Origin of the sequence: Canicola haemoglobinophilus (assembly GCF_002015075.1) — a bacterium.
Lineage (GTDB): Bacteria > Pseudomonadota > Gammaproteobacteria > Enterobacterales > Pasteurellaceae > Canicola > Canicola haemoglobinophilus.
In genome coordinates this window covers 1-57,671 of record NZ_MUXZ01000027.1, presented here as the reverse complement: position 1 = coordinate 57,671, position 57,671 = coordinate 1, and the positions used below count along the sequence as shown (strand labels likewise).

48 protein-coding genes (1 of these 48 running past the window's edge) are annotated in these 57,671 nt (G+C 37.0%); 26 read left to right on the top strand and 22 right to left on the bottom strand.

All coding sequences use genetic code 11. The annotated features are described in order from the left end of the window. On the top strand, window positions 1–228 hold the 3' portion of the coding sequence (gene trhP, locus B0186_RS08520; protein WP_078218935.1) for a prephenate-dependent tRNA uridine(34) hydroxylase TrhP. Its footprint begins 1,146 nt before the window's first position; only the last 228 of its 1,374 coding nucleotides appear in the window; its start codon lies off the left edge, out of view; the stop codon is at window positions 226–228. Window positions 229–400: 172 nt separating this feature from the next. Here the strand turns inward: trhP and B0186_RS08515 are convergent, their stop codons facing one another. From B0186_RS08515 to B0186_RS08490, 6 genes are all read right to left on the bottom strand, one after another. Then, on the bottom strand, window positions 401–1,588 hold the full coding sequence (locus B0186_RS08515; protein WP_235817211.1) for a TRAP transporter large permease: 1,188 nt from the start codon (window positions 1,586–1,588) through the stop codon (window positions 401–403). Between the two features lies 1 nt (window position 1,589). Continuing rightward, window positions 1,590–2,129, bottom strand: coding sequence for a TRAP transporter small permease subunit (locus B0186_RS08510; RefSeq protein WP_078218934.1), 540 nt, complete (start codon window positions 2,127–2,129; stop codon window positions 1,590–1,592). 105 nt (window positions 2,130–2,234) lie between these two features. Next, a complete protein-coding gene (locus tag B0186_RS08505; protein ID WP_078218933.1) occupies window positions 2,235–3,242 on the bottom strand; it encodes a TRAP transporter substrate-binding protein in 1,008 nt (335 codons plus the stop codon). Window positions 3,243–3,267: 25 nt separating this feature from the next. Beyond that, the gene (gene dgoD / locus B0186_RS08500) at window positions 3,268–4,416 is read right to left on the bottom strand and encodes a galactonate dehydratase (protein WP_078218932.1); all 1,149 of its coding nucleotides are present in this window, start codon (window positions 4,414–4,416) and stop codon (window positions 3,268–3,270) included. 10 nt (window positions 4,417–4,426) lie between these two features. Next, window positions 4,427–5,062, bottom strand: a complete 636-nt coding sequence (locus tag B0186_RS08495) for a 2-dehydro-3-deoxy-6-phosphogalactonate aldolase (protein WP_211272437.1) — start codon at window positions 5,060–5,062, stop codon at window positions 4,427–4,429. A 5-nt stretch (window positions 5,063–5,067) separates the two neighbouring features. After that, window positions 5,068–5,958: a 2-dehydro-3-deoxygalactonokinase gene (locus B0186_RS08490; protein WP_078218930.1), complete on the bottom strand. Its 891-nt coding sequence runs from the start codon at window positions 5,956–5,958 to the stop codon at window positions 5,068–5,070. A gap of 175 nt (window positions 5,959–6,133) precedes the next feature. Here B0186_RS08490 and B0186_RS08485 point away from each other — a divergent pair, with 175 nt between their 5' ends. The 12 genes from B0186_RS08485 (at window position 6,134) to B0186_RS08430 (ending at window position 18,205) form a co-directional block, all read left to right on the top strand. After that, window positions 6,134–6,856 (top strand): FadR/GntR family transcriptional regulator, encoded by a 723-nt coding sequence (locus B0186_RS08485; protein WP_078218929.1) that lies wholly within the window; start codon window positions 6,134–6,136, stop codon window positions 6,854–6,856. A 208-nt stretch (window positions 6,857–7,064) separates the two neighbouring features. Continuing rightward, the gene (gene queA / locus B0186_RS08480) at window positions 7,065–8,135 is read left to right on the top strand and encodes a tRNA preQ1(34) S-adenosylmethionine ribosyltransferase-isomerase QueA (RefSeq protein ID WP_078218928.1); all 1,071 of its coding nucleotides are present in this window, start codon (window positions 7,065–7,067) and stop codon (window positions 8,133–8,135) included. A gap of 47 nt (window positions 8,136–8,182) precedes the next feature. Further along, complete coding sequence (gene tgt, locus B0186_RS08475; protein WP_078218927.1) at window positions 8,183–9,313, top strand: tRNA guanosine(34) transglycosylase Tgt; 1,131 nt, start codon at window positions 8,183–8,185, stop codon at window positions 9,311–9,313. Between the two features lie 154 nt (window positions 9,314–9,467). Further along, entirely contained in the window at window positions 9,468–9,767 is a 300-nt protein-coding gene (yajC, locus tag B0186_RS08470) for a preprotein translocase subunit YajC (protein ID WP_078218926.1), read from the top strand. Window positions 9,768–9,798: 31 nt separating this feature from the next. Further along, window positions 9,799–11,649: a protein translocase subunit SecD gene (secD, locus tag B0186_RS08465; RefSeq protein WP_078218925.1), complete on the top strand. Its 1,851-nt coding sequence runs from the start codon at window positions 9,799–9,801 to the stop codon at window positions 11,647–11,649. A gap of 12 nt (window positions 11,650–11,661) precedes the next feature. Continuing rightward, window positions 11,662–12,630 carry a protein translocase subunit SecF gene (gene secF / locus B0186_RS08460; protein ID WP_078218924.1) on the top strand — a complete coding sequence of 323 codons (969 nt, stop codon included), beginning with the start codon at window positions 11,662–11,664 and terminating at the stop codon, window positions 12,628–12,630. 235 nt (window positions 12,631–12,865) lie between these two features. Continuing rightward, window positions 12,866–13,657, top strand: coding sequence for a PDDEXK-like family protein (locus tag B0186_RS08455; RefSeq protein ID WP_078218923.1), 792 nt, complete (start codon window positions 12,866–12,868; stop codon window positions 13,655–13,657). A 17-nt stretch (window positions 13,658–13,674) separates the two neighbouring features. Further along, window positions 13,675–14,319, top strand: coding sequence for a hypothetical protein (locus tag B0186_RS08450; protein WP_078218922.1), 645 nt, complete (start codon window positions 13,675–13,677; stop codon window positions 14,317–14,319). A 102-nt stretch (window positions 14,320–14,421) separates the two neighbouring features. After that, window positions 14,422–16,515, top strand: coding sequence for a transglycosylase SLT domain-containing protein (locus tag B0186_RS08445; protein WP_078218921.1), 2,094 nt, complete (start codon window positions 14,422–14,424; stop codon window positions 16,513–16,515). A gap of 21 nt (window positions 16,516–16,536) precedes the next feature. Continuing rightward, the gene (trpR, locus tag B0186_RS08440) at window positions 16,537–16,845 is read left to right on the top strand and encodes a trp operon repressor (protein WP_078218920.1); all 309 of its coding nucleotides are present in this window, start codon (window positions 16,537–16,539) and stop codon (window positions 16,843–16,845) included. Next, a complete protein-coding gene (gene mtgA, locus B0186_RS08435) occupies window positions 16,826–17,542 on the top strand; it encodes a monofunctional biosynthetic peptidoglycan transglycosylase (RefSeq protein WP_078218919.1) in 717 nt (238 codons plus the stop codon). Before trpR ends, mtgA begins: the two co-directional genes overlap by 20 nt. Window positions 17,543–17,662: 120 nt before the next feature. After that, window positions 17,663–18,205 carry a carboxymuconolactone decarboxylase family protein gene (locus tag B0186_RS08430; RefSeq protein ID WP_078218918.1) on the top strand — a complete coding sequence of 181 codons (543 nt, stop codon included), beginning with the start codon at window positions 17,663–17,665 and terminating at the stop codon, window positions 18,203–18,205. 79 nt (window positions 18,206–18,284) lie between these two features. Here the strand turns inward: B0186_RS08430 and deoC are convergent, their stop codons facing one another. Next, window positions 18,285–18,962 carry a deoxyribose-phosphate aldolase gene (gene deoC, locus B0186_RS08425; RefSeq protein ID WP_078218952.1) on the bottom strand — a complete coding sequence of 226 codons (678 nt, stop codon included), beginning with the start codon at window positions 18,960–18,962 and terminating at the stop codon, window positions 18,285–18,287. Between the two features lie 172 nt (window positions 18,963–19,134). On the opposite strand from deoC, the gene uhpC reads away from it, so the two are divergent. Continuing rightward, a complete protein-coding gene (uhpC, locus tag B0186_RS08420; protein WP_078218917.1) occupies window positions 19,135–20,460 on the top strand; it encodes an MFS transporter family glucose-6-phosphate receptor UhpC in 1,326 nt (441 codons plus the stop codon). 86 nt (window positions 20,461–20,546) lie between these two features. On the opposite strand, the gene B0186_RS08415 is transcribed toward uhpC, so the two are convergent. The 4 genes from B0186_RS08415 to B0186_RS08400 form a co-directional block, all read right to left on the bottom strand. Beyond that, a complete protein-coding gene (locus tag B0186_RS08415) occupies window positions 20,547–23,288 on the bottom strand; it encodes a DNA translocase FtsK (RefSeq protein WP_078218916.1) in 2,742 nt (913 codons plus the stop codon). A 1-nt stretch (window position 23,289) separates the two neighbouring features. Then, on the bottom strand, window positions 23,290–23,766 hold the full coding sequence (gene lrp / locus B0186_RS08410; RefSeq protein WP_078218915.1) for a leucine-responsive transcriptional regulator Lrp: 477 nt from the start codon (window positions 23,764–23,766) through the stop codon (window positions 23,290–23,292). A 105-nt stretch (window positions 23,767–23,871) separates the two neighbouring features. After that, complete coding sequence (radA, locus tag B0186_RS08405; protein WP_078218914.1) at window positions 23,872–25,248, bottom strand: DNA repair protein RadA; 1,377 nt, start codon at window positions 25,246–25,248, stop codon at window positions 23,872–23,874. Between the two features lie 9 nt (window positions 25,249–25,257). Then, on the bottom strand, window positions 25,258–26,301 hold the full coding sequence (locus B0186_RS08400) for a CYTH domain-containing protein (RefSeq protein WP_078218913.1): 1,044 nt from the start codon (window positions 26,299–26,301) through the stop codon (window positions 25,258–25,260). A gap of 137 nt (window positions 26,302–26,438) precedes the next feature. On the opposite strand from B0186_RS08400, the gene B0186_RS08395 reads away from it, so the two are divergent. The 7 genes from B0186_RS08395 to nrdA all read left to right on the top strand — a co-directional run bounded on the left by B0186_RS08395 (window position 26,439) and on the right by nrdA (window position 36,281). Then, a complete protein-coding gene (locus B0186_RS08395; RefSeq protein ID WP_078218912.1) occupies window positions 26,439–27,119 on the top strand; it encodes a TIGR00153 family protein in 681 nt (226 codons plus the stop codon). 32 nt (window positions 27,120–27,151) lie between these two features. After that, window positions 27,152–28,414, top strand: coding sequence for an inorganic phosphate transporter (locus B0186_RS08390; RefSeq protein ID WP_078218911.1), 1,263 nt, complete (start codon window positions 27,152–27,154; stop codon window positions 28,412–28,414). Between the two features lie 108 nt (window positions 28,415–28,522). Further along, entirely contained in the window at window positions 28,523–29,134 is a 612-nt protein-coding gene (locus B0186_RS08385; RefSeq protein ID WP_078218910.1) for a TIGR04211 family SH3 domain-containing protein, read from the top strand. Window positions 29,135–29,141: 7 nt separating this feature from the next. After that, the gene (locus B0186_RS08380) at window positions 29,142–30,392 is read left to right on the top strand and encodes a multifunctional CCA addition/repair protein (protein ID WP_078218951.1); all 1,251 of its coding nucleotides are present in this window, start codon (window positions 29,142–29,144) and stop codon (window positions 30,390–30,392) included. 179 nt (window positions 30,393–30,571) lie between these two features. After that, a complete protein-coding gene (gene dnaK / locus B0186_RS08375) occupies window positions 30,572–32,479 on the top strand; it encodes a molecular chaperone DnaK (protein ID WP_078218909.1) in 1,908 nt (635 codons plus the stop codon). 129 nt (window positions 32,480–32,608) lie between these two features. Next, a complete protein-coding gene (gene dnaJ / locus B0186_RS08370) occupies window positions 32,609–33,730 on the top strand; it encodes a molecular chaperone DnaJ (protein ID WP_078218908.1) in 1,122 nt (373 codons plus the stop codon). Between the two features lie 283 nt (window positions 33,731–34,013). Further along, window positions 34,014–36,281, top strand: coding sequence for a class 1a ribonucleoside-diphosphate reductase subunit alpha (nrdA, locus tag B0186_RS08365; protein ID WP_078218907.1), 2,268 nt, complete (start codon window positions 34,014–34,016; stop codon window positions 36,279–36,281). Window positions 36,282–36,360: 79 nt separating this feature from the next. On the opposite strand, the gene pilW is transcribed toward nrdA, so the two are convergent. The 11 genes from pilW to seqA all read right to left on the bottom strand — a co-directional run bounded on the left by pilW (window position 36,361) and on the right by seqA (window position 49,953). Continuing rightward, window positions 36,361–36,900, bottom strand: coding sequence for a type IV pilus biogenesis/stability protein PilW (gene pilW / locus B0186_RS08360; protein WP_078218906.1), 540 nt, complete (start codon window positions 36,898–36,900; stop codon window positions 36,361–36,363). Window positions 36,901–36,930: 30 nt separating this feature from the next. Beyond that, the gene (gene rlmN / locus B0186_RS08355; RefSeq protein WP_078218905.1) at window positions 36,931–38,049 is read right to left on the bottom strand and encodes a dual-specificity RNA methyltransferase RlmN; all 1,119 of its coding nucleotides are present in this window, start codon (window positions 38,047–38,049) and stop codon (window positions 36,931–36,933) included. Between the two features lie 202 nt (window positions 38,050–38,251). After that, window positions 38,252–40,258, bottom strand: a complete 2,007-nt coding sequence (gene dnaX, locus B0186_RS08350) for a DNA polymerase III subunit gamma/tau (protein ID WP_078218904.1) — start codon at window positions 40,256–40,258, stop codon at window positions 38,252–38,254. Window positions 40,259–40,288: 30 nt separating this feature from the next. After that, window positions 40,289–40,828 (bottom strand): adenine phosphoribosyltransferase, encoded by a 540-nt coding sequence (apt, locus tag B0186_RS08345; protein WP_078218903.1) that lies wholly within the window; start codon window positions 40,826–40,828, stop codon window positions 40,289–40,291. Between the two features lie 71 nt (window positions 40,829–40,899). Next, the gene (lpxM, locus tag B0186_RS08340) at window positions 40,900–41,853 is read right to left on the bottom strand and encodes a lauroyl-Kdo(2)-lipid IV(A) myristoyltransferase (protein ID WP_078218902.1); all 954 of its coding nucleotides are present in this window, start codon (window positions 41,851–41,853) and stop codon (window positions 40,900–40,902) included. A gap of 20 nt (window positions 41,854–41,873) precedes the next feature. Continuing rightward, complete coding sequence (locus B0186_RS08335; protein ID WP_078218901.1) at window positions 41,874–42,644, bottom strand: TSUP family transporter; 771 nt, start codon at window positions 42,642–42,644, stop codon at window positions 41,874–41,876. A 9-nt stretch (window positions 42,645–42,653) separates the two neighbouring features. After that, window positions 42,654–43,517, bottom strand: coding sequence for a penicillin-insensitive murein endopeptidase (mepA, locus tag B0186_RS08330; RefSeq protein WP_172459657.1), 864 nt, complete (start codon window positions 43,515–43,517; stop codon window positions 42,654–42,656). Window positions 43,518–43,527: 10 nt separating this feature from the next. Next, entirely contained in the window at window positions 43,528–44,610 is a 1,083-nt protein-coding gene (gene aroC / locus B0186_RS08325; protein WP_078218900.1) for a chorismate synthase, read from the bottom strand. Between the two features lie 12 nt (window positions 44,611–44,622). Next, on the bottom strand, window positions 44,623–47,913 hold the full coding sequence (gene mscK / locus B0186_RS08320) for a mechanosensitive channel MscK (RefSeq protein WP_078218899.1): 3,291 nt from the start codon (window positions 47,911–47,913) through the stop codon (window positions 44,623–44,625). 1 nt (window position 47,914) lies between these two features. Next, complete coding sequence (gene menE / locus B0186_RS08315) at window positions 47,915–49,324, bottom strand: o-succinylbenzoate--CoA ligase (RefSeq protein WP_078218898.1); 1,410 nt, start codon at window positions 49,322–49,324, stop codon at window positions 47,915–47,917. Between the two features lie 2 nt (window positions 49,325–49,326). After that, the gene (gene seqA, locus B0186_RS08310) at window positions 49,327–49,953 is read right to left on the bottom strand and encodes a replication initiation negative regulator SeqA (protein ID WP_078218897.1); all 627 of its coding nucleotides are present in this window, start codon (window positions 49,951–49,953) and stop codon (window positions 49,327–49,329) included. A gap of 106 nt (window positions 49,954–50,059) precedes the next feature. Between seqA and B0186_RS08305 the strand changes: the two genes are divergently transcribed. The 5 genes from B0186_RS08305 (at window position 50,060) to B0186_RS08285 (ending at window position 57,605) form a co-directional block, all read left to right on the top strand. Then, window positions 50,060–50,836 (top strand): alpha/beta fold hydrolase, encoded by a 777-nt coding sequence (locus tag B0186_RS08305; protein ID WP_078218896.1) that lies wholly within the window; start codon window positions 50,060–50,062, stop codon window positions 50,834–50,836. A gap of 159 nt (window positions 50,837–50,995) precedes the next feature. After that, window positions 50,996–51,280 carry a LexA regulated protein gene (gene ybfE / locus B0186_RS08300; RefSeq protein ID WP_078218895.1) on the top strand — a complete coding sequence of 95 codons (285 nt, stop codon included), beginning with the start codon at window positions 50,996–50,998 and terminating at the stop codon, window positions 51,278–51,280. A gap of 2 nt (window positions 51,281–51,282) precedes the next feature. Continuing rightward, window positions 51,283–51,807 (top strand): flavodoxin FldA, encoded by a 525-nt coding sequence (gene fldA / locus B0186_RS08295; RefSeq protein WP_078218894.1) that lies wholly within the window; start codon window positions 51,283–51,285, stop codon window positions 51,805–51,807. A gap of 16 nt (window positions 51,808–51,823) precedes the next feature. Next, entirely contained in the window at window positions 51,824–52,270 is a 447-nt protein-coding gene (gene fur, locus B0186_RS08290) for a ferric iron uptake transcriptional regulator (RefSeq protein WP_078218893.1), read from the top strand. Between the two features lie 292 nt (window positions 52,271–52,562). Continuing rightward, window positions 52,563–57,605, top strand: a complete 5,043-nt coding sequence (locus B0186_RS08285) for a YadA-like family protein (protein WP_078218892.1) — start codon at window positions 52,563–52,565, stop codon at window positions 57,603–57,605. The last annotated feature ends 66 nt before the right edge of the window (window positions 57,606–57,671 follow it).

Sequence of the window (57,671 nt, the reverse complement as noted above, 5' to 3'; positions counted from 1 at the left end):
GTTAAAAATAAATTCTTGCTTGGCGATGAAGTGGAATTAATGACACCAAAAGGCAATGTGATTTTTAAAATTGAACGCATGATCAATCGTAAAAATGAGCCAGTTGATGCCGCACTTGGCGATGGACACTTTGTCTTTTTAGATGTGCCACAAGATATTCAACTTGATTATGCCTTGCTAATGCGCAATTTAGTTGATGCTGATACAAGAAATCCTCATGGAAAATAGTAAAAAGCAGATCACTACGATCTGCTTTTTTAATTTTGAATGTTGCTATTTTACTAGAAATAAGGCTATCTCAGGGAACATAATGAGCATAGCCAACAATAGAGCTTGAATACAAATAAAAGGTAATACAGATTTAAAAATATCCACCAATTCTACGCCTTTTGGTGCAACACTATGCTGGTCCAAATGGTGGGGATAGGAAGGACATTTGCATATTTACACAAAATAAAACACCAAACCAAATAGGATCAAACCCTAAGTTTTGTACAATAGGAACAAAGATTGGCATGGTCAACATTGCAATACCAACCCAATCTAAGAATAATCCCAATACAAACAAAATAACCATCATAACTAAAATGATTCCTATTGGTGATAACCCAGAACTAATCAATAATGATTCAACAAATCGATTTCCACCAACTAAATTATAAATACCGACCAAAATATATGCACCAATACCTATCCACATGATCATGCCACAAGTTTGCATCGTTGTATAAGAAGCATCTTTTAGTACATTAATAGTTAACTCTTTACGATAAATTGAAACACCTAATACTGCAATAACCCCAACTGCAGCAGCTTCCGTTACTGAAGCAATCCCACCATAAATACTTCCTAGAACCAATAAAGCGATCATAGAAGGTAATGCAATGTTAATCTGCGCTTTACGTCTTTCTTCTTTAGAAATTTGTGCATAACGTTCTTCATCAGGAATTGCAGGTAAGAGTGCAGGATTGAGTTTTCCCCGAATAACAATATATAAAATGTACATACCTGCTAACATAAAAGCAGGAATAAAGCTAGCTGTGAATAAATCACCAATAGATACTGAAGCAACTAAACCATAAATAATTAATACTATACTTGGTGGAACCATAGTACCTAAAGCGCCTGATGAAACTACCACGCCAATCGCTAATTTCTTGTCGTACCCTAAACGCAACATTTGTGGTAATGCCAATAAACCTAATAAAACCGTTTCTCCACCTATAATACCGGACATGGTAGCGAGAAATACCCCAATAATAACGGTTTGTAATGCAACACCGGTTTTAAATTTTCTAGTAGTAAGCCACATTGCATTGTATAAATCTTTAGCAATACCTGTTTTATCCAACAATGATGCCATTAAGACAAACATGGGAACAGCAAGTAATGAATAGCTGGTCATAAAACCATAAACACGATTGACAACAATAGGTAAGATATCAGGACTAAACCAACCTACAGCCAATATAGTGGCAATTAAGCCCGTTAGAAATGCTAACGGAATACCCAGTACGAGCAATAAACACATGACCAAAAATAATATTGTCGTAACGCTTTCTATCCCTAATTCACTAAAACCGAACATACTATTTATCCTTACAGTTTCCTACAAAACCGGATATTAGTTTACAAGTAATCTGCATAATAAAAATTATCGAAAAAATAAAGACTGCTGCTTTTAATAATCCTGGAATAGGCGGATTCCAAGCTGAGCCAGAACGCTCCAATAATATTTCACCGGAAGGTGAAAATACAGCCGTTTCAGCTACTAGATAAGCGGAATAAGCAAGTAAAATAAAAAAAACTAATGTTAATAGCTTACTTAGAAGCTCTAGTTTATTCTTTCCACTCTCAGATAATTTATTCAATAAAATAGGAACTCGAATATGCTTATCTCGACCATACGCAAACAAACCAGCATAAACCATTAAAAAACCAGCAAGAGCAATACTTGTTTCGTGAACCCACTCAGTTGGACTATTAAATATGTAACGTGCGATAATTTCATAAAAGGAAATCAAAACAATAAATAGATATCCCCAAGATAAATAGTGCCCCGTATACTCAATAATCTTATCAATAAAGGTCATGTGAGTTGTATCTAACTTTTCATTCTCGTTTTCCATCTCATTATCCTTATTAGCAAAAAGTATTGTGGCAAATGGCTAGAACAAGTAACAATAAAATGGTGAATACGCTCAAATCCCTTTGAATGCACCCACCAATATACCTTATTGAACCATTCCTTTATCTTTAAGATATTTCATGACTATGTCATAGAATTTTTGTGACATTGGTGATTTAGCAGCCCATTCCGGCCACATTTCAGTTGCAGTTTCTCTAACTTTTTTAATTTCAGATTCATCCCAACTCACAATAGTAATATCTGGTTTTTTATTTTTCACCGCTTCTTCATCTAATTTTTGGTGCATCGCTAAGAAACCGACTGAATACTGTTTGCTTGCTTCTGCCAACACATCTTTCATATCTTGCGGTAATGAATCATAGATTTTTTTATTCAAGGTAACTTGATTAACTGGCATAGAGTGCCAACCAGGGTGAATTGGATATTTTGCAATATCATTCATACCACTTTGTTGGTTACGAGCAAAAATAGAATAATCAGATGCATCAATAACACCTTTTTCTAAAGAGGTATAAACTTCTGAACCAGGTAAATTAACTGGTGAAGCATCTAATTTTTTAAATAATGCTTGCACTAAACCTTCCGGAGCTCGTACTTTTACACCTTTCAAATCTTGAATGTTACGAATTGGCTTTTTAGATACTAATGACTCTCCACCTACTGTACTGACTGCAAGAAGTTGAACACCATATTTATTCAATAATTCGTTAGCAACCTCAAATCCACCACCGTTATACATAAAATCAACTAAATCTTTAGGATTACTCCATGCACCGATTAAGTTGCCATATAATGCAAATGCTGGATCTTTACCAGAAAAATAAGATGGATCAGTAAAATCCCCTTGAATAATATTCATATTAATTGAATCTAAAGTCTGGTTATGCTCTACCACTGAACCGGCACCCAATACATTAATATGAATTTTACCGTTACTTAATTTTTCAACATCTTGCGCCCATTTTTGCTGATATTGGAAAGCATCATCACCCGGCTGATCCGATGACTGAAAATTCCAATTATATTGAGCAGCTAACACACTTGTAGAAAATGCAACTAAAGAACAAGTTAAAAGTTTTTTGAATAGTTTCATATAGTTATTTCCTCTAAAATAAAGTTTACCATTCAGCAAAAGATCCATCTTTATTGCGCCAAATTGGATTACGCCATTTTGGATCTTTTAATCGTTGGTTTTGTAAAAATTCTTCGTTGACTTGAATACCTAATCCGGGTTCAGTTAACAATTCACAGTAGCCATTCTTGAAGTGATATACCTCCTTATTGTGCATATAATCTAAAACATCATTATCTTTATTGTAATGAATACCTATACTTTGTTCCTGGATAACCGCATTTAAACATACGGTGTCAATATGTAAAGAAGATGCCAATGCAATAGGTCCCAATGGACAATGAGGTGCTAAAGCAACATCAAATGCTTCCGCCATATTGGCAATTTTTTTCAATTCAGTTATTCCACCACAATGAGAAACATCAGGTTGTAAAATATCAATGCCACCACGCATCAATACCGATTTAAATTCCCAGCGAGAGAACATGCGCTCCCCTGTTGCAATAGGGATAGCCCCATATTGCGCAATTTCCTTAATAGCATCAAGATGCTCTGCCAATAGTGGTTCTTCTACAAACATCGGGTTAAAAGGGGCAAGTTCACGCATTAATACCTTAGCCATTGGTTTGTGGACTCGTCCATGAAAATCAATACCAATTCCAAAGTCACGATTAGTTGCATCACGAATAGCTTGAACCCTAGCTAAAACAGCATCTACTTTCGAATAATCATCAATAAAATTTAATTCTTCCGTTGCATTCATTTTGATAGCAGTAAAACCTAAATCTAACCGCTCTTTCGCCATCCTTGCTACATCATCAGGTCGATCTCCCCCAATCCAAGAATACATTCTCATTCTGTCACGACATTTTCCACCCAATAATTGATAAACTGGTGTATTCAACGCCTTACCTTTAATATCCCAAAGAGCTTGATCAATTCCCGCCAATGCACTCATCATGATAGGTCCGCCGCGATAAAAGGATGCTCGATACAAAACATTCCAATGATCTTCGATATCTCTCGGATCTTTTCCTACTAAATATTCCATTAACTCATCTATACAGGCATGAACTGTATGAGTTCGACCTTCCAAACAAGGTTCCCCCCATCCCACTATACCCTCGTCTGTCATGATTTTAAGAAATCCCCAACGGGGCGGAACAATATAAGTCTCATAACCGATAATTTTCATTTTTCATTCCTTATTTTTGCCAACTAATACGCTCACAAACTGACTTAAATCTCAGTGCATTTTGCTCAAACTCAGCAAAGCTCATACCGGACTTATACAAAGCATTCCCTATACCAAATCCACTTGCTCCATTAGCAACATAGTTTTCCATTTGCTCGAAATCAGCCGAAATACCTCCAACAGGAAAACATTCGATATCTTTAGGTAAAACTGCTTTTAATGCTTTTAACCCTTTTATTCCGATTATCTCGGCAGGATATAATTTTAAAAAAGTAGTGCCAGCATGAATTGCACTATAAGCCTCAGTTGGAGTCATTACACCGGAAAAAATAATACAATCTTGTGACTTCGCAAAGGCTATCACTTCAGTATTAACATTTGGCGTGACAATTAATTTAACACCTGTTGCCAAAACAGCTTTTAATTCATCAAGATTTGTCACAGTCCCAGCTCCAATACAACATAAATGTCCAATTTTCTCTTGTAATAACTTAATAGTTACTAAAGCATTCGGGCTATTTAAAGGAACTTCAATAAAATAATAATTAAGTTCAATCAGTTTTTGCGCATAACGCAATGCTTCTTCTGTTTGAATTCCACGCAAAATTGCTACCAAAGGTAATTTATTTTGAATTAATTCCGACATGTTCATCACTTATCTCCTAAAAAAGCTTTCATTCCAGCTAAAAAACAAGCTTCACCGTTTACTGTATGTGCCTGTTTTCCTAAAAAAGATAAAGCTACATCGTATTTATGAGAGAGACTTTCCCCACCTACAATAAAAATATTATCCACATGCCTTAATAAGGCTAATTCATTTCCTATCAATAATCCAGATAAATAAGAACGCACTGAATCAGATGAAATAGAACCATCAAGCAACAAGGTGCGAGCAGAAAACAACACAGAATTTAACGGATTACAATACCCTTTCTCTACACCTAATAAAAACCCATTTTGATCATCATAGTATTCAGGAATATCCTTAGTCAAAATGCTATATTGATTTAACAAAGCAAATAATTCCCCCGTCATCACAGTGTAAAAATCTGTAATATGTTCTTCGACTAATGACATATGTTTACTATGAGTACCAGGAAAAATCGCTGAGATCGAACTATCAGGAATTAATTTCCTCAGGCCGACTAACTGAGTTTCTTCTCCACGCATTACATCATTAAGAGAAAAGCAGTTTTTCCCTTGCAATCCAGGAACAATAAAAGCTTTCGCTCCCCAGTCTAGAGAAAATTCATACAAATTTTCTTTAATATCAGATAATTCTATTGATGATGGAAGATAGGGGACTTCATACCAGCCTTTCCGGGATCCAATCATACCTGCCATATAAATAGGTAAAGATGCAATATCTACCATATCTTTCCATTGTCTAATACTTTGCAAAAGCACAGTGGAAAAATCCCTATTTTTTACTGACAGTAAGCCTTTATTTTCAGATAATTTGCTAACTACCCTGTGCTGTTCAGTTAGCAAATAAGCCCTGAAATTTGTAGTTCCCCAGTCAACAGCAACATAATGTTTCATTAATCACCTCAACTCTTGTATGACAAGATGATAAATAAAAATACATACTATTTCTGTGATAAATATCACAAATTAGAGAAGATACTTCAAATAAAGTCCTAGAATTTTTTAACTTTTAGAAAAATCATGAAATATGATAAGCTGATACTCCGAGCATTAAAGGGGTAAAAAGTAAATGTTAAAATCACAAATAATTGCAAAAATACTTATTCAAAAATGCTTTTCAGGAGAGTTTAAAGAAGATGATTTGTTACCTGGAGAAATAGATCTCTGCCTTCAATTCAATGTATCTAGAAGCTCTATTCGTGCTGCGTTACAGATACTCTCAAATAAAGGAATCATTACAATCGCCCCCAAAAAAGGCAGTATGATCAATAAACTATACGAATGGCACTGGTTAGATAAAGATATTTTATGTTTTATATCTGATAGTCCTATCGCTCCCTCTTTGATAAAAAGTTTACTGACCGCAAGATTAACTTTTGAACCTACAATATGTGCTATTTGCGCACTTTCAGCCGATACGGAAGATCTTATTGCTATTCATCAAGGCTATGAGTTAATGGTGAAAGGGGCACAAGAAAATAATCGTTCCCTATTTATTCAAGGTGATAAGTTATTCCATTCATCAATCACCAAAGGGTGCAAAAACCCATTTTTGCTTTCTTTAGATAATTTACTTTCTGCCGCCATGCTGATTTCCTTTAACCAGACTTTAGAAATTGATATTAATAGTAATTTACCTGCGTTAACACAACATAAACATTTACTTGATGCTATTTGTAAAAAAGAAGCACATCAAGCTAAAGAAATATCCAAAAAGTTGATTTTAAAGGCATTAGATAAACTAAATTTAGGTAGTGTCCAAGATTTACAAGCCATCTACTCCCATATATAATCTTGTTAAAAAAATGTTGCAAATGTAAAAATTTAGTATAGAATGGCGCCCATACCCTAAAAAGTATGACTCCAAATATATTTCGCCCTCTCCAATTGAGAGGGCTTTTTTTATCCCTCATTTGTACAATTTTCTGTTTTCACTTGTTAAAGCGCTCAATTCGCACTAGACTAGCCCACTTCTCAATTAATTACTTGAACATAATAAAATGCAACTTTCCGATTTTTATTTTGATTTACCTGATGAGCTGATTGCTCGCTATCCAAAAGCAGATAGAAAATCCAGCAAATTGTTACAGTTAGAAGGTAAAACTGGCGCCGTTTCACACCGCTCTTTTAGCCATGTGCTTGATCTCGTAAATGAAGGCGATCTCCTGATTTTTAATAATACTCGAGTTATTCCAGCAAGAATGTTTGGACGTAAAGCGAGTGGCGGAAAATTAGAAGTCTTAGTAGAACGAGTTCTCAGCGAACATAGTTTTTTAGCCCATATTCGCTCATCAAAGTCGCCCAAAGAAAATGCAGAACTTTTTTTGGGAGAAGACAAACTTGGCGAAGGTAATGGCGTTAAAGTGCTGATGAAATCACGCCATGAGAGTTTATTTGAACTCGAATTAGCCGATAAAAGCACCGCACTTTTAGATATTTTACAGCAAATCGGACACATGCCTTTGCCACCTTATATTGACCGTCCAGATGAAGATGCCGATAAAGAGCGGTATCAAACTGTCTATAACAAAGTACCTGGCGCTGTTGCAGCCCCAACTGCTGGCTTACATTTTGATAATGAATTATTAGAGCAACTGAAGAATAAAGGGGTTAATTTTGCCTTTGTTACTTTGCATGTAGGCGCAGGTACTTTCCAACCTGTTCGAGTGGAAAATATCGAAGATCATAAAATGCACGCTGAATATGTGGAAGTGCCGCAAGAAGTGGTTGATGCAGTTTTAGCTACTAAAGCCAAGGGCAAACGCGTAATTGCAGTGGGAACAACTTCAGTTCGTTCTATTGAAAGTGCGGCACTTTTTGCGGAAGAAAATAATAGCACTCAATTACTTGAACCTTATTTTTCTGATACTTCCATTTTTATTTATCCAGGCAAAAAATTCCGTGTGATTGATTGTTTGATTACCAATTTCCATTTACCAGAAAGCACATTAATTATGTTAGTTTCTGCTTTTGCGGGTTATGAACATACAATGAATGCCTATAAAATTGCCGTAGAAAATCAATATCGTTTCTTTAGTTATGGCGATGCCATGTTTATTACCAAGGCTTAGAAGCCAATTTACATCAGACTGTTTATCTGAAAAGAGGGATTACAACAATGAAATTTACCTTACATAAAACCAATGGCGTAGCACGCCGTGGCACAATGACCTTTAGTCGTCCACAAGGCGAATTTAGCGTGGAAACACCCGCCTTTATGCCCGTAGGAACTTATGGCACTGTAAAAGGCATGACCCCCGAAGAAGTGCGAGCCACTGGTGCAGAAATCTTGCTTGGCAATACCTTCCACTTATGGTTACGCCCTGGTCAAGAAGTGATGCGTCAACATGGGGATTTACATGATTTTATGCAATGGCATCGCCCAATTTTAACGGATAGCGGCGGTTTCCAAGTTTTTAGTTTAGGCAAATTACGTAAAATTACGGAAGAAGGCGTGAAATTTCAAAACCCAATTAATGGCGAACGCATTTTTTTATCGCCAGAAAAATCCATGGAAATCCAATATGATTTAGGCTCTGATATTGTGATGATTTTTGATGAATGTACACCTTATCCTGCGACTTTCGACTATGCAAAAAAATCCATGGAAATGTCTTTACGTTGGGCAAAACGTAGCCGCGATCGTTTTGACGAATTAGGCAATGAGAATGCGTTATTTGGTATTGTGCAAGGCAGTACCTTTGAAGAATTACGCAAAATTTCTGTTGAAGGGTTAATCAATATTGGTTTTGATGGTTATGCTGTGGGTGGCTTAGCAGTTGGCGAACCTAAAGAAGATATGCACAGAATTTTGGAATATGTGTGCCCACAACTTCCAGCCGATAAACCTCGTTACTTAATGAGCGTTGGTAAACCAGAAGATTTGGTTGAAGGCGTGCGTCGTGGTATTGATATGTTTGATTGCGTGATGCCAACCCGTAATGCGCGAAATGGTCATCTTTTTGTTAGCAATGGCATTGTAAAAATTCGTAATGCCAAATATCGCAATGATACAACCCCACTAGATCCTGAATGTGATTGCTATACTTGCAAAAATTACACTAAAGCATACTTATATCATTTAGATAAGTGCGGTGAGATTTTAGGCTCAAGATTAAATACCATTCATAATCTTCGCTATTATCAACGTTTAATGGCACAAATTCGTCAAGCAATTGAAGAAGATCGCTTTGATGATTTTGTTGTAGAGTTTTACAACAAAATTGGTAAGCCAGTACCAGCGCTATAAAATACGAGAACAAGTGCTGGATAAATAATCTATAAAACCTGCGTAGATAAATAAAGTGCGGTGGAATAAAAAGATTTTTTCACATTAAAGGCGTTTTATGCTATTTTACGCAAGGTTTTTTACTCATGTTTAACTAACTTATAAGGATAAAATAATGGAAGCTCAACAAGGTAGTCCACTTTCAATGTTATTTATTTTTGCCATTTTTGGATTGATTTTCTATTTTATGATTTATCGTCCACAAGCAAAACGTAACAAAGCACACAAACAATTAATGTCTGAATTAGCCAAAGGCACTGAAGTGTTAACTTCTGGTGGTATTATCGGCAAAATCAGCAAAATCAGTGCTGAAAGCGATTATGTTGTGATCGCATTAAACGATACAACTGAAATTACTATCAAACGTGATTTTATCGTAGCTGTATTACCAAAAGGCTCTTTAAAATCTATCTAATTTTTTATTCATTCCGCAAGGGAACAAATCTATGTTAAATCGTTACCCTTTATGGAAGAACCTAATGGTGATCCTTGTGATCGCCATTGGTGTTTTATACTCTCTTCCAAATCTTTATGGTGAAGATCCTGCTGTACAAATTTCTGGAACACGTGGTCAAACCGCTGATACAAAAGTGCTTAGTAATGTACAAACATTATTAGAGCAAAATAGTTTACCAATCAAATCTATCATCTTAGAAAACGGCTCAATTTTAGCTCGTTTTAATAACACGGATGATCAACTCTTAGCCAAAGATAAAATTATTGAAAAACTTGGCAATAATTATTCTGTTGCGCTCAACCTAGCCCCAGCCACACCAAAATGGTTAACCGATATTGGCGGTAGTCCAATGAAATGGGGATTAGATTTGCGTGGCGGCGTCCGTTTCTTAATGGAAGTGGATATGAATACCGCACTAGGTAAACGCCAAGAACAATTACAAGATAATTTACGCACTGAATTACGCAAAGAAAAATATCAATATACCTCTATTCGTAACGGGGAAAACTTCACGACTCTCGTCACTTTGCTTAAACCAGAACAACTTTCAGATGTACAACGTTTCTTGCGCAAACAACATCAAAATCTTGAAGTGAACGCAATTTCAGAAAATACCCTTAGTTTAGGTTTAGCTGAAAGCGTTTTAAATGAAACTCGTGATCATGCTATTGAGCAAAACTTAAGTATCTTACGTCGCCGTGTCGAAGAATTAGGCGTTGCTGAACCCGTTATTCAGCGCCAAGGTGCTGAACGTATTGTGGTTGAATTACCGGGTGTGCAAGATACGGCTCGCGCCAAAGAAATTCTAGGTGCAACAGCAACCTTAGAATTCCGTTTAGTTAACCAAAATGCCAATTTAGATGCCGCACTTAGAGGAATGGTACCAGCTGATTCAGAAGTTAAATATGATCGCAATGGTAGCCCTGTTGTGCTTTACCGCCGAGCTGTATTAGGTGGAGAACATATTACTAATGCAAGTTCTGGTGTGGATCAAAATACCGCCTCTCCACAGGTTTCTGTAACTTTAGATTCTGAGGGTGGCGAAATTATGGCACAAACCACCAAACTCAATCTGAAAAAACCAATGGCAACTTTATATGTAGAATATAAAGACAGTGGTAAAAAAGATGAAAATGGTAAAACGATTTTAGCTAAACATGAAGAAGTGATTAACGTGGCTACTATCCAAGGTCGTTTCGGTTCTCAATTCCAAATCACTGGAATTAATAGCCCAGCAGAAGCACAAAATCTTTCCGTATTATTACGTTCTGGTGCTTTAACTGCTCCAATTCAAATTATTGAAGAAAGAACTGTTGGTCCATCTTTAGGTGCACAAAACGTTGAACAAGGATTACAAGCAGGCTTATGGGGATTAGCTATCACGATCCTCTTTATTCTAATTTACTATAAACTCTTTGGTTTATTTGCCAGCATTGCCCTTCTTGCCAATATGGTGCTACTCGTAGGAGCAATGTCCTTATTACCTGGTGCAACTTTGACTATGCCGGGGATTGCAGGTATTGTTTTATCTGTTGGGATGTCCGTTGATGCAAACGTTCTGATATTCGAGCGGATAAAAGAAGAAATTCGTAATGGACGCCCAATCCAGCAAGCAATAAATGAAGGTTATAACGGTGCATTTACCAGTATTTTTGATGCGAACTTAACCACAATCTTAACATCAGTAGTGTTATATGCTGTTGGTACTGGTCCTGTGAAAGGCTTTGCGATCACTCTCTCTTTAGGTGTCGCCATTTCAATGTTTACTGCAATTACTGGAACGCGTGTTCTCGTGAACTTAATTTATGGCGGTAAACGTGTTGAAAAATTATCAATTTAAGGCAGGTGAATAATGAGTTTATTTACACGCAATAAAAAAGTTCATGAATATAAAGGGATTATTTTACCTTTTAAATTAACTCCTTTTATGAAATATCGTTACTGGGGATATATTTTCTCTCTTATTGTAACTGCGGTCTGTTTTTTCTTTATTTTTACTAAAGGATTTAACTGGGGATTAGATTTTACGGGTGGAACAGTAATTGACACTCATTTTTCTCAACCAGCGGATCTTAATAAAGTCAGATCGACATTAAAAGAAAATGGCATAGAAAGCGCCCTAGTACAGACGACTGGTGGTGTTCGAGATGTGATGATCCGTTTGCCTGCTACAGAAAGTAATGCCGAAGTAGGTAATAAAATCAAAACTATACTGAATGGTTTAGATAAAGATCTAGAAATTCGTAGTATTGAATTTGTGGGTCCAAATGTTGGAGAAGAGCTAACACAGGGCGCCATTTACGCAACATTAGCAACATTACTGATGTTGCTAGGTTATATTGCCTTCCGTTTTGAATGGCGTTTGGGAACAGGTGCAGTAGTCGCTCTTGCTCATGACGTTATTGTGACATTAGGGGTATTTTCCTACCTCCAAATCGAAATGGATCTGACCTTTGTTGCTGCTATTCTCTCTGTAGTGGGATATTCTTTGAACGACAGTATCGTGGTCTTTGACCGTGTGCGTGAAAACTTCCGCAAAATTCGTCGCATTGATACCGTAGAAATCATTGATATTTCTTTAACTCAAACCTTAGCAAGAACCTTAATGACATCTATCACTACATTATTTGTGGTAATTGCTCTGTTTGCTTTCGGTGGCCCAACAATTCATAGTTTCTCACTAGCATTGTTAATAGGTATTGCGTTCGGTACTTACTCCACAATTTACATCGCTATCACTATAGCCCTTGATTTAGGACTCAAACGTGAACACATGCTTATTCAAATTGTTGAAAAAGAAGACTTTGAAGAAGGCTTATAAAACAAAATAGTCGGGCTTTATGCCCGATTTTTTTATCAACAAATCAAACCTTATTTCAACCTTTCACTCACCCAAATTGATCATCTACAAAGGAATTCTCATGCAACCCAAGTTAGTTAAATTTGGATTTTCAATAAACCCAATGTTGTATTACAGTTTTATTTAAATTTATATGATCTATTTTGTCGTTTGAATAAATATACTATTAAAGAAAAAAGATAAGAGAGATGAAATTATGGATACTGAATTTAACCAACAGCTCGAAGATTTCTTTACTGAATGGAATAAACTCTCTTTTTCAGATAAGGATGATGATAATTTCGACCCAAAACAATTATCTGAGTTTTTTAATCAGTGGAAAAAACTAGGTGCCATTATTGAGCCTAAAAAAGAGCAAATTATTCCTATTCCAAAAAGCGAGCAGTTAAAAAACTTCTTTATCGCATTTCAAGAAGCACAAAAACCTATCGAAGCGGAAAGACAGCTTGGTATGTTTGCTAATGTGTGGCAAGCCGCTAATTTAGGCAGAAATGAGGTAAGAAATAGTAAAACATTACGCTGGTTTCTTGATATGTATGCCAATCATGGACAAGGTAGCCTATTTTTACAAGCTGTTTATCAGTGTTTACCAAAAGATTTTTTACCTTTTCCAAAGGAATATCGAGCTACGGAAGAATGTTGCCCATTGGGCGAAGAAACAGAGCGAGTAGATATTGAAATAGACTCAGATAACCTATTACTCTTTATTGAAGTAAAAATTGATGCTCTGCAAAGTAAGCAACAGCTAGAACGCTATATCAATGTTGCAAAGAAAAAATCAGGTTCTCGACCTTGGGGTATTATTTATCTTACGAAAGATGGTATTTTGCCAAAAGAAATTAATGATAAAGAAAGGGTTGTAGGTATTTCTTGGCGTCAGTTAGCTAAAGCCTTAGAAGTTTTAACCAAACAGAAATCTAAACTTGAACCTAATAACCGTGGTATATGGTTAGCAGAACAATTTATTCAACATATTTTAACCTTTTAAAACTAAGGAGTTTTCAAATGAACAGCAAAAAAGAAGCATTTAAACTTATTATTGAGAATATTCAGATGTTTGATGAAGCTTGTCAGCTTATTGATAAGGAAATATCAAAGCAAATTTTTGAAAAAATAGAAGATGTTATTAGAATGAATAGTCAGTATTCAGGAAGATTTAATTTTATCAACAATAAGGATTTCAAGTTTTATCCTGAAAAATGGCTCAACTCTACCCAAAATAAAGAAGACCCCAAAAATAGCTATGCTCATTACTATTTTGGTTTTTTATCTGCTGAAAGTAATAATAATGTTGGGACCTGTTTATCCATTACCCCCTTGTTTTCACATAAGCAAGACAGTATGGTATTTGGATTTTATAGCTATATAAAATGTAGCGCAAAAGATTGGAAAAACTTTATCAAAGAAATGAATGAAGAATATCCTCAGCTAAACCAACTAGGGTTTAAGTGGAACCCTAAGGAAGGAAGTTTCTATATAATCATTCCGCCATTAGATAAGCAAAAAATAATAGAAAGCTATCCTGATTTCGATGATGCTTTTGAGCCAATTGAAAATGCTTTAGATATTCTTATCGAGGCAAAACCTATCTTTGATGAAATTATTGAAAAAGCTAAAACCAGATTTGGCGTATTAAATACCAATGAATAATGACTTATTTTCCTATAAGCAGTCAAAATAGTTAAAAACTCACTTTTTAGGATAAGAAAAGTGAGTTTGGTTTTCTATAAAAGCAACATAAAAGGAACCTCAATGCAACCCAAATTAGCTACATTCGGATTTTTACTTTTTGCCACCGCACTTTCCAGCTTTGCAACAAAGGCAAATACTGTCTCTAATTCTCTTGAAGAAATTGCACAATTCAAACAGACAATCACACAACAGCAACAACAAATTCAACAATTACAAGATCAATTTCTATTGCAAGAAAAACGTCATCAACAACGAGAAATTTATCAAAAGCTGACGGAATATCTAAAAAAATCAGATAGTGAAAATACCTTGCAGATAACTGAAAACTTATTAGCTGAATTAGCGGATTACCCTCTTTATCCTTACGCTCAATATCAATGGCTGAAACAACATAAGCCACTTACTTTTGAACAAATTAAACAATTGTCACAACGCTATCCTGATTTTATTTTGCTCAATGAGTTGAAAAAAGCATGGTTAAAACAAGCGAAACAACAGCAAAATTGGCAAGATATTATCGATAATGCACATTACCTCGCAAAAGATACCACCACTAAATGCACTACCCTTGAAGCACAAATTGAAATCGCTAAAAAAAATCAAAAAAGCACCGCACTTTCTGATTATGCCAATGAAATCCAAAAGCTGTGGCTTAATGGAAATAGTTTGCCAACACAATGTGATCCTATTTTTAGTCAATGGCAGCAAGAATATTTAACAGATGAATTACTTCAACAACGTGCAGTCTTCGCTTTTGAAAAAGGCAATTCAGCTTTACTTAGTCATCTTATCAACCAAGCTAATGGGGATATGAAGACTTGGTTGAATGACTTACTCTTGTTATTAAAATCGCCACTAAGATTGCAAAATGGCAGTCAAAACAGTTTCCATATCAATAATCTTGACCCGAATAATCCAGTACATCAACGTGTTCTATTGTCGATTTTTCCTGCTTTTATAAAAAAATTGCCAGAGTCACAACTCAATATAAATGAACCTTTTGCACAATTTGAAACATGGGCACACAAATTTCAACTTAATGCAGAGCAAATCACGCAATGGAAAAAGTATTTAATTAGTCATATTTTTGATACTGATATTACTCAGTTACAACAATGGCGAGATACGCAATTACAACTACTGAAAATAGACCAATTAACTGAAAGACGTATCAGAATGGCTATTCGCCAGCAAGAAAACCGCTGGGAATGGCTTAACCAGCTTTCTGAACAAGGGAAGAAGAAAGAGGAATGGCAATATTGGATTGCTGTTGAATTGGAAAAACAAGGCAAACACAAACAAGCGCAACAGATTTTACAAAATATGCGTAACTCCCTCGGTTTCTACCCAATGCTAGCTAATCAGGAATTAGGAACAGAATACCGCCCAACAATGCAGTATTTTTACAATCAACAACTGGAACAAGATATTGCGCAAAAATTTGCCTCTGAATTCGCTAGAATTCAAGAATTGAAATTGTTAAATGAACATAGCTATGTAAAACAAGAATGGCAGCAACTACTTGCTCAAGCAAATCAAAATGAAAAATTAGCATTGGCAAAATATGCAGAAACACAGCAATGGTACGATCTACAAGTGGAAAGTACTATTCAAGCAAAAGCATGGCAATATATTCATTTGCGCTTGCCTAACGCTTATCAAACATGGTTTGACACTTTTCTAAAAAATAAAAAAATCCACCGCACTTTTGCTATGGCAATCGCTCGCCAAGAAAGCGCATGGCAAGCGAATGTGACCTCTTCCGCTAACGCACGAGGATTAATGCAACTGTTGCCAAGCACAGCAAAGCTGACAGCACAAAAATTTAATCTACCTTATAACAATGAAAATCAGCTCTTTGATCCCATTGATAATATTATGCTTGGCACACAACATTTAGCAGAACTTTATGACAAATATGGCAATAATCGCATTTTAATTGCGGCAGCTTATAACGCTGGAGCAAAACGTGTTGAACAATGGTTACAAAAATCGAATGGTACATTGTCTATGGCAGAGTTTGTGGCAACTATACCTTTTTATGAAACAAGAGGTTATGTACAAAATGTGTTGACCTATGCTTATTATTACCAACTTTTGCAAAATCTTCCTGTTCAAAAATTCACAGAAGAGGAATATAATAGAACATACTAGTTTAATAGTAAGGAGAGAAATATGTACGTAAGTCGAAATATGGAACAGTGGAATGAATTTCTTAATCTACTGCGAAAAGCTTTTGAACAAGGTAAAGAACAAGAATTACTGACCTTATTACTCACTGCCGATGAACGAGATGCTGTTGGTTTACGCGTTCAAATTGTATCTCAATTACTCAATAAATCTTTAGCACAACGGGAAATCCAGCAAAATTTAAATACAAGTGCGGCAACAATTACGAGAGGTTCAAATATGATTAAAATTATGCCGCCTGAATTTATGGATTGGGTTAAAGAACAACTAAACAATGAAGATAAAGCAAATTAGGCAGCGATTAATCAAAAAACTCAAGCAGAAAAGTAAAAAACTTTTCTGCTCTTTTTTGTTGCTTTTTTTCGCTCTGACTCTACTTTTGCGCTTTGTGCCTATCCCCTTCTCTGCCTATATGCTGCAACAAAAAATAGCCAATTTCAGCGTTGCAAATAATTATTCAATTCAATATCAGTGGGTACCTTTAGAGAAAATTTCTTGGCAAATGCAATTAGCAGTTATCGCTGCCGAAGATCAACTTTTTGCTCAACATCATGGATTTGATTGGAACTCCATTGAAAAAGCGATACTACATAATCAACAATCCTCTAGAACGAGAGGTGGTTCAAGTATTTCTCAACAAACAGCAAAAAACCTTTATTTATGGCATGGGCAAAGTTGGCTTAGAAAAGGATTAGAAATCCCAGTGACTTTATCACTGGAATTGCTGTGGAATAAAAAACGTATTTTAGAAGTCTATTTGAATATTGCAGAGTTTGGGCGTGGAATTTTTGGCGTTGAAGCCACAAGCCAACATTATTTCAAGAAGTCCGCCCAATATTTAACACAACAAGAAGCCGCATTATTAGCGGCTATTTTGCCAAATCCTATAATTTTCAAAGCAAATAATCCTAGTGCTTATACCAAACGCAAACAAAAATGGATTATGCAGCAAATGAATAACTTGGGTAAAAGTTACCTGAACAACTTATAAAATATAGCTATATAGCATAGCCTTTTTATCTAAGAAATCCGCAAAAACGTTTTGCCATAAGCAAAGATTTCATTCTATTATTTCTCCAATTTCTTCATCTAACTTTTAAAAGGAACATTTATGTCTAAATTTACTATCCATACTATTGACAGCGCACCAGCAGACTCACAAGAGGCACTAAAAGCCGTACAACAAGCCAATGGTTTTATCCCAAATTTGATCGGCGTTTTAGCAAATGCACCAACAGCCCTAGAAACATACCGCACTGTTGGTGCTATTAATGGACGTAACAGCTTAACGCCTGAAGAACGTGAAGTTGTACAAATTACAGCTGCGGTAGTAAATGGATGTGGTTTCTGTGTGGCTGGACACACGAAAATTTCACTTAAATTGCTCAAAATGCCAGAGGAAGTAGTCAATGCAATTCGCACAATCGCCCGTATTGATAGCAATTTAAAATTAGATACTTTAGCTCGTTTTACTCTAGCAGTAATATTGCAAAAAGCTAAACTCACCGATGCACAACTCAACGAGTTTTTTGCAGCGGGTTACAATCAACAAAATGCGATTGATGTTATTTTAGGTGTAAGCTTGGCGACTTTATGTAACTATGTAAATATCGCAGAAACACCAATCAACCCTGAATTGCAAGATTTTGCATAAATAAAAAACTTGTAGAGGTTCAATCCAGATCCTCTACAAGTTAAATTCTTACAAATTTAATTGTTAGAATTTTTTCATCCTAATATAAACCAGAATCCGCTTTCAAACCTTTGATAATTGCGATACCAGCACTTGCACCAATCCTAGTTGCTCCAGCCTCGATCATCGCTATTGCTGTTTCTGTATCTCTCACGCCACCTGATGCTTTTACTCCTATTGTTTCACCAACAGTTTGTCTCATTAATTTAATGTCTTCAACCGTTGCACCACCTTTGTTAAAGCCTGTTGATGTTTTAACAAATCCAACATTAAGATCACGACAAATTTCACAAGCTTTGATAATTTCTTCTTTTGTTAACAAACAAGTTTCTAAAATAACTTTTAAAGTAACGCCATGGCAAGCATTTAAAACTGTTGCAATATCTGACCGCACTTGATCCCATTTCGCTGATTTAATCCAACCTACGTTGATGACCATATCAACTTCCTCTGCACCCGCTTGAATAGCTTGTTCTGCCTCAAAAGCCTTCACTGAGGATAAGTTTGCGCCGAGTGGAAATCCTACCACTGTGCAGATTTTAACATTAGTATCTTTTAATTTTTGTTTAGCTAATGGAATATAGCCAGAATTAATACATACAGAGAAAAAGCCATGTTCAATAGCCTCTTCACATAATTGGATTATGTCTTGCTCAGTTTTCTCAGCAGTAAGTGCTGTATGATCAATAAATTTAGCGATTTCATTAGGATTTATCATTGAGTTCATTATTAATCTCCTTCGTCATTTTCTAGGTTATTTTCAATTTTTTACATGATACAGCAAAAAAATTTAAAAACTGTGATAAATGTCAATTTTTTAACATTTATTTTAATATAACATATTAAAAAGTAAATTTTATTTGTTATATAACATTTATGGAGATATTAATATGAGTATTTTTAAAGAAGCCCCTGATTTGCCTGTTACTAAGACAAAAGAGGAAATTGATAAAACATATAAATATTGGCGATTACACTTAATGATTGTCAGCTATATTGGATATGCCGTTTTCTATTTTACAAGGAAAGGCTTTAATTTTGTTATGCCAGCGATGCTATCCGATTTAGGCTTACAAAAAGCAGATATAGGGATTATGGGAACTGCTTTTTACCTAACTTATGGTGTATCTAAATTTTTATCGGGAGTCATTGGTGATAGATCTAATCCTAGATATTTTATGGGATTAGGCTTAATGGCAACAGGTATTGTCAATATTTTATTTGGTATGAGTTCATCCATTTTTATGTTTGTCACATTGTGGATGATTAATGCATTCTTCCAAGGATGGGGATGGCCTCCATGCTCCAAAATTCTAAATACTTGGTATTCTCGTAATGAGCGTGGATTATGGTGGGCGATTTGGAATACATCCCATAATCTAGGAGGAGCACTTATTCCGATTATCGCTGGTGCGGTTACCCTCGCTTTAGGATGGCGATATGGAATGATTATTCCTGGTGCTATTGCGGTAGTTATTGGTCTTGGTTTATGTATCTTACTAAGAGATAGACCTAGCTCAATGGGATTACCTACAGTAGGTGAATGGCGCAATGATGTTGCTGAACAAAAACATGAGAATGAAGGTGTTGGGCTATCTAGATGGGAAATCTTAAAAAACTATGTATTCAAAAATAATATTATTTGGGCATTAGCGATTTCCTATGGATTAGTTTATATCGTGCGCACAGGGATTAATGACTGGGGTAACTTATATTTAACAGAAACTCATCATTATGATTTACTACAAGCCAATACTGTCATTGCATTTTTTGAAGTTGGTGGTTTTTTAGGTGCATTATTTGCTGGTTGGGGTTCTGATAAATTCTTTAATGGAAACCGCACACAAATGAACATCATTTATGTTGTTGGGATCATTTTAGTTGCATTAGGATTATGGCTCATTCCAAGTGATAATAAACTTATCATGTCATCATTGTTCTTCTTAATGGGCTTCTTCATTTTTGGACCTCAATTCCTCATTGCGATGGCAGCTGCAGAAAATTCACATAAATATGCATCTGGAGCATCAACTGGGTTTGTTAGTCTATTTGCATATATTGGTGCTGCAATAGCTGGATTACCGCTCTCATTAATTATTGAGCAATTTAAATGGAATGGTTTCTTCGGAACATTATTTGTAATTTCTTTATCATGCGCATTACTGCTAATCTTAGTGTTTATTCTACAAAATAAACGTAATCAAAAAAGTAACTAATAAACCCTTGCAGTAAACAAAGATAAAAAAATGAGGAAAAATACTTTCCTCATTTTTTATACTTAAAGCTCAATAATAAGTCTAGTTTAATAATCCCCTTTCCTTGCCAGAACTTCTCGTTTGCCATTTTTTTGTTGTTGTGGTGGTGAAACTATGCCTTGCTCTTCCAATTGATCCATAATTCTACTAGCTCGGTTAAAGCCAACTCGGAAACGGCGTTGAATATAGGAGGCTGACGTAATGCCAGTATTGACTACAAATTCAACAACTTCATCAAATAAATCATCTAAGTCGCCATTGCTATCATAGTCCGAATTATTATCCGCACTTTCTTCCTCTGCACTTTCCAAAATACTATCAATGTAGTTTGGTTTGCCACGAGCACGCCAGTCATCTGCAATACGAACAACCTCATCATCGCTCATAAACGCACCATGTACACGCAATAATTCAGATGAGCCTTGAGCAGAATAAAGCATATCACCACGCCCTAATAATGCCTCGGCTCCACCTTGATCCAAAATGGTTCTTGAGTCAATTTTACTCGCTACGGTAAAGGCAATACGGCTTGGAATATTGGCTTTAATCAAACCAGTAATTACATCGACTGATGGTCGTTGAGTTGCCAAAATCAAGTGAATACCAATCGCACGCGCTTTTTGTGCTAAACGGGCAATAAGTTCTTCGATCTGCTTACCTGCCACCATCATCAAATCAGCAAATTCATCAACAATAAGAACGATATAGCTTAATTTTTCTAACGGAGGCGGCAACGTATCCATTGTATCGCCCGGTCGCCAAAGTGGATTTGGAATAGGCATATTTAAGGCTTCATATTCCGCAATTTTTTCGTTGTATCCTTCAATATTACGCACTCTTAAAGCAGATAATAATTGATAACGGCGTTCCATTTCATCTACACACCAACGCAATGCATTCGCTGCTTTTTTCATATCCGTGACCACTTCTGTAAGTAAGTGAGGAATTCCGTTATAGACAGATAATTCCACCACTTTTGGATCAATCATGATAAATTTTACTTCCTCAGGTTTAACTCGGAAAAGTAAACTTAAAATCATAGTATTTACGCCCACAGACTTACCTGAACCAGTAGAACCAGCAACTAACAAATGCGGCATTTTGGCTAAATCCACAATTACAGGTTTACCACTAATATCTTTCCCCAATGCCATTGGCAATAAGGCTTCAGATTGACGAAATTCATCACTGTCCAAGACATCACGCAAAGGCACAATCTGACGTTGTAGATTTGGAGTTTCAATACCAATGTATGGTTTACCCGGAATAACCTCCGCAATACGAATAGATCGGAACATCAATGCTCTTGCTAAATCTGTATCAATGCTGGTGACTTTCGAGGCTTTTACCCCCGGTTGTAATTCTAATTCATAACGAGTTACTACTGGGCCCACTAGCACATCTCTCACTTCAGCTTTCACATTAAAATTACGCAATTGTTGCATGATACGTTGAGAGGTTTCTAAAATTTCATCTTGAGTAATGTTATAGGCTTGAACAGTTCTACGTTCTAATAAATCTAAACTTGGCAATGGTGTGCTAGGTTTTTCCTTAACAGTGACTGGCTGCTGTAATGCTGGATGAATAAGACTATTACCATAAGGCTTATAATTCACCGCACTTTGTGCCACTGTATTATTCTCTGCTGTCTCTTCAACAAGATTCTCATCTTGATTAACGTCATTAGATAAAATTACTTTTAAAGTATCTTCTGCCCCAATTTCTTTTGCTCGTTGCTCCATTGCATCTAAACGCTGTTGCTTAAATGCAGAGAATTGGCTGGCTAATTCATCCATATTGCTGTCTTCAACATGTTTATCATCAGAAAGTGCGGTCTGTTCTAGCTCATTTTTCAATTCCCATCCTAATCCATCCCTTTCCTCTGTTGGTAAAGAAACTGTTGGGATAACTAAATCTTGTTGATCCAAATTACCCAAAGTTTGAGTAATATCAACTACCTCATTTTTCTCAACTAAAATTGGCTCAGCAAGATTTGGTATTTCTTCTTCCGTGACTTTCTTTTGTTCATCTTGGTTTTCTTCGTCAGGCAAGCCTTGAATATTAATAAAGTTATTGATATTGACTAAATTAGATTCTTGCTCTTTTGCTTGATTATCCTCAACTTTCTGTTCTGTGAAAGGCGATGCAATGATAATTTCTTCTAGCTCTTGTTCTGTAGGCTCTGCATCAGCTTGCTGGACTGACGCAACACCTTTATCTTTCATTGTGATCCAATCATAACAATTCATCACTAAATAAAATAAGGAAGCGCCTGAACAGAAAATAAAGCCAATAATAGAAGTTATACAACCAATAATAATCAAAGGAAATTGATTGGAAAATAAAGGATATAAACTCACAACTAAGCTACCACCTAACACGCCACCAGATAAATGATATGTGGTATTTGCTAACATTAAAGTTGCCAAAATAGTCAATCCCATAAGCAAGGTAATAAAACCAAAAATTCGCAAGAAAAATCTTGTCCAACTTAATCCTTGAGTTCGCTTAGTATGTAAAAAATAAAGCGGCGAAACGAGCAAAACAAAAGGTATGATATTCCCCACTTGCCCGAAGAAAGTGAAAAATAAATCAATCAACCAAGCCCCAAAGGCACCGGCTTTATTAAGTGTTTCTGTTTGAAAAGAAGACACAGCCCACGCACTATCAAAAGGGCTATAACTGAACCAAGCAATAATCAAATAAAAACCAAAAAGTGCGGTAGAAATTAAAAGAAACTCCACCAAATCTCTTTTCGGTAAGAAAAATTGTTTAATACCTTTAATCATATTATTTCAATTGTAAAAAATTAGTCTGTTTAACTTCTTCCATTACTACATAAGTACGAGTGTCATTTACACCCGGTAAACGCAATAAAGTTGTACCCAGTAATTTACGGTATGCTGCCATATCTGCCACACGAGTTTTCAATAAATAGTCAAAATCCCCTGAAACTAAATGACATTCTTGAATTTCATCTAATTGTTGTACTGCCGCATTAAATTCTTCAAATACATCTGGACGCCCACGGACCAACGTAATCTCCACAATAACTAATAAAGGTGAGTCCAATAATTCTGGGTTTAATAAAGCTCTATACCCCATAATAACCCCTTGTCTTTCTAAGCGTTTCACACGTTCTAAACAAGGTGTTGGCGACAACCCCACTTTTTTTGATAAATCAATATTGGAAATTTTCCCATTTCTTTGTAATTCGTTCAGAATTTTTATATCAATGCTATCAAGAGATTTCATTTTCTTTTCCATTTTCTAGCCCCTTTAATATAGATAAATTGAGATAAACTATTTATTTTTCTCTAAGTTTACACTATTTTTTAGATATTTATTCGATTTTATTAGGATAATTTATGATTAAAAATTATCAAGCACAGCTAACGCATCTGCCAATTTTTTGACGGTAAAAACTTGCATATTTTCCACCGCACTTTTTGGTTTATTGGCAAAAGGAATAATCGCTCGCTTAAAGCCATGTTTTGCTGCCTCACTAATACGTTCTTGTCCACTTGGCACTGGGCGAATTTCCCCAGCAAGTCCCACTTCGCCAAAAACCACTAAATCCTGCGGCAAAGGTCGATTACGAAAACTAGAGATCAATGCTAATAATAAGGCAAGATCCGCACTAGTTTCGGTGACTTTCACTCCCCCCACAACATTGACAAACACATCTTGATCAGACATTTGCAAGCCACCATGACGATGTAAGACCGCCAATAACAATGCTAAACGATTTTGTTCCAAACCAACAGCAACACGTCTTGGATTGGCTAACATTGAATGATCAACTAAGGCTTGGATTTCCACTAATAAAGGACGAGTTCCTTCCCATAACACCATCACTGAACTTCCTGGGGTTTGCTCATCGCCACGACTTAAAAAAATGGCAGAAGGATTTTTCACTTCTCTCAAGCCTTGTTCTGTCATGGCAAAAACCCCTAATTCATTGACCGCACCAAAACGATTTTTATGGCTACGCAAAGTGCGGTAACGAGAATCGGACTCTCCTTCTAATAATAAAGAAGCATCAATGGCATGCTCTAAAACCTTTGGCCCTGCCAATGTTCCATCTTTGGTCACATGCCCCACCATAATGATGGCTACTTGGCGCGTTTTTGCATAACGGGTCAAAAATGCCGCACATTCACGCACTTGTGCCACACTACCAGGGGAAGATTGAATATCAGACAGATGCATGACTTGAATAGAGTCAATAACAATAATTTGAGGTTTTAATTGATCTGCAAGGTTACAAATTTGTTCAATGGAAGTTTCAGATAAAAGTTGCAAACGATCTGTTGGTAAACCTAAACGATTAGCTCGCATAGCCACTTGCTGTAGGCTTTCTTCACCCGTGATATAAAGTGCGGTCATATTCTGTGCTAATCCACACATCACTTGCAATAACAAGGTACTTTTACCAGCGCCAGGATGTCCACCAATTAAAATTGCGCTACCGGGAACAATTCCTCCACCAAGTACACGATCTAACTCTTTAAAACCACTGGTAAAACGAGGCGTTTCTTGCAAACTGATTTCCGCTAAAGTTTGTACTTTAGCTTTGGTTTCCCCAGCATAGCCACTAAAGCGATCATTTTTCACTTTTGCCGTAGAAACTAACCGCACTTCGCTAATCGTATTCCATGCTTTACAAGCAGAACATTGCCCTTGCCAACGCGCAAACTCCGCACCGCAATCATTACATACATAAGCCGTTTTTGGCGCTTTTGCCATGTTATATCCTTAAAGTGTTAAAAAGGTTAAGTCCAACATACGTTTGACATATTGACCGTTATGAAACAATGCAAATAATTTTTCTATCGCAAGCCCATTATTTTTACTTTCGCTGTGCAAACGAATAATGTCTTTAATTTGTGCAAATAAATATCCATTGCGATCGACAAGATCTACAAGCAAATTCTGATCTACACCAGTAATCCCTTTCTCCAATTGTGTATTTAATTGATTTTCCAATAACTTCCCATTTTCACTGTAAAAATGGTACAGATTAAAAAATGCGCCAATTCGTTCTACTGTACGCAAAAAATCTTGCGCAAAATAATCTTTCCCCAAAGTTACACTTTCTTCAATTAATTGTTGCTCTAACTTTAATAACCGAGGGATTTTTTCATGCTCTGCTAATTCAATAAAATCACGCCATTGCGACAACCAATCTTGCACTTTTGGTTTTGAGCCTAAGGCTAATTGATAGCCTCGCTGTGCTTTACTTGCTGAACTTAAACGTACATCACGCTCTAAAGGTAAATTAGCCACAAAATTTAATAAATCTTCTGTTTTACCTTGTTTTAATTCAAATTCTACTTCGCAAATAGGTTCCGATCTTTCCCCTACAACAATTTTCCCCTGATCCAAAGCCACTTCAATTTCGACACCATTACCACATTCAACTAGCCATAAATGACGTTCAAAATCCGTACTAAAAACAGGTTGTAACTCAAGTTCCTGCCAATTTGGTAAATCACAAATTTCTGCTAATTTCGCTAAATTTGGCACCGCACTTTTTTGCGCTACATTATATTCTGGGCGAGAGTGTAACCCACCAAGCACATCACCATTGGTTTTCAACGTAAGGGTAAAATCATTGTTATATTGACGAACTCGTAAGCCCATTTTGTGCTGGGCAAAATATTGATCTTTAGTATCGTAGTAGGTATTACCTAAAAACACCTTATCTTGCTGCAATACATGAAAACTTGTCATTTCCTGACTTAAAAATTGAGCAAAGCCATTTGATACACTAAGTTTTAATTCCACTTCATTAGTCATATTTATTTCCTTCCCTAATAACGCCCTTGTATTATCTACTAAAAGCCTATTTTTTTCGATGAAATTTCTATATTTTTCTACTAGCATAAGGTAATATGCGCGTGAATTTTTTAGCAACCCCATAGGAGTTAATTGATATGGCAATGAATAATATTTTAGGATTATTTGCCCATTCACCTCTAAAACCCTTGCAACGACACTCTGATAAAGTCACTGAATGTTGCAGTCTATTAGTTCCCTTCTTTGAAAGCACCTTCTCTGGCGATTGGCATACAGCCACAAATATCCGCGCTCAAATCTCAGAACTTGAACGCCAAGCCGATACGTTAAAGCGTGAAATTCGGTTGAAATTACCTCGTGGCTTATTTATGCCAATTGATCGTACTGATTTATTAGAACTCACGACTCAACAAGATAAATTGGCCAATTATGCTAAAGATGTGGCTGGCAGAATGATCGGTCGTCAATTTACCTTTCCTCAAGAAATGCAAGAAGATTTTATGAAATATGTTTGTCGTAGTTTAGATGCAACAGTTCAAGCACATCGTGTTATTGAAGAAATGGACGGGTTATTAGAAACAGGATTTAAAGGACGTGAACTTAATTTTGTCAATAATATGATCCACGAATTAGATGCTATTGAAGACGATACAGATCATATGCAAATCAAACTTCGTATGATGTTAAGAAATATTGAAACTCAATATAGCCCTATTGATGTAATGTTCTTATATAAAACTTTAGAATGGATCGGCGTTTTAGCGGATCAAGCACAACGTGTGGGTTCACGCATTGAATTAATGTTAGCTCGTTCATAAAACGACGCAACAAATACATAGGAAAATAAACTATGGAAATTTTACAAGAATACGGAACAATCCTCGTTATTATTACCGCAGTTTTTGGCTTTTTTATGGCATTTGGTGTGGGCGCTAACGATGTATCAAATGCAATGGGAACCTCTGTAGGTTCGGGCACAATTACCGCTAAACAGGCTATTTTTATTGCCATGATTTTTGAATGTGCTGGAGCTTATTTAGCTGGTGGTGAAGTAACAGAAACCATCAAAAGCGGCGTTATAGATCCAATGCAATTCATTTCAACACCTGAAGTCCTTGTATTTGGTATGATGGCGGCTCTTTTCTCATCAGGAATTTGGTTATTAATTGCCTCACGAATGGGCTGGCCTGTGTCAACTACTCACACCATTATCGGTGCAATTGTCGGATTTGCTTGCATTACCGTTGGTACACACGCTGTAGATTGGACCGCTATACGCAATATCGTCGGAAGTTGGTTTATCACACCTGTACTAGCCGGAATTATTGCTTATGCGATTTTCTTCAGCACACAAAAACTGATTTTTGATACAGAAAAACCTTTAGCTAATGCACAAAAATATGGTCCATTCTACATGGGACTTACTATTCTGATTTTAGCGATTGTTACCATGACGAAAGGGTTGAAACATGTTGGCTTACATTTAACAACGATGGAAACATTGCTTATATCTAGTGTTATTAGTGTTATTGCAATTATCGCAAGTTATTTCTATTTTCGTAGCCAACGTTTTATTCAAAATGTGGCAAAAGGCACCTTTGGCGCTGTTGAAAAAGTATTTAGTATTTTAATGCTCTTAACTGCTTGTGCTATGGCATTTGCGCATGGTTCAAATGATGTAGCAAATGCTATCGGTCCATTATCAGCCGTTGTTTCTATTGTAGAAAATGGTGGCGAAATCATGGGGAAAACTGCTTTAGCTTGGTGGATTTTGCCACTTGGTGCGGCAGGTATTGCTGTAGGCTTAATCGTTATGGGCTATAAAGTAATGGCAACAATTGGAACAGGCATTACAGATTTAACACCAAGCCGTGGCTTTGCAGCTCAATTTGCTACAGCGGTTACCGTCGTTTTAGCCTCAGGGACAGGATTGCCTATTTCAACTACACAAACGCTAGTAGGGACAATTTTAGGTATTGGATTTGCTCGTGGTATTGCAGCGATTAACTTAACGGTTATTCGCAATATTGTTGCCTCTTGGGTTGTAACATTACCAGCTGGCGCTTTCTTTGCCATCGTGATTTATTATGTTCTACATGCAATTTTCCATTAAGAATTACAGATAGAATAAATCATTACTTGTCATCAATAAAAAGTGCGGTACAATCTACCGCACTTTTTATTTGTCATATTTTTATTATCCCTATTCTCTGGATTTACTATGAAAAAAATAACAACCGTTTTACTTTCCACGCTTATTGCTGGATTTTCTTTTTCTCATGCCTATGCCGAAACCAAATATATAAGTGAAAACTTAACTACTTTTATGCGCAGAGGTGCCGGAGATCAATTTAAAATTGCTGGCGCGATTCAAGCTGGCGAGCAAGTTACAGTATTAGATAAAAAAGATAAATATTCCTTAATTCGTGATAAACGCAATCGTGAAGCTTGGATTTTAACTAATGAGTTAACTAATACACCAAGTAGTAAAGAAGAAAATCCGAAATTAAAAGCTCAAATCCAAGAATTAACCTTAAAACTCAATAATATAGATAATGATTGGAAACAGCGTACAAACGAGATGCAACGCCGTACTAAACAAGCTGAAGAACAAAGCAGTAAATTACTTGAACAAAATTCACTGCTTAATCGTGAATTAGAAATTACCAAAAATAAAAATCGAGATTTAGAAGCTATGTTAGATGCTGGCAAACGAGAAATTGCTATCCAATGGTTTATCTATGGCGGTTCCGTATTAGGCGTAGGCTTATTGCTCGGTCTTATCTTACCTCTGCTAGTACCAAGACGCCGTCGCCAAAATCGTTGGTCTTAATTATATGATGCAAATTTATCTTGTTGGTGGTGCTGTTCGCGATCAATTACTTGGATTATCCATTAAAGATCGTGATTGGGTTGTGGTTGGTGCTAGCGCTGAAGAATTGCTTGCTCAAGGCTACCAACAAGTTGGCAAAGACTTCCCTGTTTTCTTAAATCCTAAAACCAAAGAAGAATATGCCCTTGCTCGAACCGAACGAAAATCGGATGCTGGCTATACAGGTTTTATTTGCGATTTCAATCCAAAGGTTACATTAGAACAAGATCTCATTCGCCGTGATTTAACCATTAATGCTATTGCACAAGATACGGAGGGTAAATATCATGATCCTTACAATGGTATTAATGATTTAAAGCAAAAAATCTTACGCCATGTTTCACCAGCGTTCGTTGAAGATCCGCTACGAGTACTAAGAGTGGCTCGTTTTGCTGCCCGTTACCATAACTTAGGCTTTAAAATCGCAACTGAAACCTTAGCTTTAATGAAAAAAATTGCTAAATCAGGCGAACTTCAACAACTTACCCCCGAAAGAGTATGGCAAGAAACAGAAAAAGCATTAAACGAACAAGATCCCCAAATTTATTTTGAAGTCCTACGCAGAGTCGGAGCGCTGAAAGTTTTATTTCCAGAAATCAATGCCCTTTATTCTGTTCCTAATCCTGTACAATATCATCCTGAAGTGGATAGCTTTTTGCACACTATGCTGGTACTAAAACAAGCTACATTACTAAGCGAGAACACGGATTATCATAAAAGTGCGGTACGTTTTGCGGCACTTTGTCATGACTTAGGCAAAGCACTTACCCCGAAACATATTCTTCCTCATCATTATGGTCATGAGATAGCTGGTGTTGCACCTACAAGAAATATTTGCAAGCGCTTTAAATTGCCTAGCTATATTCAAGAATTAGCAGAATTAACCTGCCAATATCATTCCCATATCCACAAAGCCTTTGAATTACGTCCTGAAACAATTTTGAAATTATTTAATAGATTAGATGTTTGGCGGAAACCAAAACGCTTTGCAGAATTAATGTTAGTTTGTATTGCTGACAGTCGTGGGCGTACTGGATTTGAGAATGTAGATTATCCACAGCGTGATTTTTTATGGCAACTCTATCAAGCGGCTTTAGCTGTTGATGTAAAACAAGTGATTGCCGATGGTTTTCAACAAAAAGCAATCCGCACAGAACTCGATCACCGTAGAAAATTAGCTATTCAAGCTAAAAAACATCAGTTAATGAGCAAAATTTAGTTTGTTTTGCTCAAAAAGTTTTATTTCCCCCTCTTGAATTTTTTATTTCCGTTCACATTTTAGCGAGCAAGAACGGAAATGACCGCACTTTTAAAAAAATTGCATAAATGCACTTGAAATTGTGATCAGTATCCCAATCTTGAGACAACAAACGAATTTATACTAGGAGAAAACATATTATGGGAACAATTATTGGTATTGACTTAGGTACAACAAACTCTTGTGTTGCAGTAATGGATGGCGATAAACCACGTGTAATTGAGAACGCAGAAGGCGAACGCACAACCCCATCAATTATTGCTTATACAAATGATAATGAAACCTTAGTGGGTCAACCAGCAAAACGTCAAGCGGTTACTAACCCGAAAAATACTTTATTTGCAATCAAACGTTTAATCGGTCGTCGTTTTGAAGATCAAGAAGTACAACGTGATGTGAATATTATGCCATTTGAAATTACTAAAGCTGACAATGGTGATGCTTGGGTAAATGTAAAAGGCGATAAAATGGCACCACCACAAATCTCTGCTGAAGTATTGAAAAAAATGAAGAAAACAGCTGAAGATTTCTTAGGGAAAACTGTAACTGAAGCGGTCATTACAGTACCGGCATACTTCAATGACGCACAACGTCAAGCAACCAAAGATGCAGGCCGTATCGCTGGCTTAGAAGTGAAACGTATTATTAACGAACCAACAGCAGCCGCTCTTGCTTATGGTTTAGATAAAGGCAAAGGCAACCAAACTATTGCTGTTTATGACTTAGGTGGCGGTACATTTGACTTATCTATTATCGAAATTGATGAAGTGGGTGGCGAAAAAACTTTTGAAGTTTTAGCGACAAATGGTGATACACACTTAGGTGGTGAAGACTTCGATAACCGTGTAATTAACTATTTAGTTGATGAATTCAAGAAAGAACAAGGTGTTGATTTACGTAATGACCCACTTGCAATGCAACGTTTAAAAGAAGCTGGAGAGAAAGCAAAAATTGAACTTTCTTCAGCACAACAAACTGATGTAAATCTTCCATACATCACAGCAGATGCAACAGGTCCAAAACACTTAAACATCAAATTAACTCGTGCAAAATTAGAATCACTTGTTGAAGATTTAGTTGCTCGTTCATTAGAGCCTGTGAAAGTCGCATTAAACGATGCTGGATTGAGCGTATCACAAGTTGACGATGTTATCCTTGTTGGTGGACAAACTCGTATGCCACTTGTGCAACAAAAAGTAGAAGCGTTCTTTGGTAAAGCACCTCGTAAAGACGTGAACCCAGATGAAGCTGTTGCAATCGGTGCAGCAGTACAAGGTGGTGTGTTAGCGGGTGATGTTAAAGACGTATTATTGTTAGACGTTACACCATTATCATTAGGTATTGAAACTATGGGTGGCGTAATGACTACCTTAATTGAGAAAAACACAACAATCCCAACTAAGAAATCACAAGTGTTCTCAACTGCTGAAGATAATCAAAGTGCGGTAACAATTCATGTACTTCAAGGTGAACGTAAACAAGCATCGGCGAATAAATCTCTAGGTCAATTCAACTTAGAAGGTATTAATCCAGCACCACGTGGTATGCCACAAATTGAAGTAACTTTCGATATTGATGCGGACGGTATCATCCATGTATCTGCAAAAGATAAAGGTACAAACAAAGAGCAAAAAATTACGATTAAAGCATCATCTGGTTTAAGTGATGAAGAAATTCAACAAATGGTTCGTGATGCAGAAGCTAATGCTGAAGCAGACCGTAAATTTGAAGAATTAGTGCAAGCTCGTAACCAAGCAGATCATTTAGTTCACAGCACTCGCAAACAATTAGCAGAAGTTGGCAATAAATTATCAGCTGACGATAAAGCACCGATTGAAAGTGCGGTAGCAGATCTTGAAAAAGCAGCAAAAGGTGAAGATAAAGCTGACATTGATGCAAAAGTACAAGCATTAATTCAAGTATCTGAAAAACTTATCCAAGCAAGCCAGCAACAAGCTCAAGCTGATGCAAATGCACAACAAGCTCAAAACACAAAAGGCGGAGATGATGTTGTTGATGCTGAGTTTGAAGAAGTGAAAGATAAGTAGTCTTTTAGACCACATCTGTATAGCAACAAAGGGCGTTATCACACGCCCTTTTGAGCTAACTATAAAACTCATTTTTTAGGTTATATATAACAAGAAACGGCAGCATACTAAGAGTTAAAGAAACAAACTATGGCAAAACAAGATTACTATGAAATACTAGGTATTCAAAAAAGTGCGGATGAAAAAGAAATTAAACGTGCTTATAAACGCCTAGCGATGAAATATCACCCTGATCGCACGAAAGGCGACAAAGAAAGTGAAGAAAAATTTAAAGAAATAAATGAGGCATACGAAGTTCTTGCTGACAAAGAAAAAAAAGCAATGTATGACCAATATGGTCATGCTGCTTTTGAGCAAGGAGGAGGAGCTGGAGGTTTTGGTGGCTTTGGTGATGCTGACTTTGGCGATATTTTTGGCGACATGTTTGGTGATATTTTCGGCGGTGGACGTTCTCGCCAACGAGTTGTGCGTGGCGAAGACTTGCGTTATGACATTGAAATAACGCTCGAAGAAGCTGTTCGTGGCTGTAAAAAAGATATCCAGATAAATACCCTTGTTCAATGCGATACCTGTCATGGTTCTGGAGCTGAAGCTGGTTCAAAAGTTGAAACTTGTCCAACTTGTCATGGTGCTGGTCGTGTTCGTCGCCAACAGGGTTTCTTTGTCACTGAACAACCTTGTCCACACTGCCATGGTACTGGTAAAAAAATTGAAAAACCTTGCCATACTTGCCATGGCGATGGACGAGTTCATAAAACGCAAAATCTTTCAGTGACAATTCCTGCAGGCGTAGATACAGGAAATCAGCTACGTTTAGCAGGTAAAGGGGCAGCAGGAGAAAACGGCGCTCCAGCTGGCGATTTATATGTTGTAATCCATGTTAGAAAACATCATATTTTTGAACGAGATGGCAATAATCTTTATTGCGAAGTACCAATCAGTTTCACAATGGCGGCACTAGGTGGCGAAGTAGAAATCCCAACTTTAGATGGTCGCCTAAAAGTTAAAATCCCAGCAGAAACACAAACGGGGAAATTGCTACGTCTTAGAGGCAAAGGTATTACTACTCGTGGTTATGCCGGAGACCTAATTTGTGAAATTGTGGTTGAAACGCCAATTCAATTAAACGAAGAACAAAAAGAACTATTAAGAAAACTTGAGGAGAGCTTAGAAGGTAAAAGTGCTCAACGCCCTAAATCTTCAGGTTTCCTAGATGGAGTGAAAAAGTTCTTTGATAATTTAGGTAAATAATACCTCAACCAAAGCTGTTCTTTTGAACAGCTTTTTTATTAACTCTAGAATAAGCATAATTTTTCTTAATACGACAAAGATATAGAATTTGATCTACTGCACAATTTTTAATAATTCTTTTCACTTCGATTTAGAATTTTTACTTATTTATAAGTAAGTTATTTTCTGTCAATAATTGAGTATCAAATTTATTACTTGAATTTTTCTATTTAACACATTATCTTGTTGCACGTTTTTCAATTGACAACTATATCTTGTGTTTTAATCACTCCCAGGAAACCTTATGAACAAAGCATTGATGGTCACTAAACGTGACGGAAATAAAGAGCCTATTGACTTAGATAAGATTCACAGAGTTATTACATGGGCAGCAGAAGGACTAGAAAACGTTTCTGTATCATTAGTTGAATTAAAATCTCATATCCAATTCTATGATGGGATTCGTACCTCAGATATTCATGAAACTATTATTAAAGCTGCAGCAGATCTAATTAGCAAAGACAGCCCTGATTATCAATATCTAGCCGCTCGTTTAGCCGTGTTTCATTTGCGTAAAAAAGCCTATGGGCATTTTGATCCACCAAAACTTTATGATCATGTAAAAAAATTAGTTCGTATGGGTAAATATGATCAAGCTCTGCTTGCTGATTATACTCGTGAAGAATGGGATGAAATGGATGGTTTCCTTGATCATTGGCGTGATATGACTTTCTCTTATGCTGCAGTAAAACAATTGGAAGGTAAATATCTTGTACAAAATCGTGTAACAGGTGAAATCTATGAGTCTGCACAATTTCTATACTTATTAGTTGCCGCAAGTTTATTCTCAAAATACCCTGCAGAAACTCGTTTAGACTATATTCGTCGTTTCTATGATGCGACTTCCACTTTTAAAATTTCCTTACCAACACCAATTATGGCTGGGGTTCGTACACCTACTCGCCAATTTAGTTCTTGTGTATTAATTGAGTGCGGTGATAGTCTTGACTCGATCAATGCAACAGCATCAGCAATTGTAAAATATGTTTCTCAACGTGCTGGAATAGGGGTTAATGCTGGCGCTATTCGTGCATTAGGTAGCCCAATTCGTGGTGGAGAAGCATTCCATACAGGTTGTATTCCATTCTATAAATATTTCCAAACAGCCGTAAAATCTTGCTCGCAAGGTGGTGTGCGCGGTGGTGCCGCAACAGTTTATTATCCTATTTGGCATTTAGAGGTTGAAAGCTTATTAGTCTTAAGAAATAACCGTGGTGTTGAAGATAACCGTGTTCGCCATATGGATTATGGTGTTCAGCTCAATAAATTAATGTATCAACGCTTAATTAAAGGCAATGAAATTACGTTATTTAGTCCATCAGATGTACCTGGACTCTATGAAGCCTTCTTTGCGGATCAAGATAAATTTGAAGAACTGTATCTTAAATATGAGCAAGATCCTGCAATTCGTAAGCGTAGTGTGAAAGCAGTGGAATTGTTCTCTTTATTAATGCAAGAAAGAGCATCAACTGGTCGTATTTATATTCAAAACGTAGATCACTGCAATACACATTCGCCATTTAACCCAGCTGTTGCTCCAGTTCGTCAGTCCAATTTATGTTTGGAAATTGCGCTACCAACTAAGCCATTACAGCATTTCCATGATGAAAATGGCGAAATTGCGTTATGTACGTTATCTGCCTTTAACTTAGGCGCACTGGAAAATTTAGATGAATTAGAAGGATTAGCAGATCTTGCTGTAAGAGCTTTAGATGCTTTATTAGACTATCAAGACTATCCTGTACTTGCTGCAAAACGTAGCTCATTAGGTCGCCGCTCTCTTGGTATTGGCGTGATCAACTATGCTTATTATCTAGCTAAAAATAATGTGCGTTATTCTGATGGCTCAGCAAATGATTTAACCCACCGCACTTTTGAGGCAATCCAATATTATTTATTAAAAGCCTCAATGAATTTAGCCAAAGAAATTGGCCCTTGTGAATACTTTAATGAAACTACTTATACAAAAGGCATCTTACCTATTGATACCTATAAAAAAGATATTGATGGCTTAACCAAAGAACCGTTGCATTATGACTGGGAAACCTTACGCAAAGAGATCCAAGAGTTTGGCTTACGTAACTCAACATTAACCGCATTAATGCCATCAGAAACATCTTCGCAAATATCTAATGCAACCAATGGTATTGAACCACCACGCGGACATGTGAGCATTAAAGCCTCGAAAGATGGGATTTTGAAACAAGTGGTTCCTGATTATGAAAACTTGAGTGAAAACTATGAATTATTATGGGATATTCCAAGTAATGATGGTTACTTACATCTAGTCGGTATCATGCAAAAATTCGTTGACCAAGCCATTTCTGCCAATACGAACTATGATCCAAAACGTTTTGAAGATGGTAAAGTTCCAATGAAAGTCTTATTAAAAGACTTACTAACGGCTTATAAATATGGTCTAAAAACACTGTATTATCAAAACACTAGAGATGGTGCGGAAGATGTGCAAGAAGATTTAGACTCCTGTGCTGGTGGTGCTTGTAAGATTTAATCATAACAAGCAAGAATATAAAAATGGCAAGATATTTACTTTCTTGCCATTTTCTTTTTCATAAATTTAGAAAAGCTTATTAAAAAAGTTTCTTTATTTTATCCGCTCTTTGAGGATCAATATTGTGTAAAAGTTTGAAATATTTTTCATAACGAGGAGTATTTCGCTCTGCATCGGCGCAAAGCACAATATTTTCGTATGTATCTGCTTGTTGATAATAATTAGGCGTAGCTAGAGCTTGTTCAAATAATTCATAAGCTCGAGCAAACTCTCCCTGACTACATAAAAATACCCCATAATTATTGCTCACATCGCCTTGTGATTTATCCAAACTAATCGCCTTCTCATAAGAAGATTTAGCTTGTTGAACATTGCCTTGTAATTGATATAAATAAGCAAAGGCAGAATGAACCAAGTAATAATCAGGCTGATAAGACAAGGCTTTATCAAAGTTGAGCTTAGCTTGTGAAAAATTGCGTAATTTTAAATAACCTAAACCTAATTCAACTCTGGCTTTAGCTGCTTGTTGCTTATCAAAGCTCACAGTTGTAGGCTGAGAAACACAAGCGGAAAGGAAAAGAGAGAAAATCATAAAATTAAATTTAGTCCAGTATCGCATTGATTTTCTCTCCTTTTTCATTATGAATAGTTAATTAATTTGACGAGCACTAATTTCTTCGCCAAAGCGTTTTTTCTGTGCTGTACGTTTTGTTCGGTCAATTACATCACCTGCAAGTTGTCCACAAGCAGCATCAATATCATCGCCTCTGGTTTTACGCACAATTACGGTAAAACCATATTCCATTAGGGTTTTCTGGAAACGATCTATGCGCGTATTTGAGCTTTTCGCATAAGGTGCTTCTGGGAACGGGTTCCAAGGGATTAAATTAATTTTACATGGTGTATTTTTCAACACATCCGCCAATTGATGCGCGTGCTCTACTCCATCATTAATATGATCAAGCATCACATATTCAATCGTGACTTTACCATGGTTTGCATTTGACACATTTAAGTAACGATTAACACTATCTATCAACATTTTGATATTGTACTTTTTATTAATAGGTACAATTTCATCACGTAATTCATCATTTGGCGCATGTAAAGAAATCGCTAATGCCACATCAATCATTTCACTTAACTTCTCTAATGCAGGTACAACACCTGATGTTGACAAAGTCACACGGCGTTTAGATAAACCATAAGCAAAATCATCCAACATAATTTCCATTGCCGGCACAACATTAGCCACATTCAATAATGGCTCGCCCATACCCATCATTACGACATTCGTGATAGGACGAACACCTGTCACACCAAAATTACCAATAATTTTTGAGGCACGCCAAACTTGTCCAATAATTTCTGATACGGTTAAATTACGATTAAACCCTTGTTGAGCGGTTGAGCAGAAAGTACAAGCTAAAGCACAACCAACTTGTGAAGATACACATAAAGTGGCTCTATCAGCCTCTGGAATATAAACAGTTTCTACTTGTTGATCTCCAACTTGCATTGCCCACTTAATCGTCCCATCAGCAGAACGTTGTTCTACCGCAACTTCAGGTGCTTTAATTTCAGCAACTGCTTTTAACTTTTCACGTAATTTCTTGTTGATGTTAGTCATATTATCGAAATTATCTTCGCCAAAATGATAAATCCATTTAACTAACTGATCTGCTCTAAAAGGTTTCTCGCCTAGTTCCTGAAAAAACTCTCGCATTTGTTGGCGAGTTAAATTCATTAAATTAATTTTGTCCGACATTCATTGCCTCGTTATTACACCTTGCGGCATTAATTGATGATAAAAAATAGGCGGAGATTGTACTTTGTTCGATAGGATTAATCTAGCAGTTTTCTTTTGATAGAAAAAAGAAAAAGAGAAATAAAGCGAAGTTTATGCGATCTAGATCGCAAAATGAAAAAAGAGCGGTCTGTTTTTGGGGATTTTTTAACAAAGAACCAAATTAAACTGGCCTAACGCTATTTAAATCAAGTTTGGCCGCAAATTCTCTTTCCAATAATTGCACCGATTTATCTGCCTGTAAGGCTTGTTTCGCTTGTTCGTTAAACTCTTGGTACACCAGATTTTGATAATACAAAGGTGTAGCTAAATTCTGCTCCTCAGAAATATTGATAGACAGCTGAATATCATGTTGATAAAAATCTGATAAGGCTTGTTTTAATTCTTTCTGGCAACGATCTAATAAATGTTCTTTCTCTGGCTTTAAAGATAAGATTATTTGATCTTCAGTCTGGCTTAATAATGCGGTATTGAGCGCCATATCTTTTGTGATACCACCTAAAGATAATTGCTCAATAACAGAAGTCCATTGATCTCTTTCTTTTGCAGCATCAATAACTCGTTGCATTAATTCTGGGCTAGCTTGTTCTAAAATCGCTTGCTTAATTTCAGAAGGGCGAATGGCACTTTCTTCCACTGTCATTTGTGGATTGCTCCATTCCCAACGATAATTTTCTGCTGTTTCCTCTTGCACATCATCATTGTCAATATTCTCCTCAATCTCAACTCCAGTTGAGGCTTTTAATAAATTAGCAATAAATCCATCTGGAGATTGTGGCTTAATATCAAGAACAGAAAGAGCGGAGATATTTTCAGAAGTTTCGCTTGAGGAAAGGCTGTTGATATTTTGTTTATCTACTTGTGACTTTTTTTTTTCGCTATCAGATTGCGATAACTGTTCTAAGGCATCTAATGCCCCTAAGGCTGAGCTACTGAATTTAGTATTATCAACCTTAGTATTAAGTTTTGTTGAAGGAAATTGACTAGCTGCAGAAACAACAGGAATTTTAACTACAGGTGTTGGTTCAATCTTTGCTGAATTCGGCTGATTTTGTACCGCACTTTGCTGAGAAGATAGCGCTAAAGAAGGGCTTATTAACTTCGGATGAAAAGCTAATGCTCTTAATAAAGTCATTTCCACACCTACACGAAGATTAGGTGCAAAAGCCAACTCTTTACGTCCATTCACAATCACTTGGTAAAAGAACTGCACATCTTCTGGCGCAATATGTTTAGCCAAAAATCCCAGCGAATTTTCTTCGTCTATTTTTTGTGGCAGAAGTTGTAACATCGCAATTTGATGCAATGTTTCGGCTAAAGTCGCCAATAAATTATCCCAATCAGCCCCTTTATCCGCAACAGCTTGGATAGCCTTCATTAGCATTTCGCCATTACCTTGTTGTAGCGCATATAAAATATCAATAGGCTGATTGTCATCTAACAATCCAAGCATGATATTTACAATATCCATGCTCACATGACCATTGCCCATAGCAATCGCTTGATCTGTCAGGCTTAAACTATCTCGAATACTACCTTCAGCAGCTTTGGCTAATTTTTCTAAGGCAAGGTGGTCAAAGGGAATATTTTCTTGTTGCAAAATAAAGGCTAAATGCTGTGCAATCTGCTGCTGCGACAAAGCTTTTAGGTGAAATTGCATACAACGAGAAAGAATGGTAATAGGTAATTTTTGCGGATCCGTTGTTGCCAATAAAAATTTTACATACTCAGGCGGCTCTTCCAAGGTTTTCAGCAACGCATTGAAAGAATGACGAGAAAGCATGTGGACTTCATCAATAAGATAAACCTTATAACGTCCTTGAGTAGGCTTGTATTGGACGTTATCTAACAACTCTCTGGTATCTTCAACTTTAGTGCGTGAGGCCGCATCAATTTCAATTAAATCAATAAAACGACCTTCCTCAATCGCTTTACAATGCTCACATTGACTGCAAGGATCTGCTGTGATGCCATTAATACAATTCAAACCTTTCGCAAATAAACGAGCAATAGAGGTTTTACCAACCCCTCGAGTTCCGGAAAATAAATAGGCATGGTGTAAACGATTTTCTCGCAAACCATTAGAAAGTGCGGTCAAAATATGCTCTTGACCAACGACCTCAGTAAAGGTTTTTGGTCGCCATTTTCTTGCCAGAACTTGATAACTCATTACCTATCTATCTCTATTGATTTGAGAAAATTAATGACCAGCAAATTCAACTAAAGTAAATGGTTCTACACCAAGATCACATAAACGAGCTTCGCCACCAAGATCTGGTAAGCTAATCACAAAAGCTGCATGTTTGACTTGACCTTGTAAACGTTCTACCAGTTTTACCGTCGCTTCAATTGTACCGCCAGTTGCTAATAAATCATCAATTACTAGCACATTATCGCCAGCTTGAATAGAACTTACATGAATTTCTAAGGTATCTTGACCATATTCTAATTGATAAGATTGGGAAATAGTTTCACGCGGTAATTTCCCTGGCTTACGCACTAAAACAAAAGGCACGCCTAGCGCTAAAGCGACTGGAGCACCAAAAATAAAACCACGACTTTCAGTACCAATAACTTTAGTAATACCTTTATCTTTATATTGTGCAACAATTAAATCTATTGTCGCTTGAAAAGCCTCTGGCACTTCAGTGAGGCTAGTAATATCACGGAAAATAATTCCTTCTTTTGGGTGGTTTGGAATAGATTTAATAGAGGATTTAATCAATTCTAATTTATTCATTTTATTCCCTAAAAACTATGATAAAAGTGTATTTGACAAAACGGCGCAAAGTTTAGCACAAATTGCCCTGGCTAACGATAAATATCTTCATTATCTTTGCGTGTTTTTAATAAGCGCAAAATCCATACATATTGCTCTGGCGTTGGCGTAACAAAATATTCAATCGCTTGGTTCATTACTCTTGCCGATTGCAGAGGTTCTTCCGTTAATTCTAAAGGCGCACAAATTTCCATTTCATACTTTCCACGCTGTGCGTTATAACGTGGAAACATTGGAATAACAACGGCTTTTGCCAGCCTTGCCATTTTATTTAATCCTGGCAAGGTTGCTTTATAAGTAGCAAAGAAATCAGCATAAACACTCAATTCTTCGCCATAATCTTCATCTGGTAAATAATAGCCCATCTCTCCTTTTTTCACATGATTAAGAAAAGGCTTAATTCCATTTTGACGAGCATGCATTTTTCCACCAAAACGCAAGCGCGTTCTCGTCCATAACCAATCCACAAGAGGATTACGATGCGGATTATACATGGACGTCATCGCCATTCCTTGCGCATGTAAAATAATTCCCGAGGCATCAATTGCCCAACCGTGTGGCACCATTAAAATAATATTTTTTCCAGCTGCTCTTGCTTGGTGAATATGTTCTAAGCCAGTAAATTCACTGCGCTTCTGTAGATGTTTTTTTGAACAAAAAGCAATTTCGCCAATTCCAAGCATCACTTGAGTGACAGTAATAAACATTTTATCAATCACATTATTACGCTGTTTTTCTGACCATTGTGGAAAACAATAACGTAAATTCACATCAGCGCGATGTCTTTGTTTTTTCGCTTTATATGCAATAATTTTGCCCAATTTCTCCGCTAACTTATCTCGCCAACGAAAAGGCACCAAAGCCAAAATCAATAAAGCAAAAATACCAAGCCAAACAGCCCAATATTTAGGCAATAAATAAGACCAAGACCAATGAGGTTGGTAACCCACTCGAGCTGTTAAACGTAGATCATTATGTTCCATCATTGTTACTCCAATCGCTTGTTTTACCAACTAAACCACGCTTGGTCATAAGCCATTTTTGCAGTCATAATAAAGGACATTAATACAACCATAGGGCGAATTAAGGTTTTTCCTTTAGTTAATACCATTTTCGCGCCTAAGTTAGCACCAATAAATTGACCAAGCATCATAACTAAGCCTAATTTCCACAAAATTTGTCCACCGAGTAAGAAAAAAATCAACGATGCAATATTAGAGGTAAAATTTAATACTTTCGCATGTGCCGTTGCTTTTGCTAAATTAAAACCAAGCAAGGTTACGCAAGCAAGGCTAAGTAAAGATCCTGTGCCCGGTCCAAAAAAACCATCGTAGAAACCAATCCCTAATCCAGCACTAAAAGCAAATAAGCTATAAGAAATACGCGCATTTCTATCTTCATTGCCAAGTGAAGGGGTAAATAGAAAATACAAACCAATAATCAATACAAGCACAGGCAGCACTTTCTTAACCAAGGTAGCATCTACATTTTGGATTAATAAAGTGCCTAGAGTAGCGCCAATGAAAGTCATCAGAATAATCAAAAAAAAGGCTCGTACATCTACCGCTCTTTTACGTAGAAAATATAAACTTGCAGAAAAAGAACCACCACAAGCCTGTAATTTATTGGTACCAAGGGCTAATGCAGGAGGCATGCCCGTCATCAATAAAGCTGGAATGGTAATCAAGCCACCACCGCCAGCAATGGCATCAATAAAACCAGCAATGCCTGCAACCAAAAACAAAATTAACATTAACTGAATAGTAATTTCTGCCATCTTCTTATCCTACTCTAACCATTCATGACGATTTGGGGCACTAATCAATTGCTGGCAAAGGAACGGCGCCTCTGGCACGACTTTTTTCGGCTTCGTGGTACTTGGTTTAGGCGGTTCAAACCAAGAATAAAGTTCATCGCCACAACCTTCTCCAGCAGGAACTGGCGATTGATTTTCACAATATGCAGCCCCTTTTGGACATGTCAAACGTACATGAAAATGGCTGTCATGCCCAAACCAAGGGCGAATTTTTTGTAACCAATTTCGATCACCCTGTACTGTTTGACATAATTTAAGCTTAATTGCTGGGTTGACAAAAATTCGACTTACTTGCGGATCTTTCGCTGCAAGACGAATAAGATTTTCATGATCCTTTGACCATAAATTATCTATTACTCGTTGTTTTTTACGATCCACAACCAATAACCCCATACCACTCGGATCTTGTGCATCTTTTGCTGAAAGCTTACCTAAACGTAACCAAATATCCGCATCAAGCCCCATTTGATGACTCGCATGCCCTGTTAAAAAACGTCCTCCTCCAGGCATCGCAATATCACCGATTAAAATGGTTGGAATGCCTGCCTGTTTTGCCTTTTTGCCTAATCGTTGTAAATAAGCAATCATATCTGGATGACCATAATAACGGTTTTTATTGGTACGAATAACCTGGTAGCCTTCCCCATTAAAAGGCAAGGCTTCAGCACCAATAATACAACCATTGCTATAACTTCCAATTGGCATCGTCTCACCACGAATAGGGCGTTTTACCGATTGCCAATATTGTGGATTGGCATTAAGCATTGACATGAAAAAAAGTGCGGTAGTAATTACCGCAGTTTTGTTCAATTTAAATATTATTTTTGTTTGCATAGGAAAATCCCTATTTGCATTGTGCTTTAAAAAGCAATAAATGATCTAATAAAACGATTGCAGTCATAGCTTCTGCAATAGGCACCGCTCTAATCCCAACACAAGGATCATGTCGCCCTTTCGTTATAACTTCAACAGGCTCATTATTTAAATTCACTGAACGTCCTGCAATCGTAATGCTTGAAGTTGGCTTTAATGCAATAGTGGCAATAATCGGTTGCCCTGAGCTAATGCCACCTAAAATACCACCTGCATGATTAGAACAAAAACCTTCAGGAGTCATTTCATCACGATGTTCCGTTCCTTTTTGCTCAACAACCGCAAAACCATCGCCAATTTCTACCCCTTTGACCGCATTAATACCCATTAACGCATGTGCCAAATCTGCATCTAAACGATCAAAAACAGGCTCGCCTAAACCCACAGGCACCTTTTCTGCAACCACAGTTAATTTTGCGCCAATAGAATTGCCTTCTTTTTTTAGCTCTCTAATCAATTCATCAAATTTTTCCACCGCACTTTCATCAGGACAGAAGAAAGGATTACTGTTGACTTTCTCCCAATCAATTTTGCTCACATCAGCAACAACTTGCGGATCAATTTTGATATGCCCAATTTGTGATAAATAACCTCGAACCTCAACACCAAAATGCTCACGCAAATATTTTTTTGCGATAGCACCAGCTGCAACACGCATAGCGGTTTCACGCGCTGAAGATCTACCGCCACCACGATAATCACGCAAGCCATATTTTTGCTGATAAGTAAAATCCGCATGTCCTGGGCGAAAACGATCTTTGATTTCGCCATAATCTTGTGAACGCTGATCGGCATTTTTGATCATCATGCCGATACTCGTACCTGTGGTTTTCCCTTCAAATACACCCGATAAAATTTGCACCTCATCATCTTCATGACGTGGCGTGGTATATCTTGATGTACCTGGTTTACGACGATCTAAATCAGGTTGAATATCTTCCTCTGATAAAGCCAGTCCAGGAGGAACGCCATCGACAATACAACCCAACGCAATACCATGTGACTCGCCAAATGTGGTCACTTTAAAAAGTTGACCAATACTGTTTCCTGCCATATGTTCTTCCTTTTATCCTTTTAAGCTCTCTGAAAGCACTTTTACTTCTTCATTCGTGGATTGGTTTTTGATAAATACATCCAACTGGTTAAATGCAATTTCAATGTTATGTTCAGCAAATAATTCATTGATACGGCGATTTAAGAAATCTTTGGTTTTAGTGCGGTCTGCAATTTTGCCTACATAAACACGCAACTCATGATCTAAGGTGCTAGCACCAAAAGTCATAAAATAAGCCGATGGCTCAGGTTCTTTTAATACTGCTGGCGTGTCATAAGCGGCTTGTAATAACAACTTGCGCACAAGCTCCAAATCAGAACCATAAGCAACACCAACACTAATCACAACACGAGTCATTGAGTTAGTTAATGCCCAGTTCACAATGCGTTCTGTTACAAAAGCTTTGTTAGGCACAATGACTTCTTTCTTGTCAAAATCAATAATGGTTGTAGAACGGATACGAATTTTTGATACGGTTCCAGAAAAATCGCCAATAGTTACTACATCACCGATACGCACAGGACGTTCAAATAAAATAATGATACCCGACACAAAGTTTGCAAAAATTTCTTGCAAACCGAAACCTAAACCAACGGAAAGTGCGGCGAATAACCATTGCAATTTTGACCATGACATACCTAAAGTAGAAAATGCCACACCACTACCTATGGCAATAATAAAATACGTCAGCAAGGTTGTTATGGTATAAGGTGTGCCTTGGGAAAAATTAAATCTTGAGAAAACAAGAACTTCTAACACCCCACCAATATTTCTCACTAAAGCATAGGTAGCACTTAAAATAATCAGTGCCAATAATAAATTCCATAATGTAATAGCTTCTGTTACTGTGCCTGTTTCAGTAGTAACAATTTGTTTCCATAAAGTTACTCCTTCCAGATAATAGGCAACTGTAATTAAATCTGACCACACCCAATATAACAAACCGATTAAACCAACGAGTAAAGCTAAATCTGTTACACGCAAGACTTGATCTTTAACAGCAGAAATGGCTAAGACTTCTTCTTGCGTATTAACGCTAAATTCTTCTTCGACAATATCCTCTTGAGATTGAGCTTGCATCTGCTCACGTTTTTCTTGTAAACGGCGATAAGCCAAACGGCGAGCCGAAACAGCAAAACCGCGGTAAACCATATTACGAGCCACTAACCATATCATAAGTGCGAAGTAAGAAGACATTAAGTGATCCATAAGGTTTAAAGTTGTGTAGTAATAACCTAAAACCACTAAAACAATAAGCACTATCGGCGAAATCAGTAATACAACACGAAAGACTTTAAGTAATAAACTTTTTTCGGAATTTTTTTCGTAGGCTTGAACTGCATAACGCATACGAGGACCAACAATAAATAAGGAAATGACTAAAACCACAATAGTCATTAATTGACCAATCACATCATTTGTAATTCCACCTTCTAGGTAAGTAAACATGGAAGCATTTAACCAAAGTACAGCAATCCATACGGATCGTGTCATAACGTTAGAAAATAGCTCTACATTATGTTTTAGCATATTAAAATGGCGATAAGCAATACCATTTGGACGGAACATGGCTAACATAAAAGAAAAGAGTAACCAATATCCGGACATTTTTAGCGACCACCACCAGAATTTTTCTGGCTCATTGAAACAAATAAAGGTCACTAAAATTAAACCAGCTAAGACAGATAACGTCATAGGTAAACAAAGGATAATTGTCCAAAAAATAGCTTCTGGAGTGTAAAGTTGTTTATCTCCTAACGTATTGATTTTACTATTAATATAGTTTAAACGCTGTTTAATCTGCTCTTTACGCCAAGAAACAAAAAAAGCCAAACCTAAAAAGATAGTAATTAAAGTAACCCCAGAGACAAGATTATTTTTCCAATTACTAAAATTAAATTGTTCTCGAATATCTTCTAATTCAGCTTTTAATGCCGATGGAAAAGCTTTAAACCAATCAAAATCAATAGGCGCATTGCTTTTAACCCAGAAACTTTGTTGTTGCAGTTTTCCTTGCAAAGTATCACTAATTAAGGTTACCTGTTTTTGATTTAATTCAATATTGATAGAGAGATTAAGCTGGTTATTTAAAATAGAAACTAAATCAGAAATTCCCTTTTGACGTTCTTGTAAAATTTGCGCTAACTGCTTTCGTTCGGATTTATCCAAACTAACTTCTTGTTTTTTCTCTAAATTGGCAATATAACCATTTACGTCATAAAGACTATCTCTCAGCTCTGTTAAATCAAAAATTCTTACTCGCAAATCAGTAATTTGCTTCGACAAGCCTGTGATGATCTGATCTTGTGGTAATAATTGCTTTTGCTTGTTAATAATTTTAGATAATACCAAAGTACCTTGTAAGGCACTAATCTGTTCATTAATATTACGTTCAGTTTGTTGCAAATTGTCTAGAACTGACTTAATGCGTAAATTATCTTGTGATAACGCATTCAGTTTTGTTGTTTGAGCAACTAACTCTTGACCAATTTGGATATTGATTTGCTGTTGTTGAACTAGCAAAGGATTGCCATCTGTTTCCTTTTGCGCTTGTTTCAATTGCTCTGCTTGCTGTTTGGTTTCCGCTAGTTTACGTTGATTAATTTCGCTTTGAAGAGCGGTTTGTTTCTCTTGCCAATGTTGTTGGGCAAGATTTTTAAACTCCAACTGCAAGGTATAAAGTGCGGTAAGTTCATTATCACCCTGCAGCAAATTTTGATTATATTGATTTTGCAACTCAATTAATGTGCTTTCCGTGGCTAATTTATTTTGTTCAATCCGCCCAATATCTACATTAAAAGATAATTTATCAATTTCTTGCGAGCGAGCTAGATTAGCACTTAATGCGCTTTGTGTGCGCTCAGAAGCAGATCGCTGGTTAACTAATTGTGCATTTACTTGTGCTAAATCCACTTGAACTTGCTGCAAATCTACTTGAGTTTTGGCTAAATCAGTTTGTAATTGCTCCATAGAAAATTTAGCAAAATCATAATTTTCTGGTTCATTTTTTAATTTAATAATCTCTTCACGCACCTTTCGTTGTTCATTTGGCGCATCTTGAATGAGCTTTTGTAGCTTCAAATTATCGTCTTTCTGTTTTGCAATTTTAGCCAAGAGGACAAGCGTATCTTCTAAATTTTGCACCGCACTTTTATTCTCTTGTAAAGATTGATCCGCTCTCTTCGCCTCATCAAGTCGTATCTTTACATCACTTTCCGTTAAAATGGTGCCTGCAAGTGCAAACTGAGCTAAGGTAAATAACCCTAGAATTGCGATCTGTTTAATTTTATTCTTGATATTCATATTACTTTCCTAATAAATGAGTTAGCTCAGATTTTAACTGATGACGTGAAATTTTAATGTTCCCTTGTGCTTGCAAAATGAGTGGGAAATATTGAATAGGTTGCTTAAACTTTTCTAATTTATCCACTAGCCAAATCTGTAATTCATGTACTGCCTGTTCAGAAAAAACATCATAAAACTTAATCATGGCTACAGGTCGTTGCCCAAATTCTGCATCATCAACAGGTAATACAAAAACCTGCTCGACTTTTTCATTTTGCCCGATAATCTGTTCAATTTCTTCTGGTTGAATATTTTCACCACCAGAAATAAACATATTATCCAAGCGCCCTAAAATGCGCAATTCATTATCTTGCCAAATACCTTTATCCTTTGTAGCAAACCAACCTTGCTCATTCAACAAAGAATGAAGCTCGCCTTGTTGCCAATAGCCTAAGGCAAGCCCCGCACCACGCAACCAAATTTCATCAAAAACCAACCGCACTTCACGCCCAGCTAAAGGTTGCCCGACCCCGTGCTTACCATTACTCAACTTAGCGCAAACTGTGGATGCCATTTCTGTCATACCATACCCACTGTAACTTTTTACGCCATACAGCGCCAGCTTGTCCGTAAGTGCGGTAGGAATTTGCGCACCTCCCAACAAAATATGTTGCGTATAACGTGGCGCTTGAGGATGTTGTTGCCAATAATCTAACAAGCGCTGTAATTGGGTTGGCACTAATGAACAATGGCTTGCTTGGCTTACAGAAAAATAAAAATCCTCTTGAGGCAAATGTAACTCCGCCCCCATTGCCAACCAGCGCCAAATAATGCCTTGCCCTGAAACATGAAACAAAGGCAAGGATAAAAGCCAGCTATTTTTTGCACTAAATTGGGTTAACTCACAAACGCCAAGTGCATTATCTAAATGCCCTTGTACACTATGCGCAACTGCTTTGGGTAAACCGCTTGATCCCGAAGTTAAGGTCAATGTTGCCACTGTGTGCAAATCTATATTGGCCTCTGTTTCAGGTACAAAATCCGTATATTGTTGTTGATTTTCAGTGATAGAAAGTGCGGTTAAATTTTTGCTATTTTCAAACTGCGATGATGTGGCGTTAAAGATAAAATCGCATTGATAACATGCCATAATTTGCTGAATTTTATCAGCATGAAAATTCGGGTTAATCCCTAACACTCTAGCACCAGACTGAATAGCGGCTAAATAAGCCAATAGCAATGAAAAACTATTTTTGCCACAAAGCGCTACTCCACTTCCTGTTTTAACGCCTTGTTGTTGAAAAAGTGCTGATTGCTGAGAGATTAAAGAACAAAGCTGTTGCCATGTAAAAACATCGCCTTGCGAATTTCGCAAGGCAATTTTGGATTGAAATAAAGGGGAGGTTGCATATTTATGCCAAAGGAACATAACTAATTTGTCACAAAAAAAGGTCTAACTTCTTCGATTAGTTCTTGTGGTAAATGCATAGACTGCATCGCACCTTCTAGCATCAGCATTTTACGCCCACTATTTGTATTGGTTATAACCCAAAATGGTGTGTCAGGAATTTGTTTCGGTTTAGTATGATTACCCGCCATCAACAAGGTGCCTTCATCACGAGCAAAATAAACTCTGGTACGCCCTTGTAGGCTTTCTGTGGCTAACGCAAAACTTTCAGGGTTGGTACGATAAAGCGCACGCAGCAAACTGAGAAAACGTACAACCGCTTTTGTCTCTTGTTGAAATTCTTCTGAAGATAAAATGCTTCTTACTTTATCAACAATTTTTTGAATAGCTTCATCAGACTGTTTTTTAACCGGAATTATGACTTCGTCTGTTTTCACTACGTCAGCTGGAGCTTCTTTTTGTGCTTTTGTAATAGGCTCAGAGGTGACACTTTCAGTAGATAAATTTTCTGAATTTTGTACCGCACTTGAAAGATTAGAATAAGGGAAATTGAGTAAACGACGTAAAATATCAGATGCACTTTCGCCGATAGATTTTGTTTGACTTGCAATGTATTGATAAAGCTCTTCATCGACTTCAATAATTTTCATAACCGACTTATTCCTCTTGTTCAAGTTTGTGAATAGATTTCTACTTGATCTATTTAGATTTTTCGCACATTATAACGATTTCTTTACAAATACTCACGCAAAAATTATGTCCTCAACCAAATTACTCAACTATCAATTTCATCCCGTCAACAACGTACAAAATCACCCAACGCTTGTATTTATTCATGGTTTATTTGGCGATATGAATAACCTCGGTGTGATTGCCAGAGCCTTTTCCGAACAGTACCCTATTTTGCGCTTGGATTTACGCAACCATGGACAAAGTTTTTATAGTGAAGAAATGAATTATCAACTGATGGCAGAAGATGTTTTGGCGGTAATTGATCATCTCAATTTAGATAAAGTCATTTTAATTGGTCATTCTATGGGAGGAAAAACAGCGATGAAATGTGCGATTTTACGACCGCACTTAATTGAAAAACTCATCGTTATTGATATTGCTCCTGTGAACTATGGCAATAATGGGCATGATACCGTCTTTGCTGGGTTATTTGCAGTGAGTAAAGCACAACCAGAAACTCGCCAACAAGCCAAACAAGTTTTAGCTGAACACATTCCGCAAGAAAGCGTCCAGCAATTTATGCTCAAATCTTTTGATGCACAAGCAAAAGAAAAATTTCGTTTTAATTTGACCGCACTTAAACAAAATTACGCCAATATTATGAGCTGGGAAAATGGCACTTTTGATAAACCAACGCTTTTCATCCGAGGCGGATTATCCAACTACATTTTGCCAGAATATGAAACTCAAATTCTTACTCAATTCCCACAAGTAAGTGCTTTTACTATCAGTGGAAGTGGGCATTGGGTACATGCTGAAAAAGCAGATTTTGTCATCCGAGCAATTCAACGATTTTTGTAAGAAAAAATTCCAATTCTTACTTAATTTCTAGGGTTTAACTCTCCTATAAATTATGGTATAGTTCGCTCCAAATTTTGCTTGTAGCTTATCATTCTCAATTAGAATCTCATTCTCAATTCGAATTAAGCTACAATTGATGTATTTTTCAGTGGTTTGAAAATGGCTAAACAAGATGCAGATTGTATTACATTAGATCTGTTTACGAATCTTCCCAAAGTAGGACGGCCTAGAACAAACCCACTGTCTCGTGAACAACAACTCCGCATAAACAAACGTAATCAACTTAGACGCGATAAATTTAGTGGGCTAAAGCGTATCGAGTTGAAATTACATGCGGATTTAGTTCAACGATTAGAAGATCAGGCGTCTGAACAGGCGATGAGTCGTTCAGAATTAATTGTAACGATTTTACAAGATTATTTTAAAATTCAAGGAAACAGATAAAAATGGCTATTGTCGGTTTATTTTATGGTAGTGATACAGGTAATACTGAAAATATCGCTAAAATGATACAAAAACAATTAGGCTCAGAATTAGTGGATATTCGTGATATTGCCAAAAGTAGCAAAGAAGACATCGAAAGCTATGATTTCTTAATGATTGGTATCCCAACTTGGTATTACGGCGAAGCTCAATGTGATTGGGATGATTTTTTCCCAACATTAGAAGAAATTGATTTCACTGATAAATTAGTGGCTATTTTTGGCTGTGGTGACCAAGAAGATTATGCAGAATATTTCTGTGATGCAATGGGCACAGTACGCAATATTATTGAACCTAAAGGCGCTATTATCGTTGGACATTGGCCAACTGAAGGCTACACTTTTGAAGTTTCACAAGCCTTAGTTGATGATAATACGTTCGTTGGCTTATGTATCGACGAAGATCGTCAACCAGAATTAACCGCAGAACGTGTGGAAAAATGGGTTAAACAAGTTTATGATGAAATGTGTTTAGCGGAATTGGCATAAAATTTGAGGAACAACTATGTCTGAAGAAAATATCAAGCTATTAAAAAAAGCTGGGCTAAAAATCACTGAGCCTCGCCTAACAATTTTGTCCCTGATGCAAAATAACAGAGAAAATATGCAACATTTCTCTGCTAAAGATATTTATAAAATGCTCCTAGAGCAAGGCGAAGATATTGGTTTAGCCACAGTTTACCGTGTACTTAATCAATTTGATGAAGCCAATATTCTAATTCGCCATAACTTTGAAGGTAACAAATCCGTTTTTGAATTAGCACCAGAAGAACATCACAACCATATTATTTGCGTAGATTGTGGCAAAGTTTTTGAATTTAATGATGAAGTTATTGAAAAACGCCAACGTGAAATCAGCGCTGAACATGGTATCAAATTAAAAACTCACAGCTTATATCTCTATGGAAAATGTAGCGATATACAAAACTGTGATGAACCAAACAAGAAATAGCTAAATATCAAACCTCTTAAATTACGGCATCTTCTGAAATTTAAGAGGTTTTTTCTTAAAAAAACTACCGCACTCTCCCCTCTTTTTCTCACTCAATACTGAGCTAACCTACTGAAAAAAAAAAAAAAAAAATAGAAAATATAACTCCGGCTTTATTTACAAAAATTTACTCTTCATTTACAAAAATTTACTCTTCTTTAAAAGACTATCTGCGCTAAAAAACGTACAATCTGGTCGATTTTTTTACTTATAACTAACATGACTAATTTCAATCTATATAGGGAGATATTTAATGAATAAAATTTTTAAAGTAATTTGGAACCATACTACTCAAACTTGGATTGCTGTTTCTGAGCTAGGTAAATCCAAAACAAAGTCAAAATCCCAGACAAATACCACAATTAATCTCTCTAAGAGTCTAGGGTTAATTTCCTTAGGAACTTTCGGGGTGGCAGGGACAGTATTAGGTGCAGCAACAGCCGATCCAATTACATATGATGGTACTACTGCTACTCCTGCGAATACACTTTATGTTACTACCTCAGATAAGCATGTTTTAGTGGGGAAAACCGCTCAAGGTGGTAACGATCATAAAATGAATCGAGATGAAGAAATTGTTTCCATCGGTTTTAACACAAAGGCATCAGGGCGTCAGACGATTGCTATTGGTAGTAACGCAACTGCTGCACCAGGACAAACTTCAGATGGCGCAGCGTTCAGTAACTGGGGCGAGTCGATTGCTATCGGTCATAATGCGAATGCCAATGCACACCGAGGCGTTGCCATTGGTCCGGATGCAACAGTAGAGGGATATCCAGGTTCTGTAGCAGTAGGTGCTAGTGCCAAAGTGATTGGTGAGTACGGTACTGCGGTAGGTCTCTCAGCTAAAACACAAGGGCATTATGATATTGCAATTGGTTATTCGGCAAGTACGTACAACCTAGATAAAAACGGTAAACCAGTACCTCATAACCAGAGTGCCTATAACCTCGCTGTTGGTGTTGACGCTCATGCAAAAAACGGTTTCTCTACTGCGGTTGGTCGTCAGGCTAAGTCTGTAAATCAGGCGAATGCATTTGGTTATCTAGCAAATGCAAGCGGGGTGCAATCTGTTGCTGTGGGTACAAAGGCTAGAGCGATAGGTAATAACAGTGCCGCCTTTGGTTATAGTGCAACAGCTAAAGGCTGGGGGGACATTGCTCTAGGTTTAGAAGCGAAAGCCACACCAAATGCTGGAGGTGGGGCTACTGCATTAGGTCAGTCAGCTCGTGCTTTTGGGAAAGAATCAGGTGCTATTGGTTTTGGTAACATTGTAGGTATGACACCACCGGCAGCACTACCAACAGACCCAACTGAACTCAAAACATTGCAAGATAGTGGATTGGGCTCATTTGCGGTTGGTGCGAGAAACAATATCACTGGAATCGGTACCTTTGTTTTAGGTTATGGGGTAACGGTAAACACAAGTAGCTCGGTAGTGTTAGGGGATAGTTCTTCTCAGACAGGATCTCACATTGTGGAGAATGTAACAAGTGCGACAGTAACGGGGATTTCTTACTCTGGCTTTGCTGGTAAAGTGAGAGATGTAGGGCGTTTTGTCAGTATTGGTGCTCCAGACTCTAACGGTAGAGTAAATCAGCGCAAAATTATTAATATGGCGGCTGGTAAAATTGAAAGTAATTCAACTGAAGCTATCAACGGCTCACAACTTTACTTAACTCATAAAGCGATTAATGATGTAAACAATAATATTCCGTTTGACTATACCCACAAAGACGATGATAAACCACTCGTGCGTTTAGGGGATAATTACTATAAAGAAGAAGATATTGCTAACTTAACTTACGACCCTAATACCAATACCTTTAAGGATAATAATGGTAGAAGAGTTACACCAACAGCAGTTCCAGAAAATAAAGTCAATATCACTGTTAAAGGTGAACCTAAAACTGTTGAAAATATCGCTGGTAATTTAGCACCAACTTATAACAAAGGTGACCTAAAAGAAGGTGGTACGGATGACAAACCTAACGGTCAATTAACTGATAATATCTCTCCAGCTTACACTCAGCGCGCAACAAAACCATCTCCAGAAGAGATGAAGAAAATTTACAACAATGCTGCAACTGTAGGTGATGTACTAAATTCAGGTTGGAATTTAAGTCTTAACGGCGATAGCCAAATAGATTTTGTTAAACCTTACGATACAGTGAACTTCGCTAATGGCAAAGGTACGCTTGCAAGCGTGGAAACTAAAGACGGTAAGGTATCAAATGTGACCTTTAACATCGACAATGGCACAGCCACAGCCTTAGAAAGCGGTGCATTACAAGGTACTTCACCAGAAGAAAAAGCTAACTTAGAAAAAGCAGTAAAAGACGCTGAAAAAGCCGCTGCAGATGTTAAGACAAAAGAAACTGAATTAACAAAAGCAAAAGAAGCTCTTGCAGCTGTACCAGAAGGTGAAAATAACAACCAAGCTAGACAAGAAGCTCAAGCTAAAGTTGATGAAGCTCAAAATGCCCTTGCTGAGGCTAAAGCAAAAAAAGCTAATAAAGATTCTCTAAAAGCCAAAGCAGACAGAGATCTATTGGCTGTGGATAACAAAGTTGCTACTGTTGAAAATGTTGTAAGTGCGGTCAATAAATCTGGATTTACGATTTATCAAGATGAAGCCACTGATGGCAATAAAAAAGCCTTAGTTAACCCAGGCGATAAAGTGGTTTATGCTGCTGAAGGCTTGGCAACTGTTACTGTTGATAAGGAAACTGATGCTGGCGTAACGAAGATCACTTATAAAGTTGATGCACAAGCCGTTGCAGAAACTGCACAATTGCCAGTGGTTTATACTGATAAAGATGGTAATAAGTTGATCAAAGGCGATGACGGTAAATTCTACCCAGCTGATTCAGTGAAGATTGATGGCAAATACTATCCGAAAGGTTCTGCAAAAGATGGTGATGTTGTTAAGAAAGATGGTCAGCCAGCAACGGAACTTCAACCAAAAGCAACAGGCGATGTTATTGCATCAATGAACAACGCAGCAGGTTCAACAACGAACCCAATGGCGTTGACGAATATTGCGAGCAATCTATCACCAGTAGATACAAAAGTTGTATTTACTGAAACAGGTGTACCAGTTGCAAATCCATTTAATGGAAAATCAGCGCCAGCGTTATCAAAAGCATTAGAAAATCCAGATAGTCCGTTACGCAATAATGCAGCAACAATTGGTGATGTGTTAAATGCAGGCTGGAATTTACAAGGTAATGGCGAAGCGAAAGACTTTGTTCGTCATACTGATACAGTGAACTTTGTCAATGGCGTTGGTACAACAGTAAGCGTAACTACGGATGACAAGCAAAAAGTGAGCGAAATCCGTGTAAACAGCTTAGTGGGATTAACAGCCCAAGATGGAACACCTGTAATCAAAGGTGATGATAATAAGTTCTATAAAGTTGATGCAGAAGGTAAGCCAAATAAAGCTCAACCAGTTGAAGCAAGTGATCTTGTTGCAAACGTTATCAATCCTGCAGCAGCTGCACCGAATAAAAAAGGTGATCCATTACAATTAGGTAATATCGCTGCAGGTGCGAAAACATTTGATAACGAAGTCGGTGGAAACCTAGGTTCAGATCCTGTGACATTAGCTAACGATGGTAAATGGTATCCAGCTGATCAAGTTGAGGCCACAGGTAAACCTAAAGCAGATGCAACAGCAATCCCTGCACCAAAAGGGGATAACAATATTAAAGCGGGCTTAATCGACTTTAATAATTCAAACCCAAATAATGCATTAACTGTTGAAGATGCTCGTAACCTTGGCTGGATCGTAAGTACATCAGACAATGGATATGCTGACCAAGTTCGTAATGCGAATAAAGTGAACTTCAAAGGCAAAGACGGTATTTCTGTCACTGGTGAAACCAATGCTGATGGTGTTCGTGAAATTACTATCGCACTTAAGAAAGGTGAAGTGGTTAAATCTAACGAATTCTCTGTGACAAAAGAGGGGGCAGATAAGCCTATCAATGTGATTAAAGTGGGTGATCAATACTTCAATAAAGACGATATTGATCCAACAACAGGTAAACCAATAGAAGGCAAAAAACCAGTTAAAGTCGATGAGACAAAAGATAAAGTTGAAAACAAAGGTGAGGACTTTGTTACTGGTAATACTGTAGCTGAGGCTATCCAAAAATCTGGATTTACTGTGGGTAAAGCAACCGATACTGCAACGGTTGATTTCAATAATAAAGATGAGAAAGTCAACCCTGATGATAACTTGCGTTTCGCAGATGGTAAGGGGACAAGCGTTTCTTTAGGTACTGTGAAAGAATTAGATAAAGCTGGCAATATCCAGACTACAACCGTAGTTAAAGTTGATGTGGATACTGCTAAGATTTCTGATAATCCAAATGGTTCTGTAAAAGGTTCATTTGCTACTCCAGAAGCTAAAGCAAGTGCACAAAAAGAAGTTGAGAAAGCAGCTAAAGATTTAACAGATGCTCAAACTAAGTATGAGAAAGCTGTTAAAGACTTGACGGCTGCAACAACACCTGAAGCAAAATTAGCGAAAGCACAAGAGCTTGTTGCGGCAACAACAGCATTAAATAAGGCTGATAAAGCATTAGCTGATGCCTCTAAGCCGTTTAATAAAGTCGCAACAGTAGAAAATGTTGTTGATGTAATTAACAATTCTGGCTTTACGTTGAAAGCAAGTGCAGTTGAAAATAAAGGTAAGCTCGAAACTGGTACAGCAGACAAAACTAAAGGCGAGTTAATCAACCCAGGTAAAACTGTGGAAATGATTGCTGGTAAAAATATGTCTGTAAAACATGATAAAAACGGTCAGATTACTTATGCAACGAAAGACGATGTTAATTTCGACAGCGTTCAGTTTGGTGATAATGGACCGAAGATCCAAAGAGATGGTGACAATATTAAAGTGAGTAACAGCACTGGTGGTCCAACTAAGATTACCAATGTTGCACCAGGCACAGCAGATACTGATGCTGTTAACGTTAAGCAGTTAAAAGAGGCTGTTGGTAATATCAATAATAACTTTGGCGATATTAATAACCGCGTCAATAAACTAGACAAACGCATGAGAGGTATTGGTGCGAATGTAGCAGCGGCTGCATCTCTACCACAGGTTTACATTCCAGGTAAATCAATGATCTCTGCGGCAGCAGGTGGTTACAACGGGGCTTCTGCAGTAGCTGTTGGTTATTCAAGAGCAAGTGATAATGGTAAACTTATCTTGAAATTAACAGGTACAGCAAACAGCACAGGTCAATACTCTGGTGGTGTTGGTGTGGGTTATCAATGGTAATCTAAGCTAGCTGAGTTAACTTAACTAACTGATATAAAGCCCTCTTCTTGATCTGACCCCAAAAAG

Excerpts from the sequence above, each read along its gene's own strand:
- B0186_RS08395 (WP_078218912.1), top strand. The coding sequence starts at position 26,439 with ATGGCAATGAATAATATTTTAGGATTATTTGCCCATTCACCTCTAAAA.
- mscK (WP_078218899.1), bottom strand. The coding sequence starts at position 47,913 with ATGAATATCAAGAATAAAATTAAACAGATCGCAATTCTAGGGTTATTT.
- lrp (WP_078218915.1), bottom strand. The coding sequence starts at position 23,766 with ATGGAAAAGAAAATGAAATCTCTTGATAGCATTGATATAAAAATTCTG.
- mtgA (WP_078218919.1), top strand. The coding sequence starts at position 16,826 with ATGAAGATAAAGCAAATTAGGCAGCGATTAATCAAAAAACTCAAGCAG.
- queA (WP_078218928.1), top strand. The coding sequence starts at position 7,065 with ATGCAACTTTCCGATTTTTATTTTGATTTACCTGATGAGCTGATTGCT.
- tgt (WP_078218927.1), top strand. The coding sequence starts at position 8,183 with ATGAAATTTACCTTACATAAAACCAATGGCGTAGCACGCCGTGGCACA.
- dnaJ (WP_078218908.1), top strand. The coding sequence starts at position 32,609 with ATGGCAAAACAAGATTACTATGAAATACTAGGTATTCAAAAAAGTGCG.
- fldA (WP_078218894.1), top strand. The coding sequence starts at position 51,283 with ATGGCTATTGTCGGTTTATTTTATGGTAGTGATACAGGTAATACTGAA.
- B0186_RS08335 (WP_078218901.1), bottom strand. The coding sequence starts at position 42,644 with ATGGCAGAAATTACTATTCAGTTAATGTTAATTTTGTTTTTGGTTGCA.
- B0186_RS08390 (WP_078218911.1), top strand. The coding sequence starts at position 27,152 with ATGGAAATTTTACAAGAATACGGAACAATCCTCGTTATTATTACCGCA.
- B0186_RS08490 (WP_078218930.1), bottom strand. The coding sequence starts at position 5,958 with ATGAAACATTATGTTGCTGTTGACTGGGGAACTACAAATTTCAGGGCT.
- B0186_RS08430 (WP_078218918.1), top strand. The coding sequence starts at position 17,663 with ATGTCTAAATTTACTATCCATACTATTGACAGCGCACCAGCAGACTCA.
- B0186_RS08305 (WP_078218896.1), top strand. The coding sequence starts at position 50,060 with ATGTCCTCAACCAAATTACTCAACTATCAATTTCATCCCGTCAACAAC.
- dgoD (WP_078218932.1), bottom strand. The coding sequence starts at position 4,416 with ATGAAAATTATCGGTTATGAGACTTATATTGTTCCGCCCCGTTGGGGA.
- B0186_RS08455 (WP_078218923.1), top strand. The coding sequence starts at position 12,866 with ATGGATACTGAATTTAACCAACAGCTCGAAGATTTCTTTACTGAATGG.
- aroC (WP_078218900.1), bottom strand. The coding sequence starts at position 44,610 with ATGGCAGGAAACAGTATTGGTCAACTTTTTAAAGTGACCACATTTGGC.
- pilW (WP_078218906.1), bottom strand. The coding sequence starts at position 36,900 with ATGCGATACTGGACTAAATTTAATTTTATGATTTTCTCTCTTTTCCTT.
- secF (WP_078218924.1), top strand. The coding sequence starts at position 11,662 with ATGAGTTTATTTACACGCAATAAAAAAGTTCATGAATATAAAGGGATT.
- rlmN (WP_078218905.1), bottom strand. The coding sequence starts at position 38,049 with ATGTCGGACAAAATTAATTTAATGAATTTAACTCGCCAACAAATGCGA.
- deoC (WP_078218952.1), bottom strand. The coding sequence starts at position 18,962 with ATGATAAATCCTAATGAAATCGCTAAATTTATTGATCATACAGCACTT.
- B0186_RS08495 (WP_211272437.1), bottom strand. The coding sequence starts at position 5,062 with ATGTCGGAATTAATTCAAAATAAATTACCTTTGGTAGCAATTTTGCGT.
- B0186_RS08415 (WP_078218916.1), bottom strand. The coding sequence starts at position 23,288 with ATGATTAAAGGTATTAAACAATTTTTCTTACCGAAAAGAGATTTGGTG.
- B0186_RS08380 (WP_078218951.1), top strand. The coding sequence starts at position 29,142 with ATGCAAATTTATCTTGTTGGTGGTGCTGTTCGCGATCAATTACTTGGA.
- nrdA (WP_078218907.1), top strand. The coding sequence starts at position 34,014 with ATGAACAAAGCATTGATGGTCACTAAACGTGACGGAAATAAAGAGCCT.
- B0186_RS08385 (WP_078218910.1), top strand. The coding sequence starts at position 28,523 with ATGAAAAAAATAACAACCGTTTTACTTTCCACGCTTATTGCTGGATTT.
- uhpC (WP_078218917.1), top strand. The coding sequence starts at position 19,135 with ATGAGTATTTTTAAAGAAGCCCCTGATTTGCCTGTTACTAAGACAAAA.
- dnaK (WP_078218909.1), top strand. The coding sequence starts at position 30,572 with ATGGGAACAATTATTGGTATTGACTTAGGTACAACAAACTCTTGTGTT.
- B0186_RS08450 (WP_078218922.1), top strand. The coding sequence starts at position 13,675 with ATGAACAGCAAAAAAGAAGCATTTAAACTTATTATTGAGAATATTCAG.
- menE (WP_078218898.1), bottom strand. The coding sequence starts at position 49,324 with ATGTTCCTTTGGCATAAATATGCAACCTCCCCTTTATTTCAATCCAAA.
- mepA (WP_172459657.1), bottom strand. The coding sequence starts at position 43,517 with ATGCAAACAAAAATAATATTTAAATTGAACAAAACTGCGGTAATTACT.
- B0186_RS08510 (WP_078218934.1), bottom strand. The coding sequence starts at position 2,129 with ATGGAAAACGAGAATGAAAAGTTAGATACAACTCACATGACCTTTATT.
- B0186_RS08515 (WP_235817211.1), bottom strand. The coding sequence starts at position 1,588 with ATGTTCGGTTTTAGTGAATTAGGGATAGAAAGCGTTACGACAATATTA.
- secD (WP_078218925.1), top strand. The coding sequence starts at position 9,799 with ATGTTAAATCGTTACCCTTTATGGAAGAACCTAATGGTGATCCTTGTG.
- fur (WP_078218893.1), top strand. The coding sequence starts at position 51,824 with ATGTCTGAAGAAAATATCAAGCTATTAAAAAAAGCTGGGCTAAAAATC.
- ybfE (WP_078218895.1), top strand. The coding sequence starts at position 50,996 with ATGGCTAAACAAGATGCAGATTGTATTACATTAGATCTGTTTACGAAT.
- B0186_RS08485 (WP_078218929.1), top strand. The coding sequence starts at position 6,134 with ATGTTAAAATCACAAATAATTGCAAAAATACTTATTCAAAAATGCTTT.
- radA (WP_078218914.1), bottom strand. The coding sequence starts at position 25,248 with ATGGCAAAAGCGCCAAAAACGGCTTATGTATGTAATGATTGCGGTGCG.
- trpR (WP_078218920.1), top strand. The coding sequence starts at position 16,537 with ATGTACGTAAGTCGAAATATGGAACAGTGGAATGAATTTCTTAATCTA.
- apt (WP_078218903.1), bottom strand. The coding sequence starts at position 40,828 with ATGAATAAATTAGAATTGATTAAATCCTCTATTAAATCTATTCCAAAC.
- lpxM (WP_078218902.1), bottom strand. The coding sequence starts at position 41,853 with ATGATGGAACATAATGATCTACGTTTAACAGCTCGAGTGGGTTACCAA.
- B0186_RS08445 (WP_078218921.1), top strand. The coding sequence starts at position 14,422 with ATGCAACCCAAATTAGCTACATTCGGATTTTTACTTTTTGCCACCGCA.
- seqA (WP_078218897.1), bottom strand. The coding sequence starts at position 49,953 with ATGAAAATTATTGAAGTCGATGAAGAGCTTTATCAATACATTGCAAGT.
- B0186_RS08400 (WP_078218913.1), bottom strand. The coding sequence starts at position 26,301 with ATGACTAATGAAGTGGAATTAAAACTTAGTGTATCAAATGGCTTTGCT.
- dnaX (WP_078218904.1), bottom strand. The coding sequence starts at position 40,258 with ATGAGTTATCAAGTTCTGGCAAGAAAATGGCGACCAAAAACCTTTACT.
- B0186_RS08505 (WP_078218933.1), bottom strand. The coding sequence starts at position 3,242 with ATGAAACTATTCAAAAAACTTTTAACTTGTTCTTTAGTTGCATTTTCT.
- B0186_RS08285 (WP_078218892.1), top strand. The coding sequence starts at position 52,563 with ATGAATAAAATTTTTAAAGTAATTTGGAACCATACTACTCAAACTTGG.
- yajC (WP_078218926.1), top strand. The coding sequence starts at position 9,468 with ATGGAAGCTCAACAAGGTAGTCCACTTTCAATGTTATTTATTTTTGCC.